Source organism: Stenotrophomonas sp. STEN023, from assembly GCF_056760135.1.
The window spans coordinates 1-44,805 of sequence record NZ_JBRREF010000035.1 but is presented as its reverse complement, the minus strand read 5'-3'; the positions used below and the strand labels follow the sequence as shown (position 1 = coordinate 44,805).

Here is a 44,805-nt window from a genome sequence, read left to right as displayed (position 1 = left end):
GAATTTGTAGGCTTGCCGGGTCTTGCTGGTGATCTTGCCTGCAGACATGACTGTCTCCCAATGCCGCCCCCAACAGAGGCTAGCTCTGTCTAGGAAATCCTGGGAACTCCATAGCGCGCAACGGGACGAATACTCAGCAGGAGTTTCAACAGCCAAAGAGGGACGTGGTGCTTTGGCGGTTTAGCGCCAAGCGGCTTTGCCACCACCGTCAGAAGTTCTCGCAAGCCAGGGCTTTGGCCATCAAGCGCCAGCAGCTCCTTTCCACCCATGCCAGGATCAAACGCGCATGCAGCCGCCAGCTCAACCAGATCGTCCACGGTGACCAGCGGCAGCCAATGGTTGGCAGTGCCGGGGACAGCCGTCAGCTTGCCCTGCACAAGATTGCGTATCAATTCGACCAGCGGCTGGCCGTCGAGAATATGCCCGGTGCGACTGTGGCCGCAAACGGTGGCCGGGTGGACAACGGCCATCTCCCCTCCCGTAGCTGACATCACTCCCAAGGTTGAGAAATGCGCCTCCAGCTTGCTCCCTTCGTAAGCACCCACACGACGATAGACGGCCGACCAGTTGGTCAGCTCTGGATGGGCAATGTCGATCCCGATGCGTTGAAGGTGCTCATCGTTTTTCAGCATGTAACCGCCGAACATTACCAATCGGCTATCTTGCTCCGCGGCCAATAAAGCCACGCGCCTCGAACCTTCAACGTTGACCGCACGGGCTTGCTCCATTGAGAGCCCCCAAGCGAAATTGGCGCCCAGATGGAATACAACCCTGGATTGCCTTACCACCTCCCGATCCGCATGGCTCAGCCCAACGCTCTCTTCAGCAAGGTCACCGGCTACGGCAAAGACTTTTGTTGCAACCCCTCCCAGTTGGTCGACTTGCTCGCGCAACGCTGCCAGGCGCTCCGGGCGACGCATCAGCACCCGAACCGTATGCCCCTTCGAACTCAGGCATGCCACTAGATGCTGCCCGATGAAGCCGGTCCCTCCCGTAACAAAGCACTCGACGCCCACTTCCATATTCCTTGGTAGGTGAAAAATCGAGTGTAAACTGTAGACCTAACTCTACAGTCAAGAGCTTCTTCATGAGAATCGGCGAACTCGAGATCCGTAGTGGCGCTAGTCGCCATACCCTGCGCTACTACGAAAAGATCGGCCTGATCTCAACGTCACGGCGTACCAACAACTACCGTGTTTACACAGCACAAACACTCCAGGATGTGGAGTTCATCCAGCATGCGCAGAGCATGGGATTTTCGCTTGGTGAAATAGGCGAAATTCTAGGTGCTCGCCGAAGCAAGGCGATCGATTGCGCTGCAGGCGTGGCCATCATCTCCAAGAAGATGGCGGATATTGAAAGCAAAATATCGCGCCTCAGAATGATTCATGAGTATTTGAATAAGGAACGCGCAACCCTCAGTTCCAGTGCGGCCAAGCAGCTGGAACTTCAGCAGCAGACTACCTTTTAGTCAGCAGCCAGATCACATGGTCCGAATGCCGCCTGCCCGCAGAACCACGGCGTTGATCCCGAGACAGAACGCGCAGCCGTTGATCTTTGACATGCGCAGATAGACCAACTCGACCAGCGGCCTGCCTAACGGACTATTGTCCAGGGGCTGTTCGCGAGCGCGGAGGCGCGATAGGCCTCGAGCGCTAGGGTCTGATACAGCAATCGAAGAGACAACATCGACGAGCTGCTGAAAGTAAGAGGAAGGGCGCTGCAAGGCGTAAGATGCCGCGCAGCGCCCCCTTGGTGCGCTGAGCTGTTCAGCTGTACACCGGGTGGCGCCTGCACAGCGCCACCACCTTCGTACGCACCTGGTCACGGGTGCTTGTCAGTACTTCGTCGCCAAACTCGAGCGCATCGAGCACATCGCACAGCCAGCCCGCCAGTTGCTCGCATTCGGGCACACCGAAGCCGCGTGTTGTCACCGCCGGCGTGCCGATGCGCAGCCCTGAGGTTACGAACGGCGAGCGGGGGTCATTGGGGACGGAATTTTTGTTAGTGGTGATGTACGCATCGGCCAGCGCAGCGTCGGCGTCCTTGCCGGTGTACGGCTTGGCGGACAGATCGATCAGCATCAGATGGTTGTCGGTGCCACCCGAGACGATCGGGTAACCACGTTGCTGCACAACCCCTGCCATCGCGCGAGCATTGGCCACCACTTGGCGTTGATACGTCTTGAACTCGGGGCGCATCGCCTCCTTGAACGCCACCGCCTTGGCCGCGATGCCATGCATCAACGGCCCCCCTTGGGTGCCGGGGAACACGGCTGAGTCGAGCTTTCTATAGAAATCACTGCCCTGCCCCTTGGCTAGGATCAGGCCGCCACGCGGGCCGCGCAGCGTCTTGTGGGTCGTGCTGGTCACGACATGGGCATGCGGAAGCGGATCGGGGTATTCGCCCGCAGCCACCAGACCGGCGACATGCGCCATGTCCACCCAGAAGATCGCGCCCACCTCGTCGGCGATCGCCCGCATCCGCTCCCAGTCCTTGTGGCGCGAGTATGCTGAGAAGCCGCCGATCAGCATCTTCGGCCGCGTTGCATGCGCAACGCGCGCCATCTCGTCGTAGTCGATCAGACCTGTATCGGGGTTGAGTCCGTAAGGCACGATGTTGTAGTGGCGGCCGGAGAAGTTGGCCGGATTGCCGTGCGTCAGGTGACCGCCCTGCGCTAGGTTCATGCCCATGACGGTGTCGCCGGGCTGGGCCAGCGCCAGGAACACCGCTGCGTTCGCCTGCGCGCCGGCATGCGGCTGGACATTGGCGTAGTCGCAATTGAACAACGCCTTGACACGTTCGATCGCTAGACGTTCGGCGACATCTACGAAGCCGCAGCCACTGTAGTAGCGCTTGCCGGGGTAACCTTCTGCGTACTTATTGGTGAGCACCGAGTTCTGGACCGCCATCACGAGCGGACTGGCGTAGTTCTCAGACGCAATTAGCTCGACGTGATCTTCCTGCCGGCGCAATTCATCTTGGATGGACTGCGCCAGCTCGGGGTCGAAATCGGAAAGGGCTACAGTGGCGTCATACATGGGAATGTCCTATCGGGTGGAGTAATTTTTGGGGGAGGCAGGACCACCAGCAGACTGACCGGGACAAGGCAGTCAACGCAGACACGTTTGCTACCTGCTTCCAAATAGGACACGGCGTAGATGCGCGCGACGAGCAGCGACACCCACGTGCGTAGGTTCTCGAATGCCAGATGGCGGATGACCGCAACCTTCTTCATGCGTTCGCCATTTCAGCACCCGCATCGTCGGGCCAGTAGTAGTGGTCGGGCAACAAGCGCGCACCGAAGATCGCCTGCCCGACGCGCACCACCGTCGCCCCTTCCTCGATCGCGATCTCGAAGTCACCCGACATGCCCATCGACAGTTCGTCGAGTGCAATGCCGGCAGGCATATCCTGTCGCAACCGGTCGCGCAGCCCGCTTAGCAGGCCGAAGCAGCGGCGCACGCGCTCGGCCTCACTGGAAAACAGCGCCAGGGTCATAAGGCCGCGCACACGCAACGCCGGGAACGCAGGCAGCGCCTGGAGGAAGGCTGGCACGTCATCCGGCGCGAGTCCGTACTTGCTCACCTCGCCCGAGGTGTTGACCTGCACGTAAACATCCAGCGAACGGCCCTCGATCTGCAGCCGCCGCTCCAGCGCCTCGGCGACGCGCAGGCTGTCGAGCGCCTGGAACTCGCTGGCAAACCGCGCCACCTGCTTGGCTTTGTTGGTTTGCAGATGGCCGATGACCGACCACTGCAGATCGCTCAGATCCTGCATCGCCTCCCACTTGCGGTGCGCTTCCTGCACCTTGTTCTCGCCCAGCAGCCGGCAACCCGCGGCATACGCCAGGCGCAGGCTGGCCTCGGGCTTGGTTTTGCTGACGGGCAGCAGGCGCACCGTCGCCGGATCGCGTCCGGCCCGGTGGCAAGCGGCCTCCATGCGCGCATGCACGGCTGCCAAATTGCGCTGGAAATCCTCGACGCTGGTTGCTTCGGGATAGCGGCCGTGCCGGTCGTGATCTGTGGTAGTGACGTATGTAGCCGGCATCAATGTGGCCTCCCATTCAAAGGCATTGCCGTGGCCGCTGGCACGGCCTGCGACGATCGGCCGTTGAGGATCGCGTACGCCACTAGCCCGATCACCAGACCCCAGAACGCCCCGCCAATGCCCAGCAGCTTTATGTTGGCGGCCGCAGCCAGGAACGTGATCAGAGCGGCTTCGCGGGTCTTGGCGTCGGCCAGCGCGCTGGCCAGGCTCCCCCCGATGGTGCCCAGCAACGCCAGACCAGCGAGCGTAGCGATGAAAGTCGCCGGAAACGCCATGAAGAGCGTCGCCAGTGTCACCCCGAACACACCGACCAAAATGTAGAACACACCGGCGGCCACGCCGGCAACCCAGCGTCTGGAAGGCTGTTCGTGTGCCTCGCGGCCGGTGCAGATCGCCGCGGTAATGGCCGCGATGTTGAACGCGTGCGAGCCGAACGGCGCCATCAGCAACGAGCCCAATCCGGTCAGCGCCACGATGGGGCTGGCGCTGGTCTTGAAACCATCATTGCGCAGTACGAGCATGCCCGGCATGTACTGGCCGGTCAGCGTGATCAGGAACAGCGGCAACGCTACGCTAAACAGGGTATTGAAGGAGAACGCCGGCACGGTGAACACCGGTGCGGCCAATGCCAGACGCAGCTCAGCGACATCGACCCGATCCTGAAACAACAGGAACGCCAACCCCAAGACCAGGACACCCACCACCGCATAACGCGGCGACACGCGCTTGAGTACCAGATAGACGACGATCAACAGCCCCGCCAGCAGCGGGTCCAGGCTGACGCCGGCAAAGGCACCGATACCGAATTGCAGCAGGATGCCGGCCAGCAGTCCGGCGGTCACACCCGGCGGAATCAGCCGAATCACGCGCTCGAACCAGCCGGACAAGCCTAATAGCACGAAGGCAGCCGCCGAGATCAGATAGGCGCCAACCGCTTCCCCGTAAGGGGTCGTGGTCAGCGCGGTGACCAAAAATGCTGCAGCCGGCGTCGACCAAGCGGTGATGATCGGCTCGCGGGTCGTCCAGCTCAGGAGGATGCCGGTGACACCGACTCCTATGGAGACCGCCCACACCCACGAGGCCGTCAGTTCCGGGCTTAGGCCCGCGCTCTTGGCGGCTTGGAACACCAGGATAAAGGTGCCGCCATAGTTGACGATGACGGAGATGAGCCCGGCGATGACCGGGTGAGGGAGGTCCTTCCAGTGAAGGGACGCAGATTTGGGGGCATCGGCCATGTGTAACGGGCTTCTCCTGCAGCGGCAGTGGACTTGCGGTGCCCATTTATAGGCGGACAATGGCCTGATTTCCCCCGCCACTTTCACCCTATAAAGCAGACCATTTGTTCAAACATGCCCAACTTGAATCGGTGAAGGCCACGATCGGCGACCCTGCGCAAAGCGCCTTGCCGCTGCATCTGCGGGTGCAACGCGCCATACGCCAGCTCATCCTCGATGGCATGCTCGATGTCGGCCGGCCCCTGCCAGCGTCGCGTGCGCTGGCGAAATCGCTGGGCGTCTCGCGTGACACCATCGAGACCGCCTACGGCCAGTTGCATGCCGAGGGCTTCATTGAACGCCTCGTAGGCAGCGGCAGCTTCGTGTCCGAACACACGCAACGCCGGCCCGGACGGGGTAGGGCACGGCACACCCCACCCACCCCTACGGCGCCGCGCCTGAGCCAGCGCGGCAGCGCGCTCGTCCAGCGCGGCGGCGTGCGCGACTTCCTCGCGCCGCGCGCGTTCGCTCCCGGTGTGCCGGAGACGCGCAGCTTTCCCCTGCAAATCTGGAAACGGTTGGAACGCCAGGTCCTGAAGGAGTACGGCACCCGGACCCTGCTGCACAGCCCGGCGCAGGGCATGGTGCCACTGCGACAGGCCATTGCTGACTACGTCAACCTCGAACGCGGCGCGCGTGCCACACCCGATCGCGTCCTGGTACTGACCAGCTCCCAGCAGGCACTAACGCTGTGCGCCACTCTGTTGCTCGATGCAGGAGAGCGGATCTTCATCGAGGACCCCGGCTACCACGGTGCACGCAAAGCTTTCGAAGCCGCTGGGTTGCATTGCGTGCCTGTTCCGGTCGACGCGCATGGACTGCAGGTCGACCGCCTGCTCGAGGCCAGCCTGCAGCCCGGCGGCGCTGCACGCGCTGTGTTCCTAACGCCCTCGCACCAGTTCCCGACCGGCGCGACGCTGCCGCTGGACCGGCGCTTGGCCATCATCGAATGGGCCAGGGCGCACGACAGCTGGATCATTGAGGACGACTACGACAGCGAGTTTCATTACGCAGGCAAACCGACTGCCTGCGTACAAGGGCTCGATCCATACGAGCGCACCCTCTACATCGGCACCTTCACCAAATCACTATTTCCCGGTCTTCGCATCGGCTACATGGTGCTTCCACCGCCACTGATCGCGCCAATGACCGCCGCGCGCACTCTGCTCGATGGCCACAGCGCCCCCATTCCCCAACTCACGCTCGCGCGCTTCATCGAGGGCGGCCACTTCGGCGCCCATGTGCGAAGCATGCGCACAGTGTATGCAGAACGAAGGGACGTGCTAGCAGAGCTGGTCCAGCAACGCCTGTCCGAATTCATGGAGCCCCGCGTGCCGGCTGGCGGCATGCAGATGCCCTGCGTCTTCGTCCGCGACCTGTCCGAAGCCGACGCCGTGGACGCCGCACATCGGGCAGGCATCGACCTGCTCGGCCTAACCACGTTATCCAAATCGGACGCCCCTACGCAGGGCTTTCTGATGGGCTTCGCTGCCCACGCCCCTCCCGAGCTCGAAGCGGGAGTCAAGACGCTGGCGAAAGTGATACGCGGGCTGCGTCGTTGAGTCCTCGAGGGACACGGCGTGATCATCCTGAAACATGAGCCTATTCGGCAGCACGAAGTAAAAACGTGCCAAAGAACATCTGACCCTTCTCCCCTCGGTGAGGAAGACACGTCAGGCAACCAGCCGAGACCAGCGATCGCCGAAAAGCGATATCAAAATTCCGACCAGCATTACCAGCGCGCCTGCAAGCTTGATGAGGGAAACGGGACGATGGGCAGATCCCATCAATGCGAAATGGTCGATGGCCAACGAAGACAGCAGCTGCCCCGCGATAACCAATCCAATGAGCGCGCCCATACCGGTGCGGGGCACCAGGATGACGTTGCTGAGCAGAGCAAACGCCCCGATCACGCCGCCAGCAACACCGATGCCGGCTGCGCGGGGATGCCCGCAAGCAGCCCCCCTTGCAATAGGATTCAACTCAGAAAGTGCCATTGGACGACCCAACTGACCTGCAGCCTTCTTGTCCGCCCCTCTATCCACATGGCGAGGACAAGAAGGCTGTCGCCTTGGGCCGGAGCCTGAGTTGCGATGTTTAAAGGCAAGCCACAAGCCCGCACCCTCAACTTCGTCGCCATGAAAGCTCACGACGCCACGAACCGGGAATCCCGACTCTATGCTGCCGTTAGCTGCAGGATGTCAATTCGCAATCCGCTGGAAACACCAAGTCCGCTTGTTCAGAATGCGAGGGAGGAGCGTGTGTAGATTTCTGTGTAAACGGAACTCGGGTTATGTATCGCCCGACTGTCTCTAGGCGGTGTATGTCCGCTTTGGGTCGCATGACGCCCGACGGCCAGAAGCGGACCTTCGAGAACAGCCGGGGGAGATGAGCACGGCCTTCCCAGCCGCGTTGAATCACAGGCATGTGACCGGTGGCGATGCAACCATTCAGTGCTAGCGGGGAAGCGATTCAGATATCGGCACAAGACGAACGGCACTATTCAGGTAGTCCTGGATCGTCGGGCGGTCTCGAAGCAGCGAATCGCTCTTGGTTCTGGGCGTTATGTGATCGAGCACGCCGAGCCACGGTTTCGACCCGGCGGGCGCCGACGAGCCCTTCGAGCTGCGTGCGGCCGATCTCGGTCAGCGCAATCACCGCACCCTCGCCATACAGGCAGTCCCCGTGCGTTTGTCCATCCGGACCACCGTCTCTCCAACAATACGCAGTCGCCACCAATTGACCATTTGCATCGAACCATCGCGATGTACCGTCCGTCGCTGCCTGCCACCTCAATCGATTGGCTAGGCCCGGATCGAGCGTCAACTCAAAGCGCGGCAGCGGTGCAAGGCCCCGCCGAGTAACGGCACGGACCGGAAAACCAGAGTCGGGCAAGCGCTCGAATAGCGACACGGGGTTTTGACCGGGAGGAAGCTTCGTCCCAAGAAGGCGCATCCGACTCCACTCGTAGGCCGTGAAACTGGATCGCCCCTGGAAGTGGGTCAGCTCAGCCAAGATGGTTTCGGCACCTACCGCGACAGTGAGGTCTTCCTCCACCTGGGCTAGCCAAGTCTCTTCGTCCGCGCTGAAGCCGCGCGGCAGCACTGGTCGGACCACAAACTCCGGCCTTCGATCGATCGCACTCCGCATCCACTCCGGAGAAATCGCGAAGTCACCGAGCAGCGAATCGACTTCATCGGTGTCGATTCGCCCGGCGCCGTCCAACTCGCCGGCCACATGCCGCAACGCACGCAAACCACCAACGAAATGTGGGGCGAAGTATTTCAGCTGCAAACCCAGATTCTGAAGGGTTCCTCTGAGCTCAGCAGCGCCTGCCGAACCAAACGCCTGGACACCGCCCCAGCCGTCTATACATTGCTGGACTCGGTGGCGAATGTGATCCTCGGTTACCCCGGCGATTGACGCGATCTTTTCGATCAAGTCGGTGAAAGGTGCGCACCACGCCGCAGCGTCCGATACGAGAGGCGCACCGAAAGGTCGTTCGCGAAGCGTTTCATCGCGTTCGGTAACCTCAAGCGGAGGAAGAGAAAACCCATAAAACACCGGTAGTGCGCTGCGTCCAACGTGGAGATCCAATCCCCAACGTTCGGCCAACTTACGCGCGAGAACGCGCACTCCAAAGTCGTCATCATTTGCCAGATCGCCAATTCGCGAGGCAAATTGTTCCCGAAGCGCAGGGTTGCCTGTAGACCGAAGCAGTTGAAGCCCTTTGATGATCGAATCGCCCGAATCGCTCAGGAGAGAATTGATAAGGATCCCAAAGGCGGCCGGGTCAGAAGCCGAGAGAGACAGCGCCCCGCCCCCCGCTTGCCACTGAAGTTCCGAAACGGGCAGCGAGATGACCTTATGAAAAAGCTTTGCGATCAGTGCTGAATCCGACAATCCATCTTCATAGTCGACATCCCGGCCTAAAGCGTAATCACGAGTGTGTGGCAGCTGGTCTTGTACTGACGCCCACATGCCAGACCAGTTTGGAGCAGGCTCGAGAAGTGGCCAGATGTCATCGAGATCCCAAAGTAACGAATTGGTGGCGTCGTCTCCGGCGGCCAAGCTCGAGGCCAGATTTGCATAAGCCAATTCGTAGACGCTCTCCCCTTCCAATTGCAGACGGGCACGGAAGTAGCGTTGTCGCCCACCACCCATCATCCACGACCAACTGAAACTACGGTCGGCATCGGGCTGATATTCATTCGTCAAACGAATGGCGACCTCTCGCTGCCCCTCCGCCAAGGCTCTGTCGACAAGAGAGAATCTGGCTCGATTGTCCTCTTGAACCTTTGGATGGCAATCAAATACTTCCAGTGCGAGGTTGAAATCTGAGGCAGACACCAGCCGCCGAAACGCCGATCCGGCTTCGAAGCTGACGGCGCCCGAGGCAGCGTCAGCGTCCAACCTATCCGCCAGTCCCCGCATGTCTAGCGCGTCGTCGTACCGCATAGGGGAGTTGCCTCCACTTCTTGGCAGCGGCGCGTCGCCGGAAATACGAACTTTCGCCGCTTCGACGGTAGCCACGTCTGCGCCGCGCAGGGAAAGCGCGGCCTTCAATGCGTCAACGAGCTCTGGCCTAACATCAACCTGAGCGTGAACCGCGATACTGTCGAGCATCAATCTCCCGATATCGTCCAGAATCTCAGAACCCGCGGTCTGAATTGCCTCGTGAATGAAGTTGGCCTCCTCGGATACTCGATAGTAGGCAGCCCGATGGAATGGCAGGCAAAGCGAAAGCCATGTATTCACGCACGGAAGGACGATCTGTGGATCGCGCCGGATCATGCCCGCCATCAATGCGTCCACGATTTCAGGCATTTCGATCAGACCTGCCTTGAGCAGCGCATCACCCACACTCGAGCCAAGTTGCGCGCTGTCCATGGCAGCCTCAAGAATCAGGCCATGTGCGATCCGGCCTGCCGCATCGCTTCCCTCCGTCGAGGCCATGCCAATCGCCTGCCGCGCAAGCATGCGGACTCGCTCAGAGCGCTGACTTGGGTCCGCTTGGTTGGCCTTCCGCAGTAAAGTCATCCAGAACGCGTACTGCGGGTCTTTTTTTGCACGCAGCGCATATCCCAGGGTATGCGCTCGCTGCTCCGCGAGTAGGGCTTGGCCGCGTGCCGGACGGCCTACGCGCGCAAAGGCCTCGGCGAGGCGCGCAGTGCTCTCCAGGAATTGACCGGGCGTCCCTTGGTCGCGGCGCTCGAGCAAACCATCCATCCGTCGCTCCGCGTCATCCGTGTTCTGACCCAGATTCGCGACGCTTATCTGACCCAAATAGTCGATACAACCATATGTTTTAAATACAATAAAAATAAGTATCACATTCAAAATACCCCCATTTGTACCCCTTGATTGGTTGGATGCGGTCGGACTTACCTGGACAGCAGTGCCGTTTGTCGACGCTCACCCTAGTTGTAGATTTCCTGCTACATGGAACTGTCGCCCGGAGTCACGGGTGACTTCCGCTGCCGGCCAGAAGCGGACATCCGGCAGCCCTCAATAAACATCCATGATCTACTGCCAATCCGCTTTATCTCCGCTCAAACAGAGACCCTCGCGCGGATAGAGGATGAGCGCGGACTGCGCAGAAAGGTACGCTTGGCGGAGTCTTGTTCTACCTGGGTGCAACTGCAAGATTGGGTTGTTGAAGCGTTGACCTACATCATGGCGCTTTCGCCAGTCGCGGGATCAAAGGGATGTAAACCAACGTGGCGACAAGCTCTACCAAGGTCTGAGTAACAATCACGGCGGGAATGATTGGCAAAGCTCCGGGCACAACTAGAGCCAGAGGCAACACCACCAGCGAGTTGCGGGTAGCTGCCGAGAACGCGATGGCCCTCTGGGCAGCGGCTGGTATGTTGAAACTTCTTGCTACGGCCAGGCCGACTAGGGGGGCGATAGCTGCGTAAATGAGATAGACCGGAAGCGCCGCAGCCACGGCTTGCAGTGCAGCCTCCAGCTGAGGAGTTACCGCGGCTATGACGATCAACAGGACTGCAGCTGTGGCTGGTACCGGAAGGGCGCCAGCAATTCGCTCGACCTCTTCCATACAAACGGATCTTCGGCCCAATCCCTGCAGAGTAGCAGCCAGCAATATTGGGATGACGATAAGAAAGCCAAAGGCATGCAGGAATGGACCTGGCCGAACCAGATCTGCGGCAGCCTGACCAAGAAAGATCTTAAGGTAGAGTGGCAGCAGAATCATCTGGACAATCAAGAGGATTGGAGTTGTTGCCAGCAACAGTGGAGCGTCCGACTTGCCAAGATGCGAGAAAGTAACCACATAGTCGATGCACGGACATAGAAGTACAAAGAGCATGGCGATGGCGATTAGCGGCTGCTCCGGGAACATCGGTACCATCAATGCAACTAGCAACGGGATTGCTATGAAATTGGTGACTAGCAAGGCAGCGACGAATCGCAAATTCCTCAAGGACGCTGCTATAGATGACAGCGGCACCTGCAGGAACGTCACGAAGAGCATCGCCCCCAAGGCCGGCGTGATGAGCACCTCCAGCCGTCCCGTCCCAGGGACCTTGAGAGCCAGAAGAAAACCCATGGCCATGGCGGCGAAGTAGATCGCCGTCTGGTGCCTTTCCATTTGCTCGCGCAGGTGATGCAGCTTCACTTATAAACCCCAGATCGTTCAGTCATTCGGCCACACCTGAGCATCTCGCCGTCATCGCTTTATCCGTTTCCCAGCTCGGGCAGAAGCGTGGGTTCTTGCACGCTTTACTCTTGCGGGCCGCGTTTTCACTGCGTTTTCTCACGGATCAACGACTGATCGAGCAGGCCGGCCAGTGCACTGGGCAAAGAGTTTGATCGCTCTATCGCAGTGGATGCAGTGGCCGTTGCAGCAGTCACGCATCAGGAACGCAACTAGGTCGGACAGGGCTGCGAAGCTAGCACTGTAGATGATTGACCTGCCCGCACGGCGGCCCGCAACAAGGCCGCCATGCTCCAGTTCTTTGAGATGAAAGGACACCCTAGACGGGCTTGCATTTCCCAACTCGTGCGAAATAGATCCGGCGGACATTCCAGCCGCCCCGGCCACCACGAGCATTCGTATGATGCGCAGACGGTCTTGATGTGCAATTGCGCCAAATCCTCGCAGCGCTTCCGCCTCATTCATTTCAACTATTCATGTAATGATTAAATGTAAGGGTATCCACGCGCAAAATTGGTGTCAAACGCACTTCCTCTGACATCGTCAGATCGTCTGATCTGATCTCGTTGGTTGCGTGCTGTGCCGAGCTGGACGTTGGAATGGCGCTGAAGTTCCTACAGGACAAGCCTGTCGAGATGCTCATCGCCCAGGACTATGCAGACGCCAAGGTGGCTGCCATCTGGGGTACAGCAACGTTCTACATCAACGGGAAGTCGCTGATGGCACTATCACCCACCGCGCTGCGCGCAGCGGTATCGAGCTGCGTGACCAATTCCGCGTGTCGATGCTAGATTGTCGGAAAAATGTTGCAGTTGATCCTGCATCACCCCGCGTCCAAACGCATCGCGGAAAAGCACACGTCTGAGGAATGTCGGAACGCGGCGATGAGGGCAGTTGCATCAACTAAATTCGCCATGAATTCAGGTGTTTTTCCCATTTTTATCGTGGACAATGTAGCCACGAACGCCCCTCTGGAGCAGCGTTCGTTTTCCGCCAGCATCTGGTCATCTCACTCAATGCATCGAGGCACCTCCCCCGCCATCCGGCTTCTGCTCGCACTACTTCTGGCGGTGTTTATTGCCGTGCCATCGGTCGAAGCCATGGTGTGTGGTGATCAGGGGGACGTGCATGCATTGCAGGAATCGTCGAAGCTATCAGACCCAAGAAAAGATCATGTTTCCACGCACGGACACTGTCATCACGGTGGCGTGTGCCAGGTGCCCGTTGCGTTGACTCTGGAAGAGGTTGCGACCGCATCTGAATCCCTTGCCCTGGTCGCCGCAGGCAACCTCCCATCGGACAGGCGCGACGGCTTGATCCGGCCTCCTAGGGGCTGACAGAACCGGCGTCGCTCGCCTGCTGAGCGACTAAACGGCTGCATCACCGCTGCACCCTCGGTAGTTCCCCAAGCTGTGCGAATGACACAGCGCAGCGATTCACGTCGCTGTGATGGGGAGCTGCGGAAGCGGACCCGCGTGTGCTTGCCGCCCCCCCCTCGCGCGCTTTCCTCCTGGGTAGAACCATGGCCATCTTCCTGCTTTGGGCGCATTACGTGCTCCGGGCCACCATATCTGTTTTTCTGATTTCTGCAGTTCCACCACGGCGAGTCTTGGCATGACCGGCTTACCGCGGTGGCGCAATCGTCCGGAAGTCGGTCAGATAGCGCTGATTCTCATTTCGTCGCTCTACTTCACGGCGGTGTTCAACAACGCATTCGCTCGATTCGTCATCGGTACGACAAACCAAGAGGGAGTTGCGCAGGCACTGGTGCTGGGTGCGGCCCTGATCTTCATCACCGGCATTCATGTGGTGCTGTTCGCCTTGATCGGTTGGCGCTGGTCGCTGAAGCCTATCCTTTTCGTATTGGTGCCTGCGTCCGCCGCGGCGGCCTACTACGCTGACAACTACGGCATCGTTTTTGACGCCAGCATGCTGCGCAACGTGTTCAGAACGGACACGGCGGAAGCCAGTGAGCTGATGACGCTAGGCTTTGCGGGCACGATCCTCCTAAAGAGTGCGCCCCCGTTGCTTGCGCTGCTATGGGTTCGCATTCGTCCTAGCCGAAGTCTGAAGCGATTGGTGGCCGCGCGTCTGCTGCTGCTGATCATAACCGTGGGCATCAGCGGCGGTGCGGCCCTCTTACAGTTCGATGATCTGTCCTCGCTCATGCGCAACAACAAATCCGCGCGCTACCTGATCACACCCGAGAACTACATCGTATCCAGCATCCGCGTGCTCCAACAGGATCGTCGCTCTCAGCCCGGCCCCCTGGCCAAGGTGGCCGAGGATGCACGGATCGAGATGCATCCGGTAGGTTCGAAGCCTCATCTTCTGGTGATCGTGGTAGGTGAGACCGTCCGCGCGCAGAACTGGGGGCTGAACGGCTACGCGCGGCAGACAACGCCGCAGCTGGCTAGGCGCAATGTGGTCAACTACGGAGACGTGACCGCTTGTGGATCTAACACAGAGGTCTCCGTGCCCTGCATGTTCTCCGTGTATGGAAGGCGAAATTATGACCGGGATAGGATCAGGCGCTCTGAGTCGCTGCTGCATGTGCTGGAGCGTGCGGGCGTCAAGACGCTATGGCGCGACAACCAGTCTGGATGCAAAGGCGTCTGCGCAGACCTTGCGTTTGAATCCTACAGGGAACCTCCCACGCATCCGCTGTGTACGGACCAGTCCTGCCGAGACGAAGTGATGCTCAGCGGACTACACGATGCCATTGACGACAATCCTGGAGACGTCGTGGTGGTTCTACATCAGCTTGGAAATCACGGTCCAGCCTACTTCAAACGCTACGGTGAAGAGTTTAGGACGTTCGTGCCGGACTGCCGCAGCGCTGATCTTGGAAAGTGCGCTCGAGAGGAGATCGTCAACGCCTACGACAACGCAATTGTCGCAACTGACGACTTTCTCGCAAAAACCGTTGACATGCTAGCGGCGGATTCGTCGCACGACACCGCCATGATCTACCTGTCGGATCACGGCGAGTCGCTCGGGGAAGCAAACCTCTACCTCCACGGACTTCCCTATGCGATCGCCCCATCCACACAGGTCAAGGTGCCGATGGTTGTGTGGCTGTCGGACGGCCTCCAGAAGAGCCGTGGAATCGATGCTGCATGCCTTCGGGAACAGGCAACCAAACCCCTGAGTCACGACAACCTGTTTCATTCGGTGCTCGGGCTCATGCAAGTGCAGACCAGATCCAAGGACGAAGCATTGAATCTGTTTGGCCGATGCGAGAAGTCGCTTGACCGCGCCGAGAGATGAGTGGGAAGAGATTCCCACTGGCTGCAACGTTCACACATGACGGAAGAACAAGGAATAGACGTGGCTGACACCTATGGACACCGACCTCGCGGCCCGCGCGGCGTGCTGAAGGCATTTCGATGGTCCATGCTGGGGAGTCGTGCGGCCTGGCTGCACGACTCCTCATTCCACCTCGAGGCGGTTGTGCTGTTGCTGCTTGCCCCCACAGCCTTCTGGATAGTCGAAACTCCGGTCGAGTTCGTGCTGCTGGGCTCGCTGCTGCTGGTCTTGGCGGCGGAACCGCTCAATTCCGCGGTTGAGACGGTTATAGAGAGGTACGGGCCTGAACGCCACGAACTGGCCGGACGGGCCAAGGACATGGGCTCGGCCGCTGTGTTCATGATGCTCGTCAATGCGGTGTTGGCATGGGGTGTTATCGGGCTCATGTGAAGTGCATGTTCCAATCATTACCCTAGCTCGTGGCTGGTGGGTTCTGTAGCTGTCCAACGGGTGCTTAGATCCGAACCCGTGTCGCAACGGCCTCTATTGTTATTGTATCCATGCCCAAGTCATTGATAGCCTTCCCGAATGCGTGAAACTTCCCGGAAAATTGGGCTCTACCTGATGATGCTGCTGATGGCGGCGTTTGTGGTCGTGCCCATTTCCGACACACTGGCTTGCGCGCTTGAGTCGCACGCAACGGCGAGTGCTGCACAGGATGTTGCGAGTGACCCGGATGGGAAGGCAGACCACGAGGTCCCGGCAGCCGGTTGCAGTCATGGCCACTGCCATCATTCCAATGCCAGTCTTCCTTTGGAAGCTGTGAGCCCGCCGCCGCAGGTGGTATCGGCAGCATGGGACGCGTTTACTGGCATCAACGCCTATACCGTTGTACTTGATGGGTTGACGCGTCCGCCCCAGGGCTGATCAGAGCTTGACCCGCGTAGTGCGGGATCTCGTTTCTTTTCACCTCTGGAAAAATCTAAATGTCGACCTCCACACGTCGGCCGCTTCAGGCGGCCGGGCTGTTCGTGGCTGTCCTGCTGGCGCTCGCGCCTGCGGGGCCTGCGTCAGCGCAAGCTTCGCCCTCCTATGACGACCTGCTGGTTCGTCTTGATCAGCTGTCGGGCACCATTCAAGGCGTTGCATTGTCTGAAGCCGCCGATGCCCGTGTTCAACAGGCACGTGCACTCAAGAATCCGACGCTCTCCTACGACCTTGAGAACGCGCAGGGCACCGGCGCGTATCGCGGCACTAGCAACGCCGATTCGATCATCACCTTGTCCCAACCGCTGGAGCTATTCGGTCAGCGAGGTGCGCGTGTGCGTGCAGCGCAGAGCGAAGCCCAGGCCGCAGGGCTGCGTAGCGAATTGAGCCGGAGCGAAGTGGCCGCGCTCCTGGCAACGACCTATGCACAGGCCGAGAGCGCACTGAGACGCTATGAGCTCGCTAATGAAGCACTCCAGCTCATCCAGGACGACGCCGACGCCACCAGTGCCATGGTCCAACAGGGGCGGGAGCCCCAGCTCCGTGCCTTGCAGGCGCAGAGTGAAGTGTCCAATGCAAAGGCCGCGCTCGACGAAGCCTTGGCATCCCGGGATGCGGCCTTTGCGCGACTGGCAGGAGCAGCGCAGCTGGATGCATCCGTAAACGCCATCAGTGAAAGCCTGCTGGATCGTGCGCCCCCGCTGCCCATGGGCGATACCCGTGCAGCATTGGCAGTCCGGATCGCCGAGGCTGAGGCGGCGACGGCGGGCAGGCTCGTGGACGTGGAACGCAAGCGCGCGCTTCCCGACCTGAGCGCAACCGTGGCACAGACAAACTTCCGCCTCGAAAACGAGCGTGCCTACAACATCGGAGTGAGTCTCTCGATCCCGCTCTTCGACCGGAACAGCGGCGGGATTCGCGCAGCATATGCCGAGCAGCGTGCTGCCGATGCTCGGCTTGAGCAGCAGAAGCGCGAGAGTGAAGCCAACCGCCTTTCCGCGATCGCATCACTGAAGGCTTCCAACAGCAGAACGCGGGCTGCGGACGATAGCGTCACGGCCGGCGAGGAGGCCTACCGACTCGCCCGCATCGGGTTTGAAACAGGCCGCATCTCCCAGTTGGAGCTACGCAGCACCCGCTCGACCCTGATCGCTGCGCGCGCCTCTGCCGTAGACGCAAGACTGGCACGCGTCGCCGCCGAAATTGAACTTGCCCGTCTCGAAGGACGCGTCCCCTTTCTGGAGCAGAAATGAACAAGCCCCGTAACCCCATTCTCGTAGGCGCGCTGCTGCTGTCGGCCCTGGTTCTCACTGGTGGATTGACCGGCTGCAAGGGTTCCAGCGAAGCCCCCGCGACCGAAAAGGAAGCATCGGGAAAAGATGACGGCCATGGCCACCAGGAAGGTAAAGGCGAAGGTGAGGGCAATACCAAGCCCGCCGACGACCATGTCGGCGAGGAAGCTGGCGCACATGCAGAGGAAGAGGCCCCAGAGGGCGTGGTCAAGCTCACCGCAGACCAGATCAAGGCGTCCGGCGTGGGCGTGATGGCCGTAGGACGGGGCGGTGGTGCTTCCACGCGCATTGCAGGACGCGTGGAGCCCTCCATTGGTGCGCGTGCATCGGTCGCGGCAACCGTCACCGGTCGCGTTGAACGTGTCCTCGTGGCACCGGGCTCCCAGGTGAAGGCCAACCAGACGCTTGCTGTCGTGGTCAGCGGTGACGCGGCTACATTCCGTGCAGCTGCGGTCTCGGCGGGAGCCGAGGCCGAAGTCGCCCGATTGGTGTATGGGCGCGATAAGGCGCTGGTGGAGCAAGGCGTCGTTGCCCGCCAGGAGATGGAGACCTCGCGTGCGCGCTCGATCGCCGCGGAAGCGGCGGCTGCGGCGGCACGTGCCCAGGCGGCGGCCAATGGCTCGCCCGACAGTTCCGGCCGCGTGAGCATTACCAGCCCGGTGTCGGGCGTCGTCGGCAACGTGCAGGTTACGCCGGGCGGGGTGGTATCAGCGGGCAGTGTGGTCGCCGACGTTTCGAACCCCGACATGAACGAGCTGGTCTTCACCGCACCACCTGCACTGGCCTCACAGGTCGCCGCCGGTATGAAGCTGGAGGTGACCGCTCCGACGGGCGCATTCCAGGCAGAGGTCACCGGTGTGGCCGCCGACATCCGTCAGCAGGGTGGCACCACGGTGATTCGTGCGAAGCCACTGACCGCAACCTTGCCGCCTGCAGGCTCGCCGATTTCGGCGCTGGTGGTGGCCGACGGAGACGCCGATTCGCTCAGCGTACCGGCCGATGCCGTGCAGACAGTGAACGGTGCCAGCGTGGTATTTATCGAAACCCCGGAAGGCTTCAAAGCCACGCCAGTGATGGTGGGACGTCGTGCCGGCGGCAGCGTCGAGATCGTCAACGGCCTCAAAGGCGACGAGCGCATCGTAGGCACCAATGCCTTTCTGCTCAAGGCCGAACTGGCTAAGGGTGAAGCCGAGCACGGCCACTAAGGAAACCATACATGTTCACTATCATCATTGAATCAGCGGTCCGCTTCCGCTGGTTGGTGGTGTTCCTCGCCGCAATGGTGGCCAGCTGGGGTCTCTTCCAGCTGAGCAAGCTGCCCATTGACGCGGTCCCGGACATCACCAACAGACAGGTGCAAATCAATTCGATCGCGCCCGCACTGACACCGGAGCAGATCGAGCGTCAGGTGACGTATCCACTTGAGACGGCATTGGCCGGCATCCCGGGCCTGAACACCACCCGCTCGTTGTCGCGCAACGGTTTCTCGCAGGTCACGGCGATCTTCACCGACCAGACCGACATCTATTTCGCGCGACAACAGGTTGCCGAGCGCATGCGCGAAGCAGCGGAAGACTTGCCGGAAGGTGTATCCCCGGTCCTTTCACCGGTGACTACCGGTCTGGGCGAGGTGCTGATGTGGACGGTCGACTTCACCGACTACGACCCGAAGAACCTGGCACCGAAGGGGCAAGCCGGCTGGCAGGAGGGCGAGGTTTACCTAACGCCAGAAGGCAACCGACTGACAACCGCAGAAGAGCGTGCCACATACCTGCGCACCGTGCAGGATTGGATAATCGCCCCCCAAATGCGCTCCAGCCCAGGCCTTGCCGGCGTGGATACGGTGGGCGGCTATGTGAAGGAGTATGGCGTCCATCCGGATAGCGCACGTTTGGCGGCATACGGACTGGGATTGTCCGACCTCGTCCAAGCGCTTGAGCGGTCGAACGTGCAAGCTGGCGCAGGCTTTGTCCAACGCGCTGGCGAGGGCCTCGTGGTTCGCGCCGACGGTCTAGCTTTGACCACAGGCGACCTGGCGCAGGCCCCGGTGGCTACCAAGGACGGCGTGGTGATCCGTGTCGCCGACGTTGCCGATGTCGAGCTCAGTCGCGCTCCGCGTCTCGGTGCAGCCAGCCGCAACGGACACGAGGCCGTGCTGGGTACGGCGCTGATGATCGCTGGCGGCAACAGCCGCACCGTCGCTCAGTCCGCTGCGGACCGGCTGGTAGAGGTGAACAAGTCGCTTCCGCCAAACATCTTTGCCGTGCCCGTGCTGGACCGAAGCCAGCTCGTCAACTCCACCATCAAGACGGTTGCCAAGAACCTGACCGAAGGCGCACTGCTGGTCGTGGTGGTGTTGTTCCTGCTGCTGGGCAACCTACGTGCCGCGACCATTACGGCACTGGTGATTCCGCTGTCGTTCCTGTTTGCCGTGATCGGCATGAACCGGTTCGGGATCAGCGGAAACCTGATGAGCCTAGGTGCGTTGGACTTCGGCATCCTCGTGGACGGCGCGGTCATTGTCATTGAATCCACGCTGTTGATGCTGGGTCAGCGCCGCGTCGAACTGGGCAGGCCACTGACTGCCACGGAGCGGATGAAGGTGGCCACGGAATCGGCCAAAAAGATGGCGCGCCCTGCGGCTTTCGGCCAGTTAATTATTCTGCTGGTCTTCCTGCCGATCATGACGTTGGAAGGTGTCGAAGGAAAAACCTTCCAGCCAATGGCGGCTACCTTCATGCTGGCGCTGATGGGCGCGTTCATTTTCTCCTTTACCCTGGTGCCGGCACTGACCGCCCTCTGGGTGCGGGAGCCGAAGATGAAGCCGGGCGAGGAGCTCCATCACGGCGAGCACGAGACCAAACTCATCAAGGTGCTGCGCACCCGGATCGAGCCTGTGATTGAGCGGGCTGTCGCCATGCCGCGCGTGGTGCTGGGTGGCGCGGTGCTCACCCTGGCTGTGGGTGTGACCTCCTTCATGATGTTGGGCCGTGAGTTCATGCCTACGCTGGATGAGGGCAACCTGGCCATGCAGGCGCTGAGAGTTCCTTCGACCTCGTTGGAGCAGTCACTGGCCATGCAGTTGGCACTGGAGAAAGCCATTGCCAAGGAGCCGGAAGTGGAGACGGTGTTCTCCCGGACAGGTACCGCGGAGGCGGCCATCGACCCGATGCCCACCAACATATCCGACAGCGTGATCGTGCTGAAGCCCAGAAGCGCATGGCCGGATCCGAAACTTTCGAAGGATGAGCTCGTCGGTCGGTTCGAGTCCGTGGCCTCGAAGCAGCTCGGCAACAGCTTCGAGTTCAGCCAACCCATTGAACTGCGCTTCAACGAGCTCATCTCCGGTGTGCGCACCGATCTTGCCGTGATGATTTACGGTGATGACTTCGGTGATCTGCAGAAGGTTGCAGACCAGGTGGCGCTCAAGCTGCGTAGCGTCCAAGGCTCGGCGGATGTACGGGTCGAGCAGATCTCCGGCCTGCCAACCCTGAACGTCAAGATCGACCATCTTGCAGCTGCGCAGTACGGGTTGACCGCGGCCGATGTGAGCGACGCTCTGTCGACTGGCATCGGCGGCACTGCTGCGGGAAAGATCTTCGAGGGTGATCGCCGCTTTGACGTGGTGGTGCGCTTGGATGATGCCGCCCGCAACAATCCGGATCAGCTCAGCTCGTTGCCCATTGCCACACCCTCCGGTGCGGTAATACCGCTTTCGTCAGTCGCCCGGATCACCATAAGCGAAGGACCCAATCAGATCAGTCGCAACAACGGCAGCCGTCGCATCGTGGTGCAAGCAAACGTCCGTGGGCGTGACCTAGGCGGGTTTGTTGGCGAAGCGCAGACGGCGGTAGCGGACGTGAAGCTGCCTGCAGGTTCCTATCTCACTTGGGGCGGGCAGTTCGAAAACCTGCAGCGGGCAGAGAAGCGACTGGCGGCGGTGGTTCCGGTTGTGTTCCTGTTGATTGGTGCACTGCTGTTCATGGCGCTCCGTAGCGCCAAGGAAGCCATTCTCGTGTTCAGCTGCGTACCGCTGGCGCTGGTGGGCGGCATCCTGGCTTTGTTGCTGAGGGGGATGCCGTTCTCGGTGTCTGCCGCCGTGGGGTTCATTGCGGTGTCTGGCGTTGCCACGCTGAACGGCCTGGTGCTGATGCAGGCCATCCGAGAACGGCTTGATGCAGGTGATGCACCGCTGGTGGCGTCTCTCAACGGCGCAGCGAGTCGTATCCGCGCCGTCCTCACCACTGCGCTGGTGGCCATTGTCGGCTTCATTCCCATGGCCATCGCCAGCGGTTCGGGTGCAGAGGTCCAAAAGCCGCTCGCTACCGTCGTTATTGGTGGCTTGCTTACCGCGACCATTCTCACGTTGCTGGTGCTTCCCACCTTTGCTGGCCGCATGGCTAAGCCAAGCACCGCTGCCGTAGGAAAGGACAAAGATCACTGATTAGCTGACACCGCGCTCGGGCGCAGAATCTGCTGCGCCCGAGCCTTGAATGCTCAGATCACAATCGGAGAATAGAGATGAGCCAAGCAACAGAAAGCGGCGCATCCCCGAATAAGGGAGACGCCCATTCCCATGACGGCCTGCTTGGAGCCAATGCAGAGCTGATGTTCGCCATAATCTGCGGGCTACTGCTCGTGACCGGCTTCATAATTGAGAAATCGGGTGCGTTCAGGATCGCATGGTTGCCTACGGCGTTGTACATGCTTGCCTACGTGTTCGGTGGATGGTTCACCCTGCGCGAAGCAATTGAGAACATTCGACAGAAGCGTTTCGAGATCGATACGCTCATGTTGGTGGCAGCAGCAGGCGCCGCCACCCTTGGAGCCTGGGCAGAGGGCGCATTGCTGCTGTTCCTCTTCAGCCTGGGTCATTCGCTGGAGAACTACGCCATGGGGCGCGCCAAGCGCGCCATCGAGGCCCTCGCCAAACTGGCACCGGAGACCGCCCTGGTGGTGAAGGAGGGCGGACCTGTGGAAGTGCCGGTCGCCGCGCTGCAGCTTGGTGACATCGTGCTGGTAAGAGCGAATGATCGGTTGCCGGCTGATGGCTTCGTGGTCAAGGGATCCAGCAACGTCAACCAGGCACCGGTGACAGGTGAGAGCATCCCGGTGGACAAACATCCGGTGCCTGACGCCGAAGAAGCGAGGCGCCGTCCCGATGCAGTCGACATGGCGTCGAGAGCGTTTGCCGGCACCATCAACGGCTCCGGAGCGTTGGAGGTGGAGGTTACCCGGCGCTCTACGGAATCCGCGCTTGCACGCGTGGTCAAGATGGTCAGCGAGGCCGAGACACGAAAATCACCCACCCAACGTCTTACAGACAAGTTTGAGCGCATCTTCGTTCCCTGCGTTCTGGTGCTTGCCAGCGTTCTACTGTTTTCCTGGGTGGTGATAGACGAGCCGTTCCGTGACAGCTTCTACCGGTCCATGGCCGTACTGGTTGCTGCCAGCCCGTGCGCACTGGCCATTGCCACCCCCAGTGCTGTTCTAGCCGGCATCGCACGCGCTGCACGTAGCGGGGTGCTGATCAAGGGCGGTGCGCCGCTTGAGGAGCTTGGCATGGTGACGACAATCGCCTTCGACAAGACCGGCACCCTGACCGAGGGCAAGCCCCGCGTGACCGACATTTTTGTGACGGAGGGCGTAACCGAGAAAGAGTTGCTAGAGGTCAGCGTCGCCGTGGAGGCGCTGAGTGACCATCCGTTGGCGGCCGCCATCGTTGCTGATGGGAAGACGCGCCTTTCCGGGCCGGTCACGTTGGTGGCCAATGAATTCGAGAATCTCGCCGGACGAGGAGTGCGTGCGGATGTTGGTGGGCAGACTGCCTGGATCGGGAAGGCGGAAATGTTCGGGGCTGACGGGGTTCCGGCTTTGGGCCCGTCCGCCAAAGAAGGCATCGATGTGCTGCGCAGTCGCGGGCGAACGACGATGGCGGTGCGGCTGGGCGATAGGGATCTGGGCGTCATCGGCTTGATGGACACCCCGCGGGCAGAGGCACGCCAAGCGCTGGACAAGTTGCGTGGACTGGGCGTGAGTCAGATGATCATGATCTCCGGTGATCACCAACTCGTCGCGCAATCCGTAGGCAGAGACGTCGGGGTAGATCAAGCGTGGGGCAACCTCATGCCGGACGACAAGGTCTCCGCCATACGGGAGATCAAGGCAAGCCAAAGGATTGCAATGGTTGGCGATGGCGTCAATGACGCGCCCGCCATGGCCAGCGCCAACGTGGGTATCGCGATGGGTGCGGCTTCATCCGATGTCGCCTTGGAAACGGCGGATGTTGCGCTCATGTCAGAGGACCTGCGGCAGGTCGCTTTTTCCGTGGCGCTCAGTCGACGTACCAAAAGTGTTATTCGCCAGAATCTTTACGTGAGCCTCGGCGTGGTTGCCTTGCTCGTGCCTGCCACCGTCATGGGTTTGGGCATAGGCCCCGCCGTGGCGGTGCATGAGGGGACCACGCTGTTGGTGGTGGTCAATGCACTGAGGTTGCTTGGATTCCGGGAATCCTAATCGTGGAAATTCTGCTGATTGACAGCGACCGGCAAGTCGTCCGGAACGTACTTGGCGAGATCGAAACCAAGCATCACAGCGTGGACGTTGCGCTGGATGGTGTAACAGGCCTGCACTTGGCCGTGTCCAACCACTACGACGTCGTCGTCGTGGGGTGGGAACTCCCTCGCATCAGCGGGCTGGACTTGGTGAGAAGCCTGCGGAGGGATCATAACGCGTCTGTTCCGGTACTCATGCTGGCGACTAAGGCGGATCTCGCTAGCAAGATCAATGCATTTCGCTCAGGTACGGATGACTACCTCACCAAACCCTTCGAACTGCTTGAGCTTGAGGTTCGCTTGGAGGCATTAGTCGCCCGCTCTCGCGGAAGGGTTGGAATGCGTCAACTCACGGTGGGCAACTTGACCATGGACCTGACGACGCTGGAGGTGTTCCGTGCAGGGAGGCGACTTCATCTCTACCCTGCATCCTGGAAGCTTCTGCAAGTTCTGATGCGGGAGAGTCCAGGAGCTGTGTCTCGGGAGCAACTCGAACGCGCAGTCTGGGGGCATCAGGCGCCTGACCATGACCTGCTCCGTTCGCAGATATCCAGTCTGCGTAAGATTGTTGACGGGCCATGCGAAGAGAAGTTGATCCATACGTTGCCGCGTTTTGGCTACAGGCTCTCTATCCAATCCTCAATCGAGGCACGAGCGGTACTGCTGGAGGGGCTCAGTCGAAGTGAATAAGCAGATTCTCGTCACCTCTGAAGGTGGATCCAGTCGCCAGCTGTTCGCACTCGAGGTCAGTCATGAAGGGTAGATACCGAGCGGTCGTGCCACTGGCTGCATTCGTCGCCGCATCTGTGTGGGGCATGCTGGCAATGCAGCCGCTTGCACCCAATCCGCACGAATCGATGATGTGGATTCCTGCCACTGTCGCCGGCGGGGGCTTGGTCATGGCGTGGGTCGCTGCAGTTGTTGCTGACCTGGCGGCGGCTTCTCAGATTAGCTCCGCCGCACGTGCATGGTTGTTCCCGGGGAGTGGCGTCATGATAGCTGCGCTGGCATTGCTTGCCGTCATGACCTCGATGGCACAAATGAGAGAGGTGTTTGAACTTGTGGTGCTATGTGCTGCATTTGTTCTCGTACTGATCGCATCAACAACATCCGTTTGTGCGTCCGTCCGATACAAAGCGCGCATAACCGCATCAACTTCCGTAATGGTGATTCATTCGATTGCTTTTGCATTTTCCGCATTTCTTTCAGCATCTAACCCTCCAGAAGCGGGGGCATTAAGCGAAGGTTGGTTCGCCGCATCCATTCTTGCTTGCGGTATTTCCGCGGTCTTCGTATCGACATACTGGGTTGCGGCATTACGTGATCCCTCTCTGTCCTTCTCACCCATGTTGCGATCGCTCGTTCGATTCATAACAGGGGAAGCGAGGGCTAAAGAGTGGTGCAGCAAGCACCTTATTCGATCTCGCAGTGACCCTTCTGTAAGAACACGGCGCGGCGGCAAGTCACGAAGGAGAACGCGGCCAGTGCAGCGGAGACGATGAGGATGCTGCTCTTGTTGCACCACGACCTCATTGGGGGCCCCAAGTGATACCGCCTCTCGCTGGACAACCGCGAGCTACTGCCGGTCAAGGTCGAGCTGCCCCCTGTCACACCCCGGACGCGGAGGATGAGTATCTTTGTTCTCCTTAAGTATTCGACGCACGCGTCATCGAACGAAGCATAGGTCGATGCCAGAGGACTTCCATGTGCCGGGCAGAAAACAGTCTCGCAAAACTTTATTGCCGGGAATGGCTTAGTAAGAACGAGATTTAATGCCAAAACCTAGCCAAGGCCCTTTCTGAACTGATGCAATAGTGTCCGATTTCGGCCAAATGCAGACATCCCCCCGATAGACACCCTGAATCCCGAAATCCCCTAGTCCTCGCTCGCGATCGCTGGATCCGCCATCCCACCTTGCAAGGTGGGCACTCATTGCGTGCGTGGCGAGCTTATCTACCGGAGGCGGCTCGGCTTTCTTCGTCCTGCCTTTCGATCTGACCACCGATCGATGTTCCGCGCACCGCTTGCGCGCGCAGGCTTTGGGCTGGGTGTGGTTAGACAACGGCTTTCTTTGGCTAAGAGCGACGTGTGCTCGCGATGCATCTTTCCTTTGCATTCATGGCGACGTCGGGGTTAGTCGCGATGTATGTGCGGGGTGCCAATGCTCCCATTGCAACGAGACTGCTAGCCATGGAGATGTGCGGAGTAGGCAACGGAACTACTGGCGTCCATCGCGTGCGTTACCGCGCACCTGCTTTTGGTCCCCACCGAAATTCCAGCGCATAGCGTAAGCGAGGCGAACGCTAGAACTTTCCGCTGTCGCGACTGTCCGATCTAGTGGTTTTATCGCGCCATCGCCCAACCCGCCATGCCAACTAGCAACACGACCAGGACCGGAGGTGTACGCACGACGACCAGTAGCCCGAATGCCACCAGCGTCACCGCGACATCCCATCGATTATGGATTGCGCTTGTCCACACCGGATCGTACAACGCAGCCAGCAGGATTCCGACCACCCCGGCGTTGACGCCGGCAATCGAAGCCTGCAAATCCTTTCGGTAGCGCAAAGACTCCCAGAACGGCAGCACCCCCACGAGGATGAGTACGGCGGGCAGGAAAATGACTGCCAACATCGCAAAGCCACCTACCCAGCCACCTAGCGGTCCGTCGGCCATTGCCCCTAAGTACGCTGCAAGAGTGAATAGAGGGCCTGGCACAGCCTGCGCCGCACTGTACCCGGCAAGCAGATCCGCAGTGCTTACGGTGCCGCTCTGCACGACCGCAGTTTGCAACAAGGGCAAAACAACGTGGCCGCCGCCAAAGACCAGAGCGCCAGCGCGGTATACGCCCTCCAGCAGAACAGCCAGGGGGGAATTGCTCGCAGCCGCCCACATCGGCAGCAGAGCAAGTAGCAGCACGAACAATGTCAGTGCCACCGTGCCAGTTCTTCGCGAGACGGGATAGCTGCATGGGGACTGATCGGATGCTGGTTCGATTTTTAGCGCCCAGCGACCGAGTAGCCCGCTGAAAATGATCACTGCCATCTGGCCGACGACCGAGGGCAATACCGACGTCGCCACGGCGGAGAAAAACGCCATCCCTACTCGCAAACGGTCTGTACACAGGGATCGGGCCATTCCCCATACGGCTTGCGCTACCACGGCAACTGCTACGATCTTCAGGCCATGCAGCCAGCCGGATTCAACGATGCCTTGGTATCTGGCAACTCCCAAGGCAAACAGAATCATCAGCACGGCCGATGGCAGGGTAAAGCCCGCCCAAGCGGCTAGCAGACCGGGCCAGCCTGCGCGGCACAAGCCCAACGCCATTCCTACTTGGCTGCTGGCGGGACCTGGCAGTAATTGGCAAAGGGCCACCAGATCGGAGTAGCTGCGGTCGGTCAGCCAACGGCGGCGCTCGACGAACTCAAGACGGAAGTAGCTCAAGTGTGCGATCGGACCGCCGAACGAGGTCAGGCCTAGTCGCAGGAACGCCAGGAAGACGCGCCAAGCGCTTTCCTTTGTTGTGGGATCGAGCGACGACACTAGGCATGGTCTCCTGCAGTTATTAACGAGGGTTAGCTCAACCCGGAAAAGGCTTTTCGGCATCGAAGTCCAGACGTGTCCGCTTCGGTCACAAACGGTAGTCAATGCAAGCTCCGAAAAATCCCAATTCCCTGCCCTGTTGAGCAATTCCTCCGGTCACGATGACTACAAGTGCTTAACCATGAATGCTGCGGTCCCCGGACATATGTTTGCGAACTGCTGCGATCGACTGATCGATTCAGGCGCTTCGACCCGTGACGAATGACTGTATCCGCAACGCTCGAATAGTTGTGCTGCAGTGCCTGTCAGTAGGAACAGTTCTGTGATCCCCTCCTTGGCTGCCATTTGTTCTGCATGGTTCAGCAGCACCGAACTGTAGCCCAGTCCTCGGTGACTCTGGACGACTGCAAGGGAGCGCAGCAGACCGGCAGGCAGGTACAGCTCGATACCGACAACACCAATGAGTTCACCCTTCTCGTGAAGCCCACCAAAGATCTTGCGTCTGCCGTCTTCCAGGTCACTCACTGGCAAACCGGCGTCCACCAGAATGGACACGATCGCGGCGTTCAAGGCAACAGGCGCGAAAGTAGTCATGGCGTGTCCTTCATGGGTTTGGCCATCTGGCGGTGATCAGGATTTAGGACGATTGCCGTGTTCATCGATGACAACTTCACCGTCTTCTTTCATAAATGGAGCATCTATTGCAGGCAATATCTCAAGAACGACTTCAGAGGGGCGAGCAAGTCGCACGCCTAGATCGGTTTCCACAAATGGTCGATTGATCAGGATCGGATGAGCCAGCATGACATCAAGCAATTGGTCGTCGCTTAAAGCTGGATCAGCCAGACCTAGCGCTTCGTAGGGTGTGTCCTTCTGCCTGATCGCAGCTCGTACGCTCAATCCTGCTTGGTCGATCAGGTAGGCCAAGCGTTTCTTGGTTGGGGTTTCGATCAAGTAGTCGACGATCACCGGTTCGATGCCCGCATGTCTGATCAGGGCAAGAACGTTCCTGGAGGTTCCGCAGTTGGGATTGTGGTAGATCGTTGCCTTCATGCTGCGGCTCCCGCTGTTGCAGAGGATTTGGCTCCGGACGCTGTCGCCAGAGCGGCGGCGGCGGCGGCGTCACCTTTGCGCTCGCTGTAGCGATCAACCAGATAGTCACTGCGATCTCTGACCAGCAACGTGAATTTCACCAGCTCTTCCATTACATCCACAACCCGGTCGTAGTACGGAGATGGCTTCATTCGACCTCGCTCGTCAAATTCCTGCCAAGCCTTGGGTACTGACGATTGGTTCGGGATGGTGATCATGCGCATCCAACGGCCCAGCACGCGCAACGCGTTCACCACATTGAAAGATTGTGAGCCTCCGCTGACCTGCATCACTGCGAGTGTGCGGCCCTGGGTTGGGCGAATGCCAGCGTCCTCCAGCGGCAACCAGTCGATCTGATTCTTGAACACGGCGGTCATCGTCCCGTGACGTTCCGGACTGATCCAGACCTGACCTTCTGACCACGTGGAGACTTCACGCAGCTCGATCACTTTGGGGTGATCGGCCGGTACCGCGTCCAGCATCGGCAGTTCGTGTGGATCAAACAGCCGAGTATCCGCGCCGAAGTGTTCCAGTAGGCGCTGTGCCTCCAAAGCGAGCTTCCGGCTGAAGGACTGTGGACGCAACGAACCATAGAGAATCAGGATGCGCGGTCGATGCTTGCTCGGATCAGCCACATCAAGGTCTGAGCACGAAGGCGACTGCAGGGACTCGGCATGGATGTTCGGGAGATTGGGCATAACTTGTTCCTTCTCTTTATTTCCATTATTCTAGATCCATGGAACATAAAACTGCAACGCGAGCTCTAGCAGCCCTCGGTCATGGCACAAGGCTGTCGATCTACCGTTTACTTGTCGAAGCAGGTCGCGGCGGCAAGCTGGCCGGTGAGATCGCCGAGGCACTTGCGCTCCCCGGTGCCACGCTGTCCTTTCACCTGAAAGAGCTGGCTGCTGCGGGCCTTGTCACTTCCGAGCAACTCGGTCGAACCATCTGCTACCGTGCAAACTTTGATGCCATGACAAGTCTGGTCGACTACCTGACAGAGAACTGTTGTGCTGGCGATCAATCCTGCAGCACGCCCGGCCGTTGCTGATGAACGACGTCGCTGAGATACGGCCTGAGCGCCTGTCATTTCTGGATCGCTTCCTGACCGCCTGGATTTTCCTGGCCATGGCGGTTGGCGTGGGGCTGGGCATCATTTTCCCTGGCCTGCAGCACCAGGTAGACGCGTTGAGCATCGGCACTACGAACGTGCCAATCGCTATCGGGCTGATCTTGATGATGTTCCCCCCACTCGCCAAGGTTGACTACGCGCAGCTGGGCGTGGTGTTCAGGGATAAGCGGGTATTGGCGCTATCGCTGGTTCAGAACTGGGTGATTGGCCCAGTTCTGATGTTCGCCCTGGCAGTGATATTTCTACGCGATCAGCCGGGTTATATGACCGGGGTGATCCTGATAGGGCTGGCCCGCTGCATCGCAATGGTCCTGGTATGGAACCAGCTTGCGAAAGGCGACAACCAGTACGTTGCCGGCTTGGTGGCGTTCAATTCAATCTTCCAGATCGCGTTGCTCAGCGTCTATGCCTGGCTGTTTCTCTCCGTGTTGCCGACGGCATTGGGCCTGCAAGGCGTGGTGCTCAACATTGGATTCTGGCCAGTTGCGGAAGCTGTCCTGATCTATCTCGGCATCCCATTCGCTGCCGGTTACCTGGTACGTCGATCGTTGACCAAGTCAAAAGGACTTCACTGGTACGAGCACCGGTTTCTACCTGCGATCGGCCCGATAACGCTAGTGGCCCTGTTGTTTACGATCGTGGTGATGTTCGCAATGAAAGGGGGCGATGTGGTCAAACTCCCCCGGGATGTTTTGCGGATAGCCGTTCCACTGACGATCTATTTCTTGGTCCAGTTCATCATCAGCTTCTTCATGGGCAAGCTGATCGCTAAAGACTACCCGCGCACAACCGCCATCGCCTTCACCGCTGCCGGCAACAACTTCGAACTGGCTATCGCGGTGGCAGTGGCTGCGTTCGGCATCAGTTCGCCGGTCGCATTCGCAGCCGTCATAGGCCCGCTGATAGAAGTGCCGGTTCTGATCATCTTGGTGAACGTGGCACTGCGCCTGAAGCAACGCTGTTTCTCCTAGATCCCCCGCAAGAAAACGCATGTGGCGGGGAAACGTTGGCTAGAGCCAACAGGTAGTCGTCCATACCCGCGAGGGATTCCGAGTCTTTCACAAAGGCATTGGACGTCCTCCGTGAGGATTCTCCTGTTGCTCGCGCCTATATCGACAAAAGCCTAGAAAGCCATTTACCCTAATGGAATGTACCGTACGTCGGCCACTTCCGATCTGCTTCGTGTCAGCCTCTTTGCGCTGCTGGCCATAGTTTCGTTGGTGCGTCCGATGTTGAACCTGATGGGTGACCTACACTCCACAGATCACGCGATCGTTGAAGCCGCTGAGCATGGCCATCACCACCCTGGCGAGCCTGATTCGGATTCCGATCCTGAGCATGCCAAGGGGCCGCATGCCCTGCTCCACTCGGTTGACGCCAATGGTGCAATCAACCTCTGCAACCACAGTCACTGGACTCCATCAGGTGTTCCAGATACCACGGTCCCGCCTCTAGACGTCTATTGGCGTCCTTCGCAACAACCCTCTACACCCTTCAGACCTCCAATCGTTTGACGAATCCGGCCGCCTTATAGCGGCCTGACAGTGCTGGTCGCAATTTGCGGCCGGCTGCGCTATTCGTCGAACAATCGGAGAAGATCCCGTGAATTTGCGTTGCATGTGGGTACTGACTTTGGTCGGTACCTGCAGCGTTGCCCCGTGCGGCTTCGCTGCTGAACCTTTGCGCCTGGAGGAAGCCGTTGCCCGCGCTCTCCTGGCGAATCCCACAATCCAAGCCGAAGTCGCCCGCCTGGAGGCGGTACGTAATCGTGCAAACCGAGAGGCCCTTCCCGCTCCCTATGTAGTGGGAGCCGATTTCGAAAACGTTGCCGGTACCGGCGGGCTGAGCGGTGTTGACTCAGCTGAAACCACCTTGCGCATTGGACGCGTCCTTGAGTTGGGTGGGAAGCGTGATGCCCGCGCCGCATTGGGTGATGCAGAGATCAACCTTCAGCGAGGCGCTGAAGGCGTGGCCAAACTCGACATCACCAATAGCACTACGCAGAGATTCATTCAGGCCGCTGTCGCTCAGGAGCACGTGGAGAACGCCGAAGAACGGGTTCGCCACGCGAACAGCACGCGTCGAGAAGTTGCCAGGTGGGTGCAGGCAGCACGTAATCCGGACTCCGACCTTCGGGCCGCAGAGATTACATTGGCCGATGCCGAACTGAAGCACGAGCTGGCGCTTCAAGCCCTTCAGGGAGCCAAGGCACGCCTTGCTGCCAGCTGGGGAGCCCTCACCCCGGACTTCGATACCGTTATCGCGGATCTGGACACCCTGCCCCCACTCGCGGATTTCGGAATCTTGGCCGGCCGCCTGCCGCAGACACCGCAACAGCGTCTTGCGCAGCTCGAAACAGAGTCTATTGCGGCTCGTCGTCGGATTGCAGTTGCGAGTGGAAAGCCTGATGTGAACGTCAGTCTTGGCGTTCGTCGTTTGGAAGCTACGGGTGATCAGGGGCTGGTGATGTCCTTCTCCCTGCCACTTGGAAGCCAACGCCGCGCGTCCTACTCCGTTGCTGAAGCCGATGCGGATCTGGCTGCTGTGCATGCTCGCGCCCAAGTCACAGGTTTGGAACAACGCCAGCAATTGTTCGATCGCTATCAGTTGATGCAGCAAGCCCGCTCGGAAGTGGAAGCGCTTCGCGCCCGGATGCTACCCAAAGCGCAGGAGGCGATCAGCCTGACGCGCCGCGGCTTTGAAGCCGGTCGATTCTCTTTCCTGGCGCTTGCGCAAGCCGAGAAGACCCTGTTCGACCTGCGCGAACGCGAGGTCGAAGCGGCCGCTCGCTATTACACCCTTCTGGTCGAGGTTGAACGCCTGACCGCTCAATTTCCGGATGCCTCCCAATGAAGCGTTATGCATTCCTTATCCTGCTACCGCTGATGCTCGCCGCCTGTGGCGACAAGCCGAACGCTGTACCTGCTGCAGAGGACGGCTCGGTAGCTGCCGGCGCCGACTATGAGCGCGGCCCTCATCGTGGCCGAATGCTGCGCGATGGCAACGTCGCCATCGAGGTGACGGTGTACGAAACCAACACGCCGCCGCACTTCCGCCTGTATGCATACCGGGACGATAAACCGATCGCCCCGGGTGAGGTAACCGCCAGTATGGAGGTCGCGCGACTCGACGGCGAGGTCAACGCCTTCGCCTTCAAGGTGGAGAAAGACTATCTAGCCGCGAGTGCCGAGGTTGTGGAGCCGCATTCGTTCGACGTGAAGGTCAATGCCACGCTCGGCGGAAAAGCCCATAACTGGACCTACGCGTCCTATGAAGGTCGAACCACCATTGATGCTGAAGCGGCAAAGGATGCCGGCGTTGTCATTGAGACCTCAGGTCCAGCAACGATTCGTGACACCGTTCAATTGATGGGAACGGTCGCGCTGAATGAGAACCGTCTTGCCGCAATCAAAGCAAGGTTCCCGGGAATCGTTCGTGCGGTGCAGGTTCAAGTGGGCGACCGCGTTGCACACGGGCAAACCCTGGCGACGATCGAGGGCAACGAGAGCATGCGTACCTACGCCGTGACCGCCCCGTTTGATGGCGTCGTGCTGACGCGTACAACCAACGTGGGCGATGTGGCTGCCGACAACACCTTGATCGAAATAGCCAACCTGGGCGAGGTATGGGTGGATCTGCGGGCCATCGGCACCGACGCCGAGCGCTTGGCGGTCGGCCAGGCTGTACTGGTTCGCTCGGCGACCGGCGAGACCACCGTGGAATCCACCATTGCCTCGCTGTTGCCAGTGGCATCCAGCGGGCAGAGCGTGGTCGCCCGCTTGAGTCTGCCCAACCCGGATGGCCGTTGGCGGCCTGGAATGACGGTCGCAGCCGAAGTGACGTTGTCTTCCGAAGAAGTGCCGCTTGCGGTGAAGGAGTCCGGCCTGCAGCGATTTCGCGATTTCACCGTCGTATTTGCGCAGGTGAAGGACACCTACGAGGTACGCATGCTTGAGCTGGGTCGCAGGGACGGCGAGTACGTCGAGGTACTGGGCGGGCTGAAGCCCGGGACACCCTACGTCGCAGAGCAAAGCTACTTGATCCGCGCAGACATCGAAAAGTCCGGCGCCAGCCACGACCACTAAGGAACGGCCATGCTCGAACGAATCATACGAGCGTCGATCGCTCACAGATGGCTGGTGCTACTCCTTGTGCTTGGGCTGTGTGGCCTTGGCATCTGGAACTACAACCGGCTCCCCATCGATGCTGTGCCAGACATCACCAACGTCCAGGTGCAGGTCAACACCGAAGCACCCGGCTACTCGCCATTGGAGGCAGAACAGCGCGTCACGTTCCCTGTCGAAACAGCATTGGCCGGCCTGGCCAAGCTTGAGTACACCCGTTCGGTTTCCCGCTACGGTCTTTCCCAGGTCACGGTGGTGTTTGAGGATGGAACCGATATCTACTTCGCCCGTCAGCAGGTCGCAGAACGCCTGCAACAGGCGGCCTCTGCCCTGCCCTCTGGCTTGAAACCTTCGCTGGGACCGGTTGCCACCGGCCTGGGCGAAATCTTCATGTACACGGTCGAAGCGGAGCCCGGTGCAGAAGACACCTGGACACCCATGGCACTACGCACACTGCAGGACTGGGTCGTGCGCCCGCAGATGCGCCACCTCAAGGGAGTCACCGAGGTCAACACCGTTGGCGGGTATGTTCGCCAATTCCACGTCACCCCTGACCCCTCGAAGCTTCAGGCCTACGGTCTGACCATGCAGGACGTTCTTGATGCAGTAGATCGCAGCAATGCCAACGTCGGTGCCGGCTATATCGAACGATCAGGCGAGCAGTACCTGATCCGTGTGCCCGGCCAGGTGGCGGACATCGCCGGACTTCGGAAAATTGTGGTGGCCACACGCGACGGACTTCCGTTGCGCGTAGGCGATGTTGCCGAAGTGCTTGAGGGCAGCGAACTCCGTACGGGTGCCGCTACCAAGGATGGCAAGGAAGTGGTGCTTGGCACCGTGTTCATGCTGATCGGGGAAAACAGCCGGGAAGTCGCACAGCGAAGCGCTGCGAAGCTCATAGAAATTGACAAGACACTGCCTGAGGGGGTTCGTGTACACGCTGTATACGACCGCACTGAACTGGTTGACCGCACCATCGAAACCGTTCGCAAGAACCTGCTGGAAGGTGCCCTGCTCGTCATCGCTGTGCTGTTCCTGCTGCTAGGGAACTTGCGCGCAGCGTTGATCACCGCCGCGGTGATCCCGTTGACCATGTTGTTGACGATCAATGGAATGGTGCAGAACCGCGTCTCGGCGAACCTGATGAGCCTGGGTGCGTTGGACTTCGGCCTGATCGTTGATGGTGCAGTAATCATCGTGGAGAACTGCCTGCGTCGTTTCGGCGAGCAACAGCATGCATTGGGACGCCTTCTCACCCGCCAAGAGCGATTTGAGCTTGCTGCTAGTGCGAGCGCTGAAGTGATCAAGCCAAGCTTGTTCGGCTTGTTCATCATCGCCGCCGTCTACATCCCGATCTTCGCCCTGTCCGGGGTGGAAGGAAAGATGTTCCACCCGATGGCGTTGACGGTGATCATCGCGTTAACCGGAGCGATGGCGCTATCGCTGACGTTCGTGCCGGCGGCAGTGGCCCAGTTCGTGACCGGGAAGGTCTCGGAGAAGGAAACCCGAGCGATGCGTGAGGCAAGCCGTTTCTACGGTCCCTTGCTGGACAAGGTCATGTCTGCACGCAAGTTGGTGGTGGCGGCTGCAGTTGTTCTCATTGTTCTCTCAGGCGCACTAGCGACCCGTCTGGGCACTGAGTTCATCCCGAACCTGGATGAGGGTGATATCGCTCTGCATGCCCTGCGTATTCCAGGCACGAGCCTGACCCAAGCGATTGGCATGCAGCGGCAACTGGAAGCTCGGATCAAGGAGTTCCCGGAGGTGGATGAAGTTGTAGCCAAGATCGGCACCGCCGAGGTGGCCACCGATCCGATGCCGCCTTCGGTGGCTGACACCTTCATCATGTTGAAGGACCGCAGCGAATGGCCAAACCCACGTAAACCCAAGGCTGAACTCATTGCCGAGCTGGAAAAGGCCGTGCGCGCCATTCCCGGCAACAACTATGAGTTCACCCAGCCGGTTCAGATGCGCATGAACGAGCTCATCGCGGGTGTTCGCGCCGAGGTGGCGATCAAGCTGTATGGCGATGACCTGGACCAGCTGGCAGCCATCGGTGGGCAGATCGAGAAGGTTGCCAGCAGCATCGAGGGCAATGCCGACGTGAAGCTGGAACAAGTCACCGGCCTGCCCCTGATGACCATCACGCCCGATCTGGATGCCTTGGCCCGCTATGGCGTATCGATCGACGCCGTGCAGAAAACGATCTCCATGGCATTGGGTGGCGAAACAGCCGGCCAAGTGTTCGAGGGGGATCGCCGCTTCGACATCGTGGTTCGCCTGCCCGAGAGCATGCGCGAAAACCCGAGGACCTTGGCGTCACTACCCGTCGCGTTGCCAGTTAGTGAGGAAGCGGCACGTGGCTATGTGCCGCTGGGCCAACTGGCCAAGGTGGAAGTCGCCCCAGGTCCGAATCAGGTCAGCCGGGAGAACGGCAAGCGACGGGTGGTCATCACCAGCAATGTTCGCGGTCGGGATCTTGGCTCGTTCGTGGAGGAGCTGCGCGAACGCGTGGGTACGGAGGTGGCGATGCCAGAGGGCTACTGGGTGGAGTATGGCGGCACGTTCGAGCAGCTGATCTCTGCCAGCAAGCGCCTTTCGGTCGTGGTGCCGGTCGTGCTGGTGCTCATCTTTGGCCTGCTGTTCATGGCCTTCGGCTCGGGCAAGGATGCCGCGATCGTCTTCAGCGGTGTGCCATTGGCACTCACAGGCGGCGTACTGGCACTGGCAATGCGGGGAATCCCGCTATCCATCTCAGCGGGCGTTGGCTTCATCGCTCTATCCGGCGTCGCGGTGCTCAACGGCTTGGTGATGATCAGCTTCATCAAAAAGTTGCGCGAGGACGGCGCCTCTCTGGAACACGCCGTACATGAGGGGGCGATTACCCGCTTGCGGCCGGTGCTGATGACGGCGCTGGTGGCCAGCCTTGGATTCCTGCCCATGGCCCTGAACGTCGGCGCTGGCGCAGAAGTGCAGCGCCCGCTGGCCACAGTCGTTATTGGCGGAATCGTGTCATCCACTTTGCTGACCCTGCTGGTGCTACCGGCGCTCTATCGCCTCATCCATCGCGATGGGGACCTCAACAACACGGAGCGCGCATGAGCGCTCCTTCAATTCCGAAAGTAAAGGAGAGTTTCTTGCGCAACATCAAGCTACCTGCGGCCGCACTCGCAGGCCTTGCGCTGCTGACCACAACAGCAGCTGCGGTGGCCCATGGCGTCAGCGAGGGGGACGCCGCCTTCCTCGAAGAAAGTTCCGGCCGCAATCTGCTGGCATTCACCTATCTGGGTGCCAAGCACATGTTCACCGGATACGACCACATCCTGTTCCTGCTGGGGGTTGTGTTCTTCCTGTACCGCATGAAGGATGTGGGCATCTACGTCACGCTCTTTGCCATAGGGCACAGCATCACGCTGCTGCTCGGCGTGTTGGGCGGCTTCCACGTCAATCCATACATTGTGGACGCCCTCATCGGCTTTTCTGTTGTCTACAAGGCGTTAGACAACATGGGTGCTTTCCGGCGTTGGTTCGGCTTTCAGCCCAACACGAAGGCTGCAGTGATGATTTTTGGTCTGTTCCACGGCCTCGGCCTTGCCACCAAGCTGCAGGACTTTTCACTGTCCCCGGAAGGTCTCGTCGCCAACATGTTGGCGTTCAACGTTGGCGTGGAGATCGGCCAGATCCTTGCTCTGGCGCTCATCCTGATCGTCATGGGCTTCTGGCGCCGCTCGCCGATGTTTGCCCGCCAAGCCTTTGGTGCCAACGCCGTGTTGATGACCGCTGGTTTCCTGCTCATCGGCTACCAGCTCACCGGCTACTTCGTTTCCTGATCGAGATAATTCAATGTCCATTACTGCAAATCAGCCTCTTCCCAGCACCGGCCGCCTGGTCCGCGCCACCTTCATCGCCGCAGCCGTAGCATCTGTGCTGCTGGTCACTACCGTCATGCCTGCCGAGTACGGCATTGACCCGACCGGTGTCGGTCGGGCGTTGGGCCTGACCAAGCTGGCCGAGACTACTGAGGACAATGCGCCAGATGCCGCGGCTCCGGTCACGGGTTCCAACAACCAGGCCAACCAGACCTTGGCCGAAAAAGCCAAAGCCGCTTTTGGTGAGAACAAGGGGCAGACGTTGGATGCCGCTGCAAACTCACTTACCGCAGGTCCAATGCGTACAGACGCACTTACCGTGACATTGGAGCCGGGCAAGGGCGCTGAAGTAAAAGCACATCTTAAGCAGGGTGCCGGCGCTATCTACCGCTGGAAAGCTACCGGCGACGTGGCGGTGGATATGCACGGTGAGCGCCCGGAGGTGAAGGGCGCTTGGACCAGTTATTCAGTCGAGGCCGCGCAGACCCAAGCCGAAGGCACTTTCATTGCCCCCTTCGATGGGACGCACGGCTGGTACTGGCAGAACCGTGGCACCACACCGGTGGACGTTTCGGTCGAAGTCGTCGGTTTCCAAGCTGACCTGTATCGCCCTTGATCTCCCTACACTTGATTTCAACCCGCGGTGTGTACACCGCATTTTCCGGAGTGTTACCCATGAAGATCCGCAATGTTCTCGTAGCTTGCTTCCTCGCAGCAGCCTCCACCTCCGGAGCTGCAGTCGCGCATGACCCTGCCCTGCATGAGTCCACCCCGGCTCCCGCAGCGGTAGTGAAGAAGCCCAAGCCCACCACCTGCGAGCAGTTGGCTGATGCATCCAAGTATGACGTCAATCACAATGACTCGGCCACCAAGGCGCTGAAGACCTCCTGTGATGCTCAGAAGGCGGGTGCGGCGAAGAAGTAATCTGTTTGAAAGAGCGAGCGGGACCCAACTGGTCCCGCTCTATCTCCTTGCATGCACTTCTCGAGATTCCTTCCATGATCGACGTTCTGAAGAACTCAAGCTTCCGGAACCTGTTTGCCGCCCAGGTCGTAGCTCTGGTGGGCACAGGCCTGGCTACGGTTGCATTGGCCTTGTTGGCCTACGACCTGGCCGGTGCCGAAGCTGGCGCCGTGCTGGGGACAGCACTGGCGATCAAGATGATCGTCTATGTGACACTCGCCCCAGTCTCAGCGGCCGTAGTACCTCCAGCATTGCGAAAGACCGTCTTGATCGCACTTGACCTGGCCCGAGCCGCGGCTGCTCTTACCCTGCCGTTCGTCACCGAAATCTGGCAGGTCTACATCCTGATTGCACTGTTGCAATCCGCCTCCGCATGTTTCACTCCCCTTTTCCAGTCACTCATTCCAGAGATTCTCAAGGATGAGAAGGACTACACCAAGGCACTATCGCTCTCCCGCTTGGCGTATGACCTTGAAAGTCTGTTGAGCCCTGCGTTGGCTGCGGCGTTGCTTACTCTGATCAGTTTCCATGGGTTATTTGCCGGGACTTCTGTTGGCTTCGTACTCTCCGCGATACTAGTTTTCTCAACCGTCTTTCCCTTGATCGCGGACAAGCGAGGAAATGAGGGACCGTACACGCGAGCCATTCGAGGAATGCGCATCTACCTGCACACACCGCGTCTGCGTGGTTTGCTGGCGCTAAACTTGGTCGCTGCTGCGGGCGGATCGCTGGTATTCGTCAATACCGTGGTTGTGGTGCGCAGCGTCCTTCATGGCGGTGAGCGTGAAGTGGCCTGGGCCCTGGCTGCGTTCGGTATCGGGTCGATGACGATCGCCATGCTTCTACCGAAAATCCTGGGAAAAATCTCGGACCGACTGGTCATGCTCGCAGCAGCTGGCCTGATGTGCACAGTACTAGCGGGCCTGCTCGGCACCTGGATTGGATTGAACGGAGTCGTCACCTGGGCCGTAGTCATTCCAGGCTGGGTACTTCTCGGGATGGCTTATGCAGGACTTGTCACCCCCGGAGGTCGCTTGCTTCGCCGTTCCGCTGATTCTGCTGATCTACCATTTTTGTTCGCTGCGCAGTTTTCGCTGTCTCATGTTTGCTGGCTAATCGCATATCCACTTGCTGGCATGGTTGGAGCTCGCTGGGGAATCCCCGTGGCGATCAGCGCGCTGACCGGCCTGGCTGTTTCCGGGCTGATCGCTGCCTGGTATTCGTGGCCGCAACTTGATCCTGATGAGATAGAACATCGTCACGATGATCTACCAGGCGAACACCCACATTTGACGAATCTGGACGGGAACGAAAAGACGCATTCACATCGATTCGTCATCGATGAACTGCACCGTCGATGGCCATCATGATGAACGCACGCCGGTGCCACATAGCGCTTACGTCTTGGATGGCTAGCGACTTCAGGCAGTTGGAATAAGCTAGCGGCCGGCATATGCCCAGAGGGATTTGCTACCGCTGTCGTGCGAACTCTAGATCTCGAGAGAGGGTCTCGCGCACTGGGCAGCTATCAGCAACAGCCTCCAACTTAATGCGCTCTGCGTCACTGATGTCACCGACAATTTCGATTTCGTAGTTGAAGCATGTTCTCGTCTGATCAGGCTTGCTGATCCACACCGTTGTGGAAACGTGATCAAGCGCTATCGAATGCTGATCGGCGTACATCCGGATCGCCATGTTGATGCAGGTGGCGAAGGCTGCCTCCAGCAACTGATGGGCGCCGAATCCAGCTCCGCTTCCACCTTTCGCGGCGGGTGCATCGCAGACAATAACCTGGGTCTCGTTGCTGACTTCTGATTGGTAAGGAGCCGGTAAGCTGTTGACCGTGATCATCAAAACACCTCTCTACAGCATATTTCAGTAACGTCGTGCGACAGACTATCTCGCGTCTATCAGGCCTGGGGGGCCGATACGCCAGATCTAGTCTGTGACGACCTCGAGTCCCGCTGCCTTCCACTCGGGAAACCCCTCCTCCAAACGACGAATGCGGTAACCCTTCATCCGCAATGCGGACACGACCTCGAACGACATCACGCAGTACGGGCCTCGGCAGTAGGCGATGATCTCCTGATCCTTGGGCAGCTCCGCCAGACGGTCCTCCAGTGCCTCGATAGGCATGCTGACGGCTCCAGGTAGATGGCCGAGCGCGAACTCAGCTTCTGGACGCACGTCAAGCACGGTGACCATCCCGCTATGCATCCTCGTGATCAGCTCCTCCCGAGACACCGGCTCCAGTGCGTCGCGGGCGTCGAAATAGTCTCGAACGATTCGATCAACTTCCGCGACATTGCGTTCAGCGAGATGGCGCAGCGTTTGAAGGACGGACACTACTTCAGCATCGCCGGCCAAACGATAGAAGACCTGCTTACCTCGACGCTCGGCGTCCACCAAACGGGCACGACGTAGAAGCTGCAAATGGCGGGACGTGTTGGCAACACTCATACCCGTCAATTCCGCTAGAAGGTCGACACTACGGCGGCCTTGGGCAAGGTGCTCGAGCAGTTCGAGACGGTTGGCGTGCCCGAGTGCCTGAGCCACTTCGGCCAAATGCTCGTAGATCTCGTGCTTCGGAGTGCTTGACATTCCCTACCCCTCCAAACAATCATTCAATTCATTGATTGAATGATGCCATTGTACAAAGAGGGTGGCAAGCCATGGTCCTTGGACAGCACCTGCGAGCAAACCTGGCGTGTCGCTTGCGCGGCAAGCGCGTGGCCGCGCCCGGTTTCGAAAGGCATCACAGCATGGCTACCAGTGCCGTTAACGCCGGTCATCCGGAAGCTGAAGCGATATGAGTACGACGTCGGTGGCGGTTCCCGTTCGGCTTGGCCTCAAGGAGAACTGGCGGCAGTTTTCTTTGCTTGTACTGATCAATGCGTTTGTTGGTGGCATGGTTGGTATCGAGCGCACCGTCGTGCCGTTGATTGGCACAGAAGAATTCCGCGTCGCGTCGACCACGCTGGTCACCTCCTTCATCGTCAGCTTTGGCCTGGTCAAGGCGTTCGCCAACCTGATCTCCGGTCACCTTGCGGACACTTGGGGTCGCAAGCGCGTTCTGATTCTTGGTTGGCTATTGGGCTTGCCTGTGCCCTTCATGATCATCGCTGCACCCACCTGGGAATGGATTATTGCCGCGAACGTGTTTCTTGGCTTGAGCCAAGGATTTGCATGGTCGATGACGGTGATCATGAAGATCGACCTTGTTGGGCCGAAGGGACGCGGATTGGCGGTTGGCTTGAACGAGTTCGCAGGCTATCTGGCCGTTGGCATTACCGCCTTCCTCACTGGCTATCTCGCCAGCCGCTATGGCCTGCGTCCGGCACCAATCTACCTCGGTGTCATCTATGCGATCACAGGCACGCTGCTGTCGATTCTCGTTGTTCGAGACACTCGCGGTCACGTACATGCGGAAGCGGCCGCCACTGAGACCAACTCGCCAACATTGAGCTTTCGGCAAGTATTCGCGCTTACGTCGTTCAAGGATCGGAACCTGTTCGCCGCATCGCAAGCCGGACTGGTGAACAACCTCAACGATGGCATGAGCTGGGGCATATTCCCGCTTTTCTTCACCACACTGGGTTTGGGTGTGGAGCGTATCGGGCTTCTGAAGGCTATTTATCCAATCGTCTGGGGCGCAGGCCAGGTTGTGACTGGGCCACTGAGTGATCGCTGGGGACGCAAGGGCCTGATCGTAGCCGGCATGTGGGTGCAGGCAGTAGGTCTGGTGCTGACGGCCGCTACCGGGCAATTTCGGTGGTGGTTCGTCGCCAGCGTGCTACTGGGCCTTGGCACGGCCATGGTCTACCCGAGCCTGATTGCAGCAGTATCCGATGCCTCTGCCCCCTCCTGGAGGGCGCGATCGCTTAGTGTCTATCGCTTCTGGCGTGACATGGGCTACGCGATCGGCGCGCTGTCGGCAGGACTCATTGCTGATCGTTTTGGTTTCGCGACAGCGATCTACTCAATTGCAGTGTTGACCTTCCTGTCTGGCCTGGTGGTGGCTTTCGCAATGCGCGAAAACTCTGCTGGCCGTGAAGCTGTTACATCCATAACTACGGGTGAGCCATGAATGTTCTTTTCATCATCAATGATCCACCCTACGGCACAGAGCGCATGTACAACGCCCTTCGACTCGCCGGGTCAATCCTGAAGAGTGGGAAATCCACAGTGAATGTTTTCCTGATGGCCGATGCAGTACTTGGAGCGAAAGCGGGGCAGAAGACGCCTAACGGGTACTACAACATCGAGCGCATGGTCCGCCAGGTTGTGATGGCACGTGGTGAGGTTCTGCTTTGCGGTACATGCATGGATGCCAGGGGGATCACTGACAATGAAGTCATGCAAGACGCTCGACGCAGCACGATGGAGGAGCTGACAACCGCCACCCTTGCCGCAGACAAGGTCTTGGTGTTCTGACGTGCCTCAGATGCATCTCGATTACGACGCCACCACATCAGCTGCCTCTTCCGTTGAAGCAACGAGAAATCGCCACGCATTGACATCCGAATCCGTCTATTTTGCACGAGCATAAGTACGCACACATGAAGAACCACGCACACCGCCAAGTGCTGATCCTGGCTAGTGCCCAGGCCTTGTTCCAGATCGTTTCCGTGATGGTGATGACGATCGGTGGGCTGGCCGGCGCACAATTGGCTGATTCGCCCAAGTGGGCAACGCTTCCGATCGCCACCATGTTCCTCGGAACGGCCATCGTGACCTTTCCGGCCTCGATGTGGATGGCTCGCGTCGGACGCAGAACCGGCTTTCTGTGCGGAACTGCGATGGGCCTCGTTGGAGGCCTTATCGCGGCTTTCGGCATCTGGAAGCAATCGTTGCCGATTCTGGTGTTCGGTACCTTCTTCATTGGTGCCTATCAAGCCTTTGCGCAGTTCTATCGTTTCGCCGCCGGCGAAGTGGCTGATGATGCATTTCGACCGCGCGCGATATCTTTGGTACTGGCCGGCGGCATCGTCGCAGCTTTGGTAGGACCGACGCTCGCTCGTGCTGGCGGACCACTATTGGCGCCCGAGTACCTGGGTTCGTTCCTGATTCTGGCGGTTGTATCCGTGGTAGCGAGCGGCGTCCTGCTCGGCTTGAGGATTCCCCCTGCTGTGGGCCACCTCATAGAGCCAGAGAACAGGCGACCCTTGCGTAAGATCGTGCTGCAGCCCACCTATCTGGTGGCTTTGTTTGGTGCGGCGACTGGCTACGGCATCATGATCCTCGCAATGACCGCTACGCCCATTGCGATGATCCACCACCATCATGAGCTGGCGAACGCAGCTACCGTTATCCAATTGCATACGTTGGGTATGTTCCTGCCCTCTTTCTTTACAGGCTCGTTGATCGCCCGATTCGGTACAGTTCCGATCATGCTCGCCGGCGCGGTAATTTTCATTGGCCATGTCCTCACGACGTTGACAGGAACAAGTTTCGGTTCCTTTGCGACCGCATTGGTCCTCCTCGGCGTGGGTTGGAACTTCATGTACGTCGGAGGCACCACCCTGCTGACCAGCACCTACACAGTCGCCGAAAAAGCGCGAGCGCAGGCCGTCAATGACATGACGATCTTCTTCGTAGGGCTGGCGTGCTCGTTCAGTGCCGGTGGGCTGCTCGACGCAATGGGCTGGCAGAGAATGAATCTTGTTCTGCTTCCCTGGTTGCTCATGGTCGTCGCTGCGCTCAGCTGGCTTGGATTGAGGCAGAGACGCACGGCCGTTGCAGAGTCCGCATAGTGTTGCCGCGTGTGAAGTGGATACGCGAGGTTCGTGTAGACCAAATGGATCAAGCACCGCCTCGGGATAGTGGGACGGAATGCCGCAGCAGTCTCCCAGGACCTGCGATAAGACGATGATCTACCGTAACCAGCTGTGGGGGCCGGGGTGTAGGGAGGCGTGCACACGTATTTAGAGTTTGTGGCTAAATAGGGGGGGGGCTGGCCCCCGCGCTTGAGCACAGGGTGGAACCAAATGGGCG

At 59.6% G+C, this 44,805-nt stretch carries 39 protein-coding genes; 25 read left to right on the top strand and 14 right to left on the bottom strand.

Annotation, left to right across the window (positions count from 1 at the left end):
* Positions 1–89: 89 nt before the first annotated feature.
* The gene (locus ACVOLV_RS11705; protein WP_481554550.1) at positions 90–1,022 is read right to left on the bottom strand and encodes an SDR family oxidoreductase; all 933 of its coding nucleotides are present in this window, start codon (positions 1,020–1,022) and stop codon (positions 90–92) included.
* Between the two features lie 65 nt (positions 1,023–1,087).
* Here ACVOLV_RS11705 and ACVOLV_RS11700 point away from each other — a divergent pair, with 65 nt between their 5' ends.
* Entirely contained in the window at positions 1,088–1,471 is a 384-nt protein-coding gene (locus ACVOLV_RS11700) for a MerR family transcriptional regulator (RefSeq protein WP_481554549.1), read from the top strand.
* A gap of 298 nt (positions 1,472–1,769) precedes the next feature.
* On the opposite strand, the gene glyA is transcribed toward ACVOLV_RS11700, so the two are convergent.
* From glyA to ACVOLV_RS11685, 3 genes are all read right to left on the bottom strand, one after another.
* Complete coding sequence (gene glyA, locus ACVOLV_RS11695; protein WP_481554548.1) at positions 1,770–3,041, bottom strand: serine hydroxymethyltransferase; 1,272 nt, start codon at positions 3,039–3,041, stop codon at positions 1,770–1,772.
* A 193-nt stretch (positions 3,042–3,234) separates the two neighbouring features.
* The gene (locus ACVOLV_RS11690) at positions 3,235–4,050 is read right to left on the bottom strand and encodes a YggS family pyridoxal phosphate-dependent enzyme (protein WP_481554547.1); all 816 of its coding nucleotides are present in this window, start codon (positions 4,048–4,050) and stop codon (positions 3,235–3,237) included.
* A complete protein-coding gene (locus ACVOLV_RS11685) occupies positions 4,050–5,285 on the bottom strand; it encodes a benzoate/H(+) symporter BenE family transporter (RefSeq protein WP_481554546.1) in 1,236 nt (411 codons plus the stop codon). Before ACVOLV_RS11685 ends, ACVOLV_RS11690 begins: the two co-directional genes overlap by 1 nt.
* A gap of 104 nt (positions 5,286–5,389) precedes the next feature.
* Between ACVOLV_RS11685 and pdxR the strand changes: the two genes are divergently transcribed.
* Positions 5,390–6,886, top strand: coding sequence for a MocR-like pyridoxine biosynthesis transcription factor PdxR (gene pdxR / locus ACVOLV_RS11680; protein WP_481554545.1), 1,497 nt, complete (start codon positions 5,390–5,392; stop codon positions 6,884–6,886).
* Between the two features lie 111 nt (positions 6,887–6,997).
* Here pdxR and ACVOLV_RS11675 read toward each other — a convergent pair whose 3' ends face one another.
* The 4 genes from ACVOLV_RS11675 to ACVOLV_RS11660 all read right to left on the bottom strand — a co-directional run bounded on the left by ACVOLV_RS11675 (position 6,998) and on the right by ACVOLV_RS11660 (position 12,468).
* Positions 6,998–7,321 carry a DMT family transporter gene (locus tag ACVOLV_RS11675; protein WP_481554544.1) on the bottom strand — a complete coding sequence of 108 codons (324 nt, stop codon included), beginning with the start codon at positions 7,319–7,321 and terminating at the stop codon, positions 6,998–7,000.
* Positions 7,322–7,823: 502 nt separating this feature from the next.
* Positions 7,824–10,664: a hypothetical protein gene (locus ACVOLV_RS11670; protein ID WP_481554543.1), complete on the bottom strand. Its 2,841-nt coding sequence runs from the start codon at positions 10,662–10,664 to the stop codon at positions 7,824–7,826.
* 334 nt (positions 10,665–10,998) lie between these two features.
* Entirely contained in the window at positions 10,999–11,964 is a 966-nt protein-coding gene (locus ACVOLV_RS11665) for an arsenic resistance protein (protein ID WP_296248033.1), read from the bottom strand.
* 138 nt (positions 11,965–12,102) lie between these two features.
* Complete coding sequence (locus ACVOLV_RS11660) at positions 12,103–12,468, bottom strand: ArsR/SmtB family transcription factor (protein WP_481531216.1); 366 nt, start codon at positions 12,466–12,468, stop codon at positions 12,103–12,105.
* A 134-nt stretch (positions 12,469–12,602) separates the two neighbouring features.
* Here ACVOLV_RS11660 and ACVOLV_RS11655 point away from each other — a divergent pair, with 134 nt between their 5' ends.
* The 11 genes from ACVOLV_RS11655 (at position 12,603) to ACVOLV_RS11605 (ending at position 25,587) form a co-directional block, all read left to right on the top strand.
* Positions 12,603–12,794 (top strand): hypothetical protein, encoded by a 192-nt coding sequence (locus ACVOLV_RS11655; RefSeq protein WP_481531215.1) that lies wholly within the window; start codon positions 12,603–12,605, stop codon positions 12,792–12,794.
* Between the two features lie 12 nt (positions 12,795–12,806).
* Positions 12,807–13,340, top strand: coding sequence for a hypothetical protein (locus tag ACVOLV_RS11650; RefSeq protein WP_481554542.1), 534 nt, complete (start codon positions 12,807–12,809; stop codon positions 13,338–13,340).
* A 277-nt stretch (positions 13,341–13,617) separates the two neighbouring features.
* Positions 13,618–15,273: a phosphoethanolamine transferase gene (locus tag ACVOLV_RS11645; protein ID WP_481554541.1), complete on the top strand. Its 1,656-nt coding sequence runs from the start codon at positions 13,618–13,620 to the stop codon at positions 15,271–15,273.
* A 60-nt stretch (positions 15,274–15,333) separates the two neighbouring features.
* Positions 15,334–15,702, top strand: coding sequence for a diacylglycerol kinase (locus tag ACVOLV_RS11640; protein WP_481531245.1), 369 nt, complete (start codon positions 15,334–15,336; stop codon positions 15,700–15,702).
* A 138-nt stretch (positions 15,703–15,840) separates the two neighbouring features.
* Complete coding sequence (locus ACVOLV_RS11635) at positions 15,841–16,179, top strand: hypothetical protein (RefSeq protein ID WP_481554540.1); 339 nt, start codon at positions 15,841–15,843, stop codon at positions 16,177–16,179.
* Positions 16,180–16,238: 59 nt separating this feature from the next.
* Entirely contained in the window at positions 16,239–17,492 is a 1,254-nt protein-coding gene (locus tag ACVOLV_RS11630; RefSeq protein ID WP_481554539.1) for a TolC family protein, read from the top strand.
* The gene (locus ACVOLV_RS11625) at positions 17,489–18,736 is read left to right on the top strand and encodes an efflux RND transporter periplasmic adaptor subunit (protein WP_481531210.1); all 1,248 of its coding nucleotides are present in this window, start codon (positions 17,489–17,491) and stop codon (positions 18,734–18,736) included. The genes ACVOLV_RS11630 and ACVOLV_RS11625 overlap by 4 nt, the downstream gene beginning before the upstream one ends.
* A gap of 11 nt (positions 18,737–18,747) precedes the next feature.
* Positions 18,748–21,975, top strand: a complete 3,228-nt coding sequence (locus tag ACVOLV_RS11620; protein ID WP_481531209.1) for an efflux RND transporter permease subunit — start codon at positions 18,748–18,750, stop codon at positions 21,973–21,975.
* Positions 21,976–22,052: 77 nt separating this feature from the next.
* Positions 22,053–24,047: a heavy metal translocating P-type ATPase gene (locus tag ACVOLV_RS11615; RefSeq protein ID WP_481531208.1), complete on the top strand. Its 1,995-nt coding sequence runs from the start codon at positions 22,053–22,055 to the stop codon at positions 24,045–24,047.
* Positions 24,048–24,049: 2 nt separating this feature from the next.
* Entirely contained in the window at positions 24,050–24,775 is a 726-nt protein-coding gene (locus tag ACVOLV_RS11610) for a response regulator transcription factor (protein ID WP_481531207.1), read from the top strand.
* A 62-nt stretch (positions 24,776–24,837) separates the two neighbouring features.
* Positions 24,838–25,587: a hypothetical protein gene (locus ACVOLV_RS11605; RefSeq protein ID WP_481554538.1), complete on the top strand. Its 750-nt coding sequence runs from the start codon at positions 24,838–24,840 to the stop codon at positions 25,585–25,587.
* Positions 25,588–26,428: 841 nt separating this feature from the next.
* Here ACVOLV_RS11605 and chrA read toward each other — a convergent pair.
* The 4 genes from chrA to arsH all read right to left on the bottom strand — a co-directional run bounded on the left by chrA (position 26,429) and on the right by arsH (position 29,421).
* Positions 26,429–27,631, bottom strand: coding sequence for a chromate efflux transporter (chrA, locus tag ACVOLV_RS11600; RefSeq protein ID WP_481554537.1), 1,203 nt, complete (start codon positions 27,629–27,631; stop codon positions 26,429–26,431).
* 165 nt (positions 27,632–27,796) lie between these two features.
* Positions 27,797–28,225 carry an arsenic resistance N-acetyltransferase ArsN2 gene (gene arsN2 / locus ACVOLV_RS11595; protein WP_481554536.1) on the bottom strand — a complete coding sequence of 143 codons (429 nt, stop codon included), beginning with the start codon at positions 28,223–28,225 and terminating at the stop codon, positions 27,797–27,799.
* A gap of 36 nt (positions 28,226–28,261) precedes the next feature.
* On the bottom strand, positions 28,262–28,684 hold the full coding sequence (arsC, locus tag ACVOLV_RS11590; protein ID WP_481554535.1) for an arsenate reductase (glutaredoxin): 423 nt from the start codon (positions 28,682–28,684) through the stop codon (positions 28,262–28,264).
* The gene (gene arsH / locus ACVOLV_RS11585) at positions 28,681–29,421 is read right to left on the bottom strand and encodes an arsenical resistance protein ArsH (RefSeq protein ID WP_481554534.1); all 741 of its coding nucleotides are present in this window, start codon (positions 29,419–29,421) and stop codon (positions 28,681–28,683) included. Before arsH ends, arsC begins: the two co-directional genes overlap by 4 nt.
* Before the next feature lie 38 nt (positions 29,422–29,459).
* Here arsH and ACVOLV_RS11580 point away from each other — a divergent pair, with 38 nt between their 5' ends.
* The 9 genes from ACVOLV_RS11580 (at position 29,460) to ACVOLV_RS11540 (ending at position 40,181) form a co-directional block, all read left to right on the top strand.
* A complete protein-coding gene (locus ACVOLV_RS11580) occupies positions 29,460–29,774 on the top strand; it encodes an ArsR/SmtB family transcription factor (RefSeq protein ID WP_481554533.1) in 315 nt (104 codons plus the stop codon).
* A complete protein-coding gene (gene arsB, locus ACVOLV_RS11575) occupies positions 29,774–30,826 on the top strand; it encodes an ACR3 family arsenite efflux transporter (RefSeq protein WP_481554532.1) in 1,053 nt (350 codons plus the stop codon). The genes ACVOLV_RS11580 and arsB overlap by 1 nt, the downstream gene beginning before the upstream one ends.
* 631 nt (positions 30,827–31,457) lie before the next feature.
* A complete protein-coding gene (locus ACVOLV_RS11570) occupies positions 31,458–32,708 on the top strand; it encodes a TolC family protein (RefSeq protein WP_481554531.1) in 1,251 nt (416 codons plus the stop codon).
* Complete coding sequence (locus ACVOLV_RS11565; protein ID WP_481531199.1) at positions 32,705–33,940, top strand: efflux RND transporter periplasmic adaptor subunit; 1,236 nt, start codon at positions 32,705–32,707, stop codon at positions 33,938–33,940. The genes ACVOLV_RS11570 and ACVOLV_RS11565 overlap by 4 nt, the downstream gene beginning before the upstream one ends.
* Before the next feature lie 9 nt (positions 33,941–33,949).
* Positions 33,950–37,081, top strand: a complete 3,132-nt coding sequence (locus ACVOLV_RS11560) for an efflux RND transporter permease subunit (RefSeq protein ID WP_481554530.1) — start codon at positions 33,950–33,952, stop codon at positions 37,079–37,081.
* Positions 37,082–37,125: 44 nt separating this feature from the next.
* Positions 37,126–37,809, top strand: a complete 684-nt coding sequence (locus ACVOLV_RS11555) for a HupE/UreJ family protein (protein ID WP_481513629.1) — start codon at positions 37,126–37,128, stop codon at positions 37,807–37,809.
* Between the two features lie 13 nt (positions 37,810–37,822).
* Positions 37,823–38,464 (top strand): hypothetical protein, encoded by a 642-nt coding sequence (locus tag ACVOLV_RS11550; protein ID WP_296247990.1) that lies wholly within the window; start codon positions 37,823–37,825, stop codon positions 38,462–38,464.
* A gap of 59 nt (positions 38,465–38,523) precedes the next feature.
* Positions 38,524–38,772, top strand: coding sequence for a hypothetical protein (locus tag ACVOLV_RS11545; RefSeq protein WP_296247988.1), 249 nt, complete (start codon positions 38,524–38,526; stop codon positions 38,770–38,772).
* Positions 38,773–38,846: 74 nt separating this feature from the next.
* Positions 38,847–40,181: an MFS transporter gene (locus ACVOLV_RS11540; RefSeq protein ID WP_296247986.1), complete on the top strand. Its 1,335-nt coding sequence runs from the start codon at positions 38,847–38,849 to the stop codon at positions 40,179–40,181.
* Between the two features lie 100 nt (positions 40,182–40,281).
* Here ACVOLV_RS11540 and ACVOLV_RS11535 read toward each other — a convergent pair whose 3' ends face one another.
* Both ACVOLV_RS11535 and ACVOLV_RS11530 read right to left on the bottom strand, forming a co-directional pair.
* The gene (locus ACVOLV_RS11535; protein WP_296247984.1) at positions 40,282–40,662 is read right to left on the bottom strand and encodes an OsmC family protein; all 381 of its coding nucleotides are present in this window, start codon (positions 40,660–40,662) and stop codon (positions 40,282–40,284) included.
* Between the two features lie 87 nt (positions 40,663–40,749).
* Positions 40,750–41,412 (bottom strand): ArsR/SmtB family transcription factor, encoded by a 663-nt coding sequence (locus ACVOLV_RS11530; protein WP_296247981.1) that lies wholly within the window; start codon positions 41,410–41,412, stop codon positions 40,750–40,752.
* A gap of 208 nt (positions 41,413–41,620) precedes the next feature.
* On the opposite strand from ACVOLV_RS11530, the gene ACVOLV_RS11525 reads away from it, so the two are divergent.
* From ACVOLV_RS11525 to ACVOLV_RS11515, 3 genes are all read left to right on the top strand, one after another.
* A complete protein-coding gene (locus ACVOLV_RS11525) occupies positions 41,621–42,898 on the top strand; it encodes an MFS transporter (protein WP_296247979.1) in 1,278 nt (425 codons plus the stop codon).
* The gene (locus ACVOLV_RS11520; RefSeq protein WP_296247977.1) at positions 42,895–43,245 is read left to right on the top strand and encodes a DsrE/DsrF/TusD sulfur relay family protein; all 351 of its coding nucleotides are present in this window, start codon (positions 42,895–42,897) and stop codon (positions 43,243–43,245) included. The genes ACVOLV_RS11525 and ACVOLV_RS11520 overlap by 4 nt, the downstream gene beginning before the upstream one ends.
* A 125-nt stretch (positions 43,246–43,370) precedes the next feature.
* Positions 43,371–44,564, top strand: coding sequence for an MFS transporter (locus tag ACVOLV_RS11515; RefSeq protein ID WP_481513622.1), 1,194 nt, complete (start codon positions 43,371–43,373; stop codon positions 44,562–44,564).
* The last annotated feature ends 241 nt before the right edge of the window (positions 44,565–44,805 follow it).

What these genes read in the sequence shown, in the direction of transcription:
- ACVOLV_RS11685 (WP_481554546.1), bottom strand. Translation starts at nt 5,285, where the DNA reads ATGGCCGATGCCCCCAAATCTGCGTCCCTTCACTGGAAGGACCTCCCT.
- ACVOLV_RS11550 (WP_296247990.1), top strand. Translation starts at nt 37,823, where the DNA reads ATGTCCATTACTGCAAATCAGCCTCTTCCCAGCACCGGCCGCCTGGTC.
- glyA (WP_481554548.1), bottom strand. Translation starts at nt 3,041, where the DNA reads ATGTATGACGCCACTGTAGCCCTTTCCGATTTCGACCCCGAGCTGGCG.
- ACVOLV_RS11560 (WP_481554530.1), top strand. Translation starts at nt 33,950, where the DNA reads ATGCTCGAACGAATCATACGAGCGTCGATCGCTCACAGATGGCTGGTG.
- ACVOLV_RS11690 (WP_481554547.1), bottom strand. Translation starts at nt 4,050, where the DNA reads ATGCCGGCTACATACGTCACTACCACAGATCACGACCGGCACGGCCGC.
- ACVOLV_RS11515 (WP_481513622.1), top strand. Translation starts at nt 43,371, where the DNA reads ATGAAGAACCACGCACACCGCCAAGTGCTGATCCTGGCTAGTGCCCAG.
- ACVOLV_RS11660 (WP_481531216.1), bottom strand. Translation starts at nt 12,468, where the DNA reads ATGAATGAGGCGGAAGCGCTGCGAGGATTTGGCGCAATTGCACATCAA.
- ACVOLV_RS11525 (WP_296247979.1), top strand. Translation starts at nt 41,621, where the DNA reads ATGAGTACGACGTCGGTGGCGGTTCCCGTTCGGCTTGGCCTCAAGGAG.
- ACVOLV_RS11635 (WP_481554540.1), top strand. Translation starts at nt 15,841, where the DNA reads ATGCGTGAAACTTCCCGGAAAATTGGGCTCTACCTGATGATGCTGCTG.
- ACVOLV_RS11705 (WP_481554550.1), bottom strand. Translation starts at nt 1,022, where the DNA reads ATGGAAGTGGGCGTCGAGTGCTTTGTTACGGGAGGGACCGGCTTCATC.
- ACVOLV_RS11605 (WP_481554538.1), top strand. Translation starts at nt 24,838, where the DNA reads ATGAAGGGTAGATACCGAGCGGTCGTGCCACTGGCTGCATTCGTCGCC.
- arsB (WP_481554532.1), top strand. Translation starts at nt 29,774, where the DNA reads ATGAACGACGTCGCTGAGATACGGCCTGAGCGCCTGTCATTTCTGGAT.
- ACVOLV_RS11615 (WP_481531208.1), top strand. Translation starts at nt 22,053, where the DNA reads ATGAGCCAAGCAACAGAAAGCGGCGCATCCCCGAATAAGGGAGACGCC.
- ACVOLV_RS11645 (WP_481554541.1), top strand. Translation starts at nt 13,618, where the DNA reads ATGACCGGCTTACCGCGGTGGCGCAATCGTCCGGAAGTCGGTCAGATA.
- ACVOLV_RS11655 (WP_481531215.1), top strand. Translation starts at nt 12,603, where the DNA reads ATGGCGCTGAAGTTCCTACAGGACAAGCCTGTCGAGATGCTCATCGCC.
- ACVOLV_RS11545 (WP_296247988.1), top strand. Translation starts at nt 38,524, where the DNA reads ATGAAGATCCGCAATGTTCTCGTAGCTTGCTTCCTCGCAGCAGCCTCC.
- ACVOLV_RS11565 (WP_481531199.1), top strand. Translation starts at nt 32,705, where the DNA reads ATGAAGCGTTATGCATTCCTTATCCTGCTACCGCTGATGCTCGCCGCC.
- ACVOLV_RS11530 (WP_296247981.1), bottom strand. Translation starts at nt 41,412, where the DNA reads ATGTCAAGCACTCCGAAGCACGAGATCTACGAGCATTTGGCCGAAGTG.
- arsC (WP_481554535.1), bottom strand. Translation starts at nt 28,684, where the DNA reads ATGAAGGCAACGATCTACCACAATCCCAACTGCGGAACCTCCAGGAAC.
- ACVOLV_RS11535 (WP_296247984.1), bottom strand. Translation starts at nt 40,662, where the DNA reads ATGATCACGGTCAACAGCTTACCGGCTCCTTACCAATCAGAAGTCAGC.
- ACVOLV_RS11540 (WP_296247986.1), top strand. Translation starts at nt 38,847, where the DNA reads ATGATCGACGTTCTGAAGAACTCAAGCTTCCGGAACCTGTTTGCCGCC.
- ACVOLV_RS11620 (WP_481531209.1), top strand. Translation starts at nt 18,748, where the DNA reads ATGTTCACTATCATCATTGAATCAGCGGTCCGCTTCCGCTGGTTGGTG.
- ACVOLV_RS11625 (WP_481531210.1), top strand. Translation starts at nt 17,489, where the DNA reads ATGAACAAGCCCCGTAACCCCATTCTCGTAGGCGCGCTGCTGCTGTCG.
- ACVOLV_RS11700 (WP_481554549.1), top strand. Translation starts at nt 1,088, where the DNA reads ATGAGAATCGGCGAACTCGAGATCCGTAGTGGCGCTAGTCGCCATACC.
- ACVOLV_RS11580 (WP_481554533.1), top strand. Translation starts at nt 29,460, where the DNA reads ATGGAACATAAAACTGCAACGCGAGCTCTAGCAGCCCTCGGTCATGGC.
- ACVOLV_RS11630 (WP_481554539.1), top strand. Translation starts at nt 16,239, where the DNA reads ATGTCGACCTCCACACGTCGGCCGCTTCAGGCGGCCGGGCTGTTCGTG.
- ACVOLV_RS11650 (WP_481554542.1), top strand. Translation starts at nt 12,807, where the DNA reads ATGTTGCAGTTGATCCTGCATCACCCCGCGTCCAAACGCATCGCGGAA.
- ACVOLV_RS11520 (WP_296247977.1), top strand. Translation starts at nt 42,895, where the DNA reads ATGAATGTTCTTTTCATCATCAATGATCCACCCTACGGCACAGAGCGC.
- arsH (WP_481554534.1), bottom strand. Translation starts at nt 29,421, where the DNA reads ATGCCCAATCTCCCGAACATCCATGCCGAGTCCCTGCAGTCGCCTTCG.
- arsN2 (WP_481554536.1), bottom strand. Translation starts at nt 28,225, where the DNA reads ATGACTACTTTCGCGCCTGTTGCCTTGAACGCCGCGATCGTGTCCATT.
- ACVOLV_RS11675 (WP_481554544.1), bottom strand. Translation starts at nt 7,321, where the DNA reads ATGGCACTTTCTGAGTTGAATCCTATTGCAAGGGGGGCTGCTTGCGGG.